The sequence below is a fragment of the Burkholderia sp. BCC0405 genome (assembly GCF_902833075.1).
Lineage (GTDB): Bacteria > Pseudomonadota > Gammaproteobacteria > Burkholderiales > Burkholderiaceae > Burkholderia.
Window position 1 is genome coordinate 170,598 of sequence record NZ_CADFEO010000005.1, and the last position, 55,800, is coordinate 226,397.

Annotated in this window: 53 protein-coding genes and 3 pseudogenes (2 of these 56 running past the window's edge); 30 read left to right on the plus strand and 26 right to left on the minus strand. The window is 68.2% G+C overall.

Annotation, left to right across the window (positions count from 1 at the left end):
- The 4 genes from HWX36_RS10160 to HWX36_RS10175 form a co-directional block, all read left to right on the plus strand.
- On the plus strand, positions 1–961 hold the 3' portion of the coding sequence (locus HWX36_RS10160) for an electron transfer flavoprotein-ubiquinone oxidoreductase (protein WP_175951968.1). It extends 713 nt beyond the left edge of the window; the window shows 961 of its 1,674 coding nt (coding positions 714–1,674); the start codon falls outside the window, past its left edge; it ends in the stop codon at positions 959–961.
- A gap of 48 nt (positions 962–1,009) precedes the next feature.
- Complete coding sequence (gene bktB, locus HWX36_RS10165; RefSeq protein ID WP_175951969.1) at positions 1,010–2,203, plus strand: beta-ketothiolase BktB; 1,194 nt, start codon at positions 1,010–1,012, stop codon at positions 2,201–2,203.
- Between the two features lie 38 nt (positions 2,204–2,241).
- On the plus strand, positions 2,242–3,096 hold the full coding sequence (locus HWX36_RS10170) for a 3-hydroxybutyryl-CoA dehydrogenase (RefSeq protein WP_175951970.1): 855 nt from the start codon (positions 2,242–2,244) through the stop codon (positions 3,094–3,096).
- A 345-nt stretch (positions 3,097–3,441) separates the two neighbouring features.
- Positions 3,442–5,385: a collagenase gene (locus tag HWX36_RS10175; protein ID WP_175951971.1), complete on the plus strand. Its 1,944-nt coding sequence runs from the start codon at positions 3,442–3,444 to the stop codon at positions 5,383–5,385.
- Positions 5,386–5,582: 197 nt separating this feature from the next.
- Here the strand turns inward: HWX36_RS10175 and HWX36_RS10180 are convergent, their stop codons facing one another.
- The 9 genes and pseudogenes from HWX36_RS10180 to HWX36_RS10220 all read right to left on the minus strand — a co-directional run bounded on the left by HWX36_RS10180 (position 5,583) and on the right by HWX36_RS10220 (position 19,015).
- A complete protein-coding gene (locus HWX36_RS10180) occupies positions 5,583–7,715 on the minus strand; it encodes a hypothetical protein (RefSeq protein ID WP_175951972.1) in 2,133 nt (710 codons plus the stop codon).
- A gap of 11 nt (positions 7,716–7,726) precedes the next feature.
- On the minus strand, positions 7,727–11,554 hold the full coding sequence (locus HWX36_RS10185; RefSeq protein ID WP_175951973.1) for an AMP-binding protein: 3,828 nt from the start codon (positions 11,552–11,554) through the stop codon (positions 7,727–7,729).
- A gap of 88 nt (positions 11,555–11,642) precedes the next feature.
- The gene (locus HWX36_RS10190; RefSeq protein ID WP_175951974.1) at positions 11,643–12,539 is read right to left on the minus strand and encodes an MBL fold metallo-hydrolase; all 897 of its coding nucleotides are present in this window, start codon (positions 12,537–12,539) and stop codon (positions 11,643–11,645) included.
- A 5-nt stretch (positions 12,540–12,544) separates the two neighbouring features.
- Positions 12,545–13,543, minus strand: coding sequence for a ketoacyl-ACP synthase III (locus tag HWX36_RS10195; RefSeq protein WP_175951975.1), 999 nt, complete (start codon positions 13,541–13,543; stop codon positions 12,545–12,547).
- On the minus strand, positions 13,540–14,670 hold the full coding sequence (locus tag HWX36_RS10200; protein ID WP_175952178.1) for a 3-oxoacyl-ACP synthase III family protein: 1,131 nt from the start codon (positions 14,668–14,670) through the stop codon (positions 13,540–13,542). Before HWX36_RS10200 ends, HWX36_RS10195 begins: the two co-directional genes overlap by 4 nt.
- Entirely contained in the window at positions 14,649–15,536 is an 888-nt protein-coding gene (locus HWX36_RS10205; RefSeq protein WP_175951976.1) for a hypothetical protein, read from the minus strand. The genes HWX36_RS10200 and HWX36_RS10205 overlap by 22 nt, the downstream gene beginning before the upstream one ends.
- Positions 15,533–17,188: an AMP-binding protein gene (locus HWX36_RS10210; protein WP_175951977.1), complete on the minus strand. Its 1,656-nt coding sequence runs from the start codon at positions 17,186–17,188 to the stop codon at positions 15,533–15,535. The genes HWX36_RS10205 and HWX36_RS10210 overlap by 4 nt, the downstream gene beginning before the upstream one ends.
- A 670-nt stretch (positions 17,189–17,858) precedes the next feature.
- Positions 17,859–18,119: pseudogene (locus tag HWX36_RS10215) on the minus strand (hypothetical protein); the annotation flags it as partial.
- A 95-nt stretch (positions 18,120–18,214) separates the two neighbouring features.
- Positions 18,215–19,015 carry a helix-turn-helix transcriptional regulator gene (locus HWX36_RS10220; RefSeq protein WP_175951978.1) on the minus strand — a complete coding sequence of 267 codons (801 nt, stop codon included), beginning with the start codon at positions 19,013–19,015 and terminating at the stop codon, positions 18,215–18,217.
- Between the two features lie 90 nt (positions 19,016–19,105).
- Between HWX36_RS10220 and HWX36_RS10225 the strand changes: the two genes are divergently transcribed.
- Together HWX36_RS10225 and HWX36_RS10230 are read left to right on the plus strand one after the other, a co-directional pair.
- Positions 19,106–20,014, plus strand: coding sequence for a DMT family transporter (locus HWX36_RS10225; RefSeq protein WP_175951979.1), 909 nt, complete (start codon positions 19,106–19,108; stop codon positions 20,012–20,014).
- A complete protein-coding gene (locus HWX36_RS10230; protein ID WP_175951980.1) occupies positions 20,011–20,988 on the plus strand; it encodes an ATP-binding protein in 978 nt (325 codons plus the stop codon). The genes HWX36_RS10225 and HWX36_RS10230 overlap by 4 nt, the downstream gene beginning before the upstream one ends.
- 8 nt (positions 20,989–20,996) lie before the next feature.
- On the opposite strand, the gene HWX36_RS10235 is transcribed toward HWX36_RS10230, so the two are convergent.
- Positions 20,997–21,863: a DUF2071 domain-containing protein gene (locus HWX36_RS10235; RefSeq protein WP_175951981.1), complete on the minus strand. Its 867-nt coding sequence runs from the start codon at positions 21,861–21,863 to the stop codon at positions 20,997–20,999.
- Positions 21,864–22,054: 191 nt separating this feature from the next.
- Between HWX36_RS10235 and HWX36_RS10240 the strand changes: the two genes are divergently transcribed.
- Positions 22,055–22,507: a hypothetical protein gene (locus tag HWX36_RS10240; protein WP_175951982.1), complete on the plus strand. Its 453-nt coding sequence runs from the start codon at positions 22,055–22,057 to the stop codon at positions 22,505–22,507.
- Between the two features lie 142 nt (positions 22,508–22,649).
- Here HWX36_RS10240 and deoC read toward each other — a convergent pair whose 3' ends face one another.
- A complete protein-coding gene (deoC, locus tag HWX36_RS10245) occupies positions 22,650–23,330 on the minus strand; it encodes a deoxyribose-phosphate aldolase (protein ID WP_175951983.1) in 681 nt (226 codons plus the stop codon).
- 146 nt (positions 23,331–23,476) lie between these two features.
- On the opposite strand from deoC, the gene deoR reads away from it, so the two are divergent.
- On the plus strand, positions 23,477–24,247 hold the full coding sequence (deoR, locus tag HWX36_RS10250) for a DNA-binding transcriptional repressor DeoR (protein WP_175951984.1): 771 nt from the start codon (positions 23,477–23,479) through the stop codon (positions 24,245–24,247).
- A 22-nt stretch (positions 24,248–24,269) separates the two neighbouring features.
- On the opposite strand, the gene HWX36_RS10255 is transcribed toward deoR, so the two are convergent.
- The 3 genes from HWX36_RS10255 to rbsK are packed head-to-tail and all read right to left on the minus strand — an operon-like array spanning position 24,270 to position 27,666.
- Positions 24,270–25,322: an aldose 1-epimerase family protein gene (locus tag HWX36_RS10255; protein WP_175951985.1), complete on the minus strand. Its 1,053-nt coding sequence runs from the start codon at positions 25,320–25,322 to the stop codon at positions 24,270–24,272.
- 2 nt (positions 25,323–25,324) lie between these two features.
- Complete coding sequence (gene fucP, locus HWX36_RS10260) at positions 25,325–26,698, minus strand: L-fucose:H+ symporter permease (protein WP_175951986.1); 1,374 nt, start codon at positions 26,696–26,698, stop codon at positions 25,325–25,327.
- Positions 26,699–26,739: 41 nt separating this feature from the next.
- Positions 26,740–27,666, minus strand: a complete 927-nt coding sequence (gene rbsK, locus HWX36_RS10265; RefSeq protein WP_175951987.1) for a ribokinase — start codon at positions 27,664–27,666, stop codon at positions 26,740–26,742.
- Between the two features lie 347 nt (positions 27,667–28,013).
- Here rbsK and HWX36_RS10270 point away from each other — a divergent pair, with 347 nt between their 5' ends.
- The 3 genes from HWX36_RS10270 to HWX36_RS10280 are packed head-to-tail and all read left to right on the plus strand — an operon-like array spanning position 28,014 to position 28,952.
- A complete protein-coding gene (locus HWX36_RS10270; RefSeq protein ID WP_175951988.1) occupies positions 28,014–28,286 on the plus strand; it encodes a hypothetical protein in 273 nt (90 codons plus the stop codon).
- 25 nt (positions 28,287–28,311) lie between these two features.
- On the plus strand, positions 28,312–28,557 hold the full coding sequence (locus HWX36_RS10275) for an AbrB/MazE/SpoVT family DNA-binding domain-containing protein (protein ID WP_175951989.1): 246 nt from the start codon (positions 28,312–28,314) through the stop codon (positions 28,555–28,557).
- Positions 28,554–28,952 (plus strand): type II toxin-antitoxin system VapC family toxin, encoded by a 399-nt coding sequence (locus HWX36_RS10280; protein WP_175951990.1) that lies wholly within the window; start codon positions 28,554–28,556, stop codon positions 28,950–28,952. The genes HWX36_RS10275 and HWX36_RS10280 overlap by 4 nt, the downstream gene beginning before the upstream one ends.
- 196 nt (positions 28,953–29,148) lie before the next feature.
- On the opposite strand, the gene HWX36_RS10285 is transcribed toward HWX36_RS10280, so the two are convergent.
- Positions 29,149–29,745, minus strand: a complete 597-nt coding sequence (locus HWX36_RS10285; protein ID WP_175951991.1) for a hypothetical protein — start codon at positions 29,743–29,745, stop codon at positions 29,149–29,151.
- Between HWX36_RS10285 and HWX36_RS10290 the strand changes: the two genes are divergently transcribed.
- Positions 29,744–30,019, plus strand: coding sequence for a hypothetical protein (locus tag HWX36_RS10290; protein ID WP_175951992.1), 276 nt, complete (start codon positions 29,744–29,746; stop codon positions 30,017–30,019). The genes HWX36_RS10285 and HWX36_RS10290 overlap by 2 nt on opposite strands.
- A 74-nt stretch (positions 30,020–30,093) precedes the next feature.
- Here the strand turns inward: HWX36_RS10290 and sctT are convergent.
- The 8 genes and pseudogenes from sctT to HWX36_RS10330 form a co-directional block, all read right to left on the minus strand.
- Positions 30,094–30,897: pseudogene (gene sctT, locus HWX36_RS10295) on the minus strand (type III secretion system export apparatus subunit SctT); the annotation flags it as partial.
- Between the two features lie 75 nt (positions 30,898–30,972).
- On the minus strand, positions 30,973–31,479 hold the full coding sequence (locus HWX36_RS10300; protein WP_175951994.1) for a type III secretion protein HrpB7: 507 nt from the start codon (positions 31,477–31,479) through the stop codon (positions 30,973–30,975).
- Positions 31,476–32,804 carry a type III secretion system ATPase SctN gene (gene sctN / locus HWX36_RS10305; protein WP_175951995.1) on the minus strand — a complete coding sequence of 443 codons (1,329 nt, stop codon included), beginning with the start codon at positions 32,802–32,804 and terminating at the stop codon, positions 31,476–31,478. The genes HWX36_RS10300 and sctN overlap by 4 nt, the downstream gene beginning before the upstream one ends.
- The gene (sctL, locus tag HWX36_RS10310; protein ID WP_175951996.1) at positions 32,801–33,517 is read right to left on the minus strand and encodes a type III secretion system stator protein SctL; all 717 of its coding nucleotides are present in this window, start codon (positions 33,515–33,517) and stop codon (positions 32,801–32,803) included. The genes sctN and sctL overlap by 4 nt, the downstream gene beginning before the upstream one ends.
- Positions 33,502–34,176: a type III secretion protein HrpB4 gene (locus tag HWX36_RS10315; protein ID WP_175951997.1), complete on the minus strand. Its 675-nt coding sequence runs from the start codon at positions 34,174–34,176 to the stop codon at positions 33,502–33,504. Before HWX36_RS10315 ends, sctL begins: the two co-directional genes overlap by 16 nt.
- Positions 34,173–35,015: a type III secretion inner membrane ring lipoprotein SctJ gene (gene sctJ, locus HWX36_RS10320; RefSeq protein WP_175951998.1), complete on the minus strand. Its 843-nt coding sequence runs from the start codon at positions 35,013–35,015 to the stop codon at positions 34,173–34,175. The genes HWX36_RS10315 and sctJ overlap by 4 nt, the downstream gene beginning before the upstream one ends.
- Before the next feature lie 2 nt (positions 35,016–35,017).
- On the minus strand, positions 35,018–35,434 hold the full coding sequence (locus HWX36_RS10325) for a type III secretion protein HrpB2 (protein WP_175951999.1): 417 nt from the start codon (positions 35,432–35,434) through the stop codon (positions 35,018–35,020).
- 13 nt (positions 35,435–35,447) lie between these two features.
- Positions 35,448–36,017, minus strand: a complete 570-nt coding sequence (locus HWX36_RS10330) for an HrpB1 family type III secretion system apparatus protein (protein WP_175952000.1) — start codon at positions 36,015–36,017, stop codon at positions 35,448–35,450.
- A gap of 235 nt (positions 36,018–36,252) precedes the next feature.
- Here HWX36_RS10330 and sctU point away from each other — a divergent pair, with 235 nt between their 5' ends.
- From sctU to HWX36_RS10390, 12 genes are all read left to right on the plus strand, one after another.
- Entirely contained in the window at positions 36,253–37,335 is a 1,083-nt protein-coding gene (gene sctU, locus HWX36_RS10335) for a type III secretion system export apparatus subunit SctU (protein WP_175952001.1), read from the plus strand.
- Entirely contained in the window at positions 37,332–39,404 is a 2,073-nt protein-coding gene (gene sctV / locus HWX36_RS10340) for a type III secretion system export apparatus subunit SctV (RefSeq protein WP_175952002.1), read from the plus strand. The genes sctU and sctV overlap by 4 nt, the downstream gene beginning before the upstream one ends.
- Positions 39,401–40,009 carry a type III secretion system protein SctP gene (sctP, locus tag HWX36_RS10345; protein WP_175952003.1) on the plus strand — a complete coding sequence of 203 codons (609 nt, stop codon included), beginning with the start codon at positions 39,401–39,403 and terminating at the stop codon, positions 40,007–40,009. The genes sctV and sctP overlap by 4 nt, the downstream gene beginning before the upstream one ends.
- A 34-nt stretch (positions 40,010–40,043) precedes the next feature.
- Positions 40,044–41,186 (plus strand): type III secretion system cytoplasmic ring protein SctQ, encoded by a 1,143-nt coding sequence (gene sctQ / locus HWX36_RS10350; RefSeq protein WP_175952004.1) that lies wholly within the window; start codon positions 40,044–40,046, stop codon positions 41,184–41,186.
- Positions 41,173–41,823 carry a type III secretion system export apparatus subunit SctR gene (sctR, locus tag HWX36_RS10355; protein ID WP_010109702.1) on the plus strand — a complete coding sequence of 217 codons (651 nt, stop codon included), beginning with the start codon at positions 41,173–41,175 and terminating at the stop codon, positions 41,821–41,823. Before sctQ ends, sctR begins: the two co-directional genes overlap by 14 nt.
- A gap of 45 nt (positions 41,824–41,868) precedes the next feature.
- A complete protein-coding gene (gene sctS, locus HWX36_RS10360; protein ID WP_038743708.1) occupies positions 41,869–42,132 on the plus strand; it encodes a type III secretion system export apparatus subunit SctS in 264 nt (87 codons plus the stop codon).
- Entirely contained in the window at positions 42,129–43,001 is an 873-nt protein-coding gene (locus HWX36_RS10365; protein WP_175952005.1) for a type III secretion system protein, read from the plus strand. Before sctS ends, HWX36_RS10365 begins: the two co-directional genes overlap by 4 nt.
- Positions 43,002–43,187: 186 nt before the next feature.
- On the plus strand, positions 43,188–44,186 hold the full coding sequence (gene hrpD5 / locus HWX36_RS10370) for an HrpD5 family protein (protein ID WP_175952006.1): 999 nt from the start codon (positions 43,188–43,190) through the stop codon (positions 44,184–44,186).
- Positions 44,187–44,199: 13 nt separating this feature from the next.
- Entirely contained in the window at positions 44,200–44,451 is a 252-nt protein-coding gene (locus HWX36_RS10375; RefSeq protein ID WP_175952007.1) for a type III secretion protein, read from the plus strand.
- 167 nt (positions 44,452–44,618) lie between these two features.
- Positions 44,619–44,795: a hypothetical protein gene (locus tag HWX36_RS10380; RefSeq protein WP_175952008.1), complete on the plus strand. Its 177-nt coding sequence runs from the start codon at positions 44,619–44,621 to the stop codon at positions 44,793–44,795.
- A 90-nt stretch (positions 44,796–44,885) separates the two neighbouring features.
- Positions 44,886–45,341, plus strand: a complete 456-nt coding sequence (locus tag HWX36_RS10385) for a CesT family type III secretion system chaperone (RefSeq protein ID WP_175952009.1) — start codon at positions 44,886–44,888, stop codon at positions 45,339–45,341.
- 191 nt (positions 45,342–45,532) lie between these two features.
- On the plus strand, positions 45,533–46,969 hold the full coding sequence (locus HWX36_RS10390; protein ID WP_175952010.1) for a helix-turn-helix transcriptional regulator: 1,437 nt from the start codon (positions 45,533–45,535) through the stop codon (positions 46,967–46,969).
- A gap of 138 nt (positions 46,970–47,107) precedes the next feature.
- Here the strand turns inward: HWX36_RS10390 and HWX36_RS37745 are convergent.
- A pseudogene (locus HWX36_RS37745) lies at positions 47,108–47,605 on the minus strand (hypothetical protein); the annotation flags it as partial.
- Positions 47,606–48,198: 593 nt separating this feature from the next.
- Between HWX36_RS37745 and HWX36_RS10400 the strand changes: the two are divergent.
- On the plus strand, positions 48,199–48,810 hold the full coding sequence (locus tag HWX36_RS10400) for a GNAT family N-acetyltransferase (RefSeq protein ID WP_175952011.1): 612 nt from the start codon (positions 48,199–48,201) through the stop codon (positions 48,808–48,810).
- A gap of 310 nt (positions 48,811–49,120) precedes the next feature.
- Here HWX36_RS10400 and HWX36_RS10405 read toward each other — a convergent pair whose 3' ends face one another.
- Complete coding sequence (locus HWX36_RS10405; RefSeq protein ID WP_175952012.1) at positions 49,121–49,606, minus strand: HrpB1 family type III secretion system apparatus protein; 486 nt, start codon at positions 49,604–49,606, stop codon at positions 49,121–49,123.
- 227 nt (positions 49,607–49,833) lie between these two features.
- Between HWX36_RS10405 and HWX36_RS10410 the strand changes: the two genes are divergently transcribed.
- The 4 genes from HWX36_RS10410 (at position 49,834) to HWX36_RS10425 (ending at position 54,003) form a co-directional block, all read left to right on the plus strand.
- On the plus strand, positions 49,834–50,439 hold the full coding sequence (locus HWX36_RS10410; protein ID WP_175952013.1) for a hypothetical protein: 606 nt from the start codon (positions 49,834–49,836) through the stop codon (positions 50,437–50,439).
- A gap of 133 nt (positions 50,440–50,572) precedes the next feature.
- The gene (locus HWX36_RS10415; RefSeq protein ID WP_175952180.1) at positions 50,573–51,649 is read left to right on the plus strand and encodes a HAMP domain-containing sensor histidine kinase; all 1,077 of its coding nucleotides are present in this window, start codon (positions 50,573–50,575) and stop codon (positions 51,647–51,649) included.
- A 45-nt stretch (positions 51,650–51,694) separates the two neighbouring features.
- Positions 51,695–52,444 carry a response regulator transcription factor gene (locus HWX36_RS10420; protein WP_175952014.1) on the plus strand — a complete coding sequence of 250 codons (750 nt, stop codon included), beginning with the start codon at positions 51,695–51,697 and terminating at the stop codon, positions 52,442–52,444.
- Positions 52,441–54,003, plus strand: a complete 1,563-nt coding sequence (locus HWX36_RS10425) for a secretion protein (protein ID WP_175952015.1) — start codon at positions 52,441–52,443, stop codon at positions 54,001–54,003. Before HWX36_RS10420 ends, HWX36_RS10425 begins: the two co-directional genes overlap by 4 nt.
- 167 nt (positions 54,004–54,170) lie before the next feature.
- Here HWX36_RS10425 and HWX36_RS10430 read toward each other — a convergent pair whose 3' ends face one another.
- Positions 54,171–55,274 carry an ATPase, T2SS/T4P/T4SS family gene (locus HWX36_RS10430; RefSeq protein WP_175952016.1) on the minus strand — a complete coding sequence of 368 codons (1,104 nt, stop codon included), beginning with the start codon at positions 55,272–55,274 and terminating at the stop codon, positions 54,171–54,173.
- A gap of 312 nt (positions 55,275–55,586) precedes the next feature.
- Here HWX36_RS10430 and HWX36_RS10435 point away from each other — a divergent pair, with 312 nt between their 5' ends.
- On the plus strand, positions 55,587–55,800 hold the start of the coding sequence (locus HWX36_RS10435; RefSeq protein WP_175952017.1) for a toxin co-regulated pilus biosynthesis Q family protein. Its footprint extends 290 nt past the window's final position; the window shows 214 of its 504 coding nt (coding positions 1–214); it begins with the start codon at positions 55,587–55,589; its stop codon lies off the right edge, out of view.

Consider the following 55,800-nt stretch of genomic DNA (forward strand, 5'->3'; position numbering starts at 1 on the left):
GGGCCTCGTGATCCACACGGCCGGCTGGCCGCTGAAGTCGGATACCTACGGCGGCTCGTTCCTGTATCACATGGACAACAACCAGGTCGTGGTCGGCTTCGTGGTGGGCCTCGGCTACACGAACCCGTACCTGTCGCCGTTCGAGGAATTCCAGCGCTACAAGACGCACCCGTCGATCCGCGCGTTCCTGGAAGGCGGCAAGCGCGTGTCGTACGGCGCGCGCGCGATCACGGCCGGCGGGCTGCTGTCGCTGCCGAAGACGGTGTTCCCGGGCGGCGCGCTGATCGGCGACGACGCAGGCTTCCTGAACGCCTCGCGAATCAAGGGCAGCCACGCCGCGATCAAGACCGGCATGCTGGCGGCCGATGCCGCGTTCGACGCGGTGCAGGCCGGCCGCCAGTCGGACGAGCTCAACGCATATCCGGACGCGTTCAAGCAGTCGTGGCTGTACACGGAGCTGTATCGCGCGCGCAACTTCAAGCAGTGGATGGCGAAGGGCCTGTACCTCGGCACGCTGATGGTCGGGCTCGAGCAGAAGGTGATGGGCGGCAACGTGCCGTGGACGCTGCACCACAAGCACGCGGACCACGAGATGCTGAAACCGGCGTCGCAATGCCAGCCGATCGAGTATCCGAAGCCGGACGGCAAGCTGACGTTCGACCGGCTGTCGTCGGTGTTCATCTCGAACACGAACCACGAGGAGAACCAGCCGGCGCACCTGACGCTGAAGGATGCGAACGTGCCGGTGAACGTGAACCTGCGCACGTACGCGGGGCCGGAGGGGCGCTTCTGCCCGGCGGCCGTGTACGAGTTCGTGAAGAACGACGACGGCAGCGACCGGCTGGTGATCAACGCGCAGAACTGCGTGCACTGCAAGACCTGCGACATCAAGGACCCGACGCAGAACATCGTGTGGGTCACGCCGGAAGGCGGCGGCGGGCCGAATTACCCGAACATGTAACGCAACGCATCCCCGCGCCTGCGGGCGCGAACGAACCGGAGTGAGACGATGAGCAATGCAGCGAAAGAAGTCGTGGTGGTAAGCGGTGTCCGTACCGCGATCGGTGATTTCGGCGGCAGCCTGAAGGATTTCTCGCCGACCGACCTCGGTGCGAAGGTGGTCGCCGACGTGCTGTCGCGTGCGAACGTGCCGGGCGACGCGGTCGGGCATGTCGTGTTCGGCCACGTCGTGAACACCGAGCCGAAGGACATGTATCTCGCGCGCGTCGCAGCGATCAACGGCGGCGTCGCGCAGCACACGCCCGCGCTGACGGTGAACCGCCTGTGCGGTTCGGGCCTGCAGGCGATCGTGTCGGCCGCGCAGACGATCATGCTCGGCGACGCCGACGTCGCGATCGGCGGCGGCTCGGAAAGCATGAGCCGCGCACCGTACACCGTGCCGGCCGCGCGCTTCGGCCAGCGCATGGGCGACGGCAAGCTCGTCGACATGATGCTCGGCGCGCTGCACGACCCGTTCCAGACGATCCACATGGGTGTGACGGCCGAGAACGTCGCGGCGAAGTACGGCATCTCGCGCGACGCGCAGGATGCGCTGGCGCTCGAATCGCATCGTCGCGCGGCGCGCGCGATCGCGGAAGGGCGCTTCAAGGACCAGATCCTGCCGATTTCCATCCGCACGAAGAAGGGCGAGGTGGCGTTCGACACCGACGAGCACGTGCGTCACGACGCGAGCGCGGACGATTTCACGAAGCTGCGCCCGGTGTTCGCGAAGGAGAACGGCACCGTGACGGCGGGCAACGCATCGGGCATCAACGATGCGGCCGCGGCCGTGCTGATGATGAGCGCCGACGCCGCGCGCGCGCAGGGCGTGAAGCCGCTCGCCCGCCTCGTCGCGTACGCACACGCGGGTGTCGATCCGGCCTACATGGGCATCGGCCCGGTGCCGGCCACGCAGAAGGCGCTCGAACGCGCGGGCCTGACGATCGGCGATCTCGACGTGATCGAGGCGAACGAGGCGTTCGCGGCCCAGGCCTGCGCGGTCACGCAGGAGCTCGGCCTCGATCCGGCGAAGGTCAATCCGAACGGCTCGGGCATCTCGCTCGGTCACCCGATCGGCGCGACCGGTGCGCTGATCACGGTCAAGGCGCTGTACGAACTGAAGCGCATCGGCGGGCGTTACGCGCTCGTGACGATGTGTATCGGCGGCGGCCAGGGGATTGCGGCGATCTTCGAGAACATCTGATAATCGAACGCTCAGCACCCGAACACACAGGAAATTTCATGGCCATCGAAATTGTCGGCGTCGTGGGCGCCGGAACCATGGGCAACGGCATTGCGCAGACCGCCGCCGTGGCAGGACTCAATGTCGTGATGATCGACGTCAGCGACGCCGCGCTCGAGAAGGGCGTCGCGACGCTGAAGGGCAGCCTCGAGCGGCTCGTGTCGAAGGACAAGCTCGACGCGGCCACGCGCGATGCGGCGCTGGCGCGCATCGCGACGTCGACCGACTACGCGAAGCTTGCAGCGGCCGATATCGTGATCGAAGCCGCGACCGAGAACGTCGAGCTGAAGGGCCGCATCCTGAAGCAGATCGAGGCCGTCGCGCGGCCCGAAGCGATCATCGCGACCAACACGTCGTCGATCTCGATCACCGCGCTCGCGGCGCCGCTCGCCGATCCGTCACGCTTCGTCGGCATGCACTTCTTCAACCCGGTGCCGCTGATGCCGCTCGTCGAGATCATCCGCGGGCTGCAGACGAGCGACGCGACCGCGTTGGCGGTGCGCGAGCTGACCGAGCGTTTCGACAAGTCGCCGATCGGCGTGCGCAATTCGCCGGGCTTCGTCGTGAACCGGATTCTCGTGCCGATGATCAACGAGGCGTTCTTCGTGCTGGCCGAAGGCATCGCGTCGGCCGAGGAGATCGACGCGGGGATGAAGCTCGGCGCGAACCACCCGATCGGGCCGCTCGCGCTGGCCGACCTCGTCGGCCTCGACGTGTGCCTCGCGGTGATGGACGTGTTCGTGAAGGACTTCGGCGATCCGAAGTATCGTGCATGCCCGCTGCTGCGCGAGATGGTGACGGCCGGAAGGCTCGGGCGCAAGACGGGGCGCGGGGTGTACGACTACAGCAAGTAAGCGGCGGGCTGGAAAGTCTTCAACGCGGGTGGCGAGTCGTGCCGGATGGTGGATTCATCCGGTGCGGTTCGCCACCCGCGTTTTTCATTCGACGGTGACGCCGGTCTTCAGTGCAGGTTTGTCGCGAGGCTCGCCGAATACTGTCCGCCGGGCAGCGACGCATGCGCGTTGTCGCTCGACCGGATGTGGGCGGGCCGTGCCGGCAGGTTGAATTGTTTCGTAAATCGATTTTAATCGACAAATAGTGAAGCTAATTAAAGATCCATTCTTTCATGTCGATTAAATTGACGTTTCAAACTGTAATGTTATATCTTGGTTGCCCAAAAACAACCGAGAGAAAATAAAGTGGCAATAAACGAGGTGCTTCAAAAAAACCGCCGCTGGCCGGCCATCGTCGCGTGGGCGGTATTCGCCGGACTGGCCGGCGCTGCATCGGCCAATACCGAGCCGGGGCAGCCGACGCAACCCAAGCAGGCGCGCATGCCTCGCGTGCCGCAGAATCTGCCCGTGTCGCCCGAGCAGGCGCAGTACAACCTGCCGCTCAGCGAGCAGGATCGCGCGGCGCTGACCAGGCCTTCGCCGCTCAAGCAGCCGGCCACGCGCAGCAAGCGCAGCACGTCGGGCGCCGATTGCCGCGACCTGTCGGCGATGGCCCGGTATCGCGGCGCGGCACTCGCCGATTACATCGCGAATCTTCCCGATTACGAATGCCATTACGGCCTGTTCTCGGTCGATAAAACGCAGGCCACACAGATCTTCAATGCCGAAAACGTGCACGCTGTCGCGGATCGTTTCGTGCAGGAAATCTATAAATACGATGCGAGCAATTTGATCCTGGTCAATTTGCTGATTTATCTGCGCGCCGCTTATTACCAATATGATGTATCGGGCATTGCGAACCCGATTCCGAATCTCGCGGTGTCGCTGCGCCCGTATATCAAGCAGAGCCTGGAGGGCGATGCGCTCTATCGCGACAATTCGCGTGCGCCGAGCACCGCGAACGAGCTGATGAAGCTCATCACGAACATGCGGGACGAAGCGTACTACCTGCCGACGCTGAAGAACCGCATCGCGTCCTACACCGTGAGCGCGGCGAATCCGCAGGCGGCGGCGCCGCTGCTGCAGCGCAGTGCGGCGGGCGGCTTCACCGGCTTGCTCACGGTGTTCTTCTACGCGCACCAGCGCAGCGGCGCGCAGCCGATGCTCGACAGCGACGCGACGCTTCCGGAGACGCTCAACCGCTTCGTCACCGCGAACCGCGCGAGCCTGTCGAACACGAGCGCCGCCTATCAGCTGGCCGACGCGGCGCGCGAAACGTTTCGCTTCCTCCGCTATCCGGCACAGAAGCCGCGCGTGAAGAAAATGATCCAGGACATGCTCGCGTCGACGAGCATGACGGGCGCGGACAGCGATCTCTGGCTCGCGGCGGCGGAAGCGGTCGACTACGGCGATCCGGGCAACTGCGCGGACTACGGCACTTGCGACTACAAGAAGCGGCTGGCCGACACGGTGCTCTCGAATCGCTACGCGTGCAACGCGGGCGTGCGCATTCTGGCGCAGGACATGACGATGCCGCAGTTGCAGTCGGTCTGCGCGGCGGTCGCACGGCAGGACGACTACTTCCACCGGATGATGAAAACCGGGCGCAAGCCGGTCGCGGGCGATCGCAACGACACGATCGAGCTCGTCGTTTTCGACGACTACGCGAACTATCGAAAATACGCGTCGGTGATCTACGGCATCAGCACCGACAACGGCGGCATGTATCTCGAGGGCGATCCTTCGGCACCCGGCAACCAGGCGCGCTTCATCGCGCACGAGGCATCGTGGCTGCGGCCCGAGTTCAAGGTGTGGAATCTCGAGCACGAGTTCACGCACTATCTCGACGGCCGCTACGACATGGCGGGCGACTTCTCGGTGAGCACCGCGAAGCCGACCGTGTGGTGGATCGAAGGCGTCGCCGAGTATCTGTCGAGAAGGAACGACAACCAGGAGTCGATCGATGCAGTGCGCACGAGCGCGTACCGGTTCTCGGACGTGCTCGGCACGCGTTACTCGTCGAGTGACTACGTCACGCGCGCGTACCGGTGGGGCTACATGGCGACGCGCTTCATGTTCGAGCGCCATCGCGCGGATGTCGACACGATCGTGGCGCGCTTCCGGGTGGGCGATTACGACGGCTACGCAAACTATGTCGCGTACATCGGCAATCGCTACGACACCGAGTTCGCCGACTGGGCGCGCAACGCGACGACGGCGGGCGAGCCGCCGATGCCGGCGAAGCGCTGACCGGCACGGGCCGGCGCCGCGTGATCGGGCGCCGGCCTCCGTGGCGCCCGACGCATCAGAGCAGGAAGCAGGAAGCAGGAAGCAGGAAGCAGGAAGCAGGAAGCAGGAAGCAGGAAGCAGGAAGCAGGAAGCAGGAAGCGGCCCTCGAACGGACGTTCGAAGGCCACGGCGCGTCGACATGACGCGCCGCCACCGCGCTAGCGATCCGTTCCGGTATCGGCAACATAGTTTGCGATACTGAAGAATCGATAATCGCTCAGCAGATCCGGCCCCGGGAACCCCTCCGGATGAATCCGCCCATGAATCGGGCTGTCGGGGCGCAGGCCGGCCAGGGTCAACGCGAGCGTGAATTCGTTGAACGGCGCCATGAACTGACGCGACACGAAATGCATGCCCCAGTTGAACACCGACGGAAGCTGCTCGGTGCGCAACCATGTGTCCGGCCCGCCCGGCGCACGCGCGCAAAGATTTTCCGCCCACGGGCTGTGCCCTTCCACGATGAGAAAGCCATGCTTCGCGTGGCGCTTCCAGCGGGTCAGGAAATCGATGAGATCCGCGGCCGCCACGTAACCGGGAACGAGGCCTTCCGCATCGCTATACGCCACCTTGAACGCACGCTTGATCTGGTCGAGCGAGATCGGCAGCTCGGCCTGGTCCGATACCGTCAGCGTGCCCGCGTAGTGCTGATCGACAACCGCGCGCAGGCGCGCTCGATCGACGGTGCGCAGATGACGCTCGAGGATCGGCTCGGCGGCGTCCTTGCGACGGATGCTCAACCGTCGGTTGTGGACCAGGAACATGAAGGTATGCAGCAAGTCGCTCAGTTGCGCCGGGCGCACGCTGCCGTCCGGCTGCGTGACGGTCAGGCCGCTTGCGGCCACGGCTTCGTCGTAGCGGTCGGGCCGGGAAATGTCGGCGGCGATCACGCGTACCTGCACGCCGGGGATGTCCCTCAGCGCAGACAGCGTGGCGGCCGCGCGGCCGCGCGCGGATTCGTTGTAGTCGGCGCCGACCACGAGCAGCGGATAGGCGTCGAGGTGGCGGCCGCGCCGCGTCGACGTAATGACGTACTGCGCCAGGCGCTTCAGCGCGCTGCCGTCGCCGCAGCCCATGTCGGCGATGCCGGATGGCTGGCGATCCAGCGGCGTCTCGTCGAACAGCTTGCGCAGGATTTTCGTCGTGATTTCCTGTGACGCCGGCCCGGACCCGGCGCCGCTCGACGCATACACGTTCATCACGCGATCGATGTGGCCGTCGCTATCGATATCGAGCGGATCGGGGTTGCCGAACAGCAGTTCGTCGAGCAGCGCATACGAACGCAGATAGGACGCGGGCAACCCCGCGTAAGGGGCGGCAATCGGACGGTGAATCCGGCCCGACTCGGTGAGGCGCACCTTTTCCCGATCGATTTCCGCCATGCCGAACTTGCACATCAGCGCCCAGGCCGCTTGCAGCACGACAGGATCAGCCTGCGTCCACGCGCCGACCGGGACGCCGTCGGGCTCGCTGTCGAGCTTGCCGAGGATGCCGGGCGCCGATTGCGAGTACTGGCCGTCCGGCTGCCTGTCGAACACCGGCATATCGAGCGCGACCCAGGTCGGGCCGAGCAACAGGCCGTCCATCGCCGTGCGCAGTTGCCCGTTCGCCTGACGCTCCAGGTCGGTGGCCGGGCGCGGAAGCGCCGGCCAACCCGCTACGCAGATCCGCGCGAGCTGGGCATACAGCATGCTGTCGCCGGCCGCCGCGCGGGTTCGATGACACAGGGCGTGCAGATGCTGGAGCACCGACGTGGCATTCGCCAGTTGCTCGAACAGCGGCCGGGTGCGCTCGACGCATGCCACGACATATTCGCCGGCCGGGGTGAGCGCATATTCGGCGTCTTCGTCGCCGCGATCGAGGGTCAGCCAGCCGGCCAGGCTCAACAGGTTGAAGGCGCCCCACAGAATCCCCAGGTTGCGGGTCGGGTCGGGCTGGCGGGACGTCGCGAACGCGCGCATCGCGCGGGGCGCTCCGGCCTTCAGGCCGCGGAACGCGCCGGCAAACACCAGGCGCGCCAGCGTCGGCACCAGCACGATGCCGTTCGCCCAGTTGCAGCTGCGCGTATAGGCCATCACGCGCTGCGCGTCGTGCCGGCCGATGCGCAGCGTGGCCGCACGCGTGTGTTGCTCGAGCTTGACCGGCAGCTCCATGTCGAGCACCTCGACGCCGATCGTGGTGCCGGCCGACAGGCCGAGCAACGTGCGGGTTTCGTCGGGATAGGCGCCGAGATAGTGTTCGAGCTGCCGGGCCAGTGCGGTGGAGGAATCACCAAGGTCGAATCGGGCGTGCATGTTGGACGGTCTCACAGGGTCGAAGGTTGGGCTGCAATGCGTGACGATGCGTCCGGATCGGCGTGCGCGACGGCAACCGCCGGCGCGGCGCCGTGAGTCCGTGGCGCGAGATGAGCGGCCAGCGCGCGAATGGACGGGTAGTCCCAGACCGCGGACGGATCGACGGTGACGCGGAACGCCTCGCTGAGTACCAGCGTCATCTCGACGGCGAGGATCGAGTCGAAGCCGATCTCGGCGAACGTCGACTCGCGCGTCAATCGAAGCGTGCGGTGCTTGAGGCGCTCGCCCAGCCATGCGATGAGCCATTGTTCGACCGCATGCACCTGCTGGCGATCGAGCAGGCTTGCCGGCTCGTTCACGATCGGGGCGGCGGCCGGACCGGCGTCTTCGCCGGCGGGCGCATCGGGCGCATCGGGCGCGCGGGAGACCGAATGCGCGCCGGTATCGGCGTCCAGCAACGGATCGACGCGTTGGCTTGCGCGCGGGATCGTTTGCTCGATCAAGCCGATCTCGAACCCGGTGCGCGCGGCCCAGTCGTTCAGTTCCGCCGTCGTGGGCAACGCGGATCGCAGGCCGACCTGCCGTTGCGCCGCCTCGATCGCGAGTTCGTACTGGCGCTGCGCCCAGCGCAGCGTGCCGTCGCCGATGCGCTGCTGTGCCGCCGCGCGTTCGATCACCGCCAGCAGCAATCCCCATTGCGCGATCGTGCCGAGCCAATAATTGACCCAGACGGCGGCGTGCGCGGCGCCGTCGAGTTTCGCCGCATTGGCGAGCCCGTCCTGCGCCAGCTGCGCGCCCAGCTCGCGCAGCTCCCTGGCCAGCGTACCGGCGCTCAGCGCACTCTCCAGATAGCGCAGCAGATCGTCGCTGCCGTTGAGCAGGCGACTGCCCAGGTGAACCAGCAGCGTTTCGGTCGGCCCCTCGAAGATGCGGGTCAGGCGCGCGTCCCGGAAGATCTGCGGCGCCAGGTTGGTCTCGATATAACCCCGGCCGCCCAGGAACTGCATCATCTCGTCAGCGGATTGCGACAGCAGTTCGGAGCCGAGAATCTTCGCAATCAGGAGGCAATCTTCAGGCAGCGCGATGCCGAGATCCAGTTCGGTGGACAGGTGCTCGACCAGCGCGTCGAGCCCGTCGATGCGGTCCCGCAGCTCGCCCAGGCGCAGGCGGCTCAGCGGGTTGTCCAGCAGGAGGCCGGTGCCGACCTGGCGCCGCGCGCCGTAGCGATGCATCAGCTGCGCACAGCGTTTCATTCCGCCCACGCTGACGGCGGCGATGCCAAGGCGCGCAACGTTCATCGCGTGCTGCGCCACGTGCATCCCCTGGCCGATATCGCCGAGCCGGTATGCGTCGCTGATTCGCGCGCGATCCAGATGCAGCGAATTCTGGATCATGCCGCGCACGCCCATCGTCAGTTCCTCGGCGCCGATCCGCACGCCCGGCGTGCCGGGGCGCACCGCCAGGCCGACCATGCCGGCGCCGTCGGCCTGCTTCGCGAACACGTTGATGATCCCCGCCCATGCGGATGAGCCGCTCCAGCACTTGTTCCCCGTGACCAGCCAGTCGCCGGACGCGATGCGCTGCGCGCGGGAGGCAATGGCGCGCACATGCGAGCCCGCGGCCGGCTCCGTGATCGCGAACGCGGCGAGCATCCGGCCGCTCGCGAGGCTCGGCAGCAGTTCCTCGCGCAAGGGCGGCTGCGCATGGTGCATGATCGGCAGGATCCCGAGCGTGTTGTTCAGGGCGACAAAGAAAGCCAGGGTCGAATCGATCGTGGCCAACTGCGCCATCACGCGCGACATGTCGCGCAGGCCGAGGCCGAGGCCGCCGTGCGAACGGTCGATCGGCATGCCGAGCAGGCCCCGATTCCCGAAATCGAGCACGATGTGCGGCGGAATCGTGCGACGCTCGTCGATGGTTCGCGAATCGATCCGCGTGCGGGCATAGTGCCTGAGCCAGTCGTTCAGTTCGTCGACGGTGGCGCTGTCGTCGCGCCGGCGATCGTTGGCCGCCGGCCGGTCGACAACCGCTGCCGGGCGCGCGGGCTGCCGGCGATCGGTCGCGGGCGGTTGTACGCCGCCCTCGACGTCCCACTGCGCGAGGATCGTCAGCGCCCCGTCGTGCAACTGGGTGCGGCACGTGCTGCGGCGCACCTTGCCGCTCGACGTTTTCGGCACGCTGCCGGGCGACACCAGCACGATCGCGCTCGGGCCGATGTCGAGGCGATTCCAGATCGCCTGGCGAATCGCGTCGATGAGGCTGTCGAGATTGCCCTTGCGCTGCGTGCGCTCGACTTCCGCGACGACGATCAGACGTTCCGCGTCGACCTGGTCGTCCATGAAGGCCGCGCAGCCGTTCGGCACGAGTTCCGGCACGCCGACGATCAGCGCGTACTCGATGTCTTCCGAGTAGTAGTTGCGGCCGGCCAGGATCACCATGTCCTTGAGCCGGCCGGTGACGTAAAGTTCGTCGTCCAGAATGAAGCCGAGATCGCCGGTGCGCATGAAAACCTGGTCCCGCTGGCCCGCCAGACGGTGCTGGAAGGTCGAATGCGTCTGCTCGTCCAGATGCCAGTAGCCGGCGGCGACGCTCGGGCCGGCCACGCAGATTTCGCCGATGGTCCGATCGGCGCAACGCTCGTTCGTCTCGAGGTCGCGCACGATCACGTGTTGTTCGCCGTCGGTGCGGCCCACGCTGACCAGGACCCGTTCGCCCGGACGATCCAGCGGCTGCCGCGACACGCCCAGGAATGTGTCGCGCAGCACCACGGATTGCCGCTGGAGGGCCGCCTGGTCGACGCATAGCGTCCGGATCGGATACTGCTTCATGCGACCGGCGACGTACAGCGTGCCCTCCGCCAGCCCGTAGCACGGTCGAAAACTTCCGGCGTCGAAGCCCGCGGCGGCAAAGCGCTGCGCAAAATCCGACAGGGTGCTCGCGCGCACGGATTCCGCACCGTTATACGCGGTACGAACACACGACAGGTCGAGCGTCGCCAATTGTTCGTCGGAGATCCGCCGGCAGGCCATCCGGTAAGCAAAATCCGGCGCGCCCGTCAGGTCCGCACGGTACTGGCTGATCGCACGCAACCACAGGTACGGATGCTGGATGAAGCGTTCCGGGGCCATCAGCACGCTCCGGAAGCCGCCGTAGAGCGACGTCAGGATCACGCCGATCAGGCCCATGTCGTGGTAGGGCGGCAGCCAGCTGACGATCGTGCTCTGCTCGTCATAGGCGAACCATTCGCGCATCAGCCCCAGGTTATGCATCAGGTTGCCGTGCGACACCATCACGCCCTTGGGGCTGCCGGTGGTGCCCGACGTGTATTGCAGGAAGGCGATCTGGGATGGCTGCACGCGGGCGGGCGAATGCACGGGATCCAGCGCCTGCGCGGCCCCGACGTCGAGCAGCGTGCTGCCGGATACGTCGGTATCGGCGAGCCAGGTCGCGCAGCGCGCATGGTCCTCGGCCGAACACAGGATCGTGTTCGCGCCTGCGTTCTCGACGATGCCGGCAATCCGCACCATGTGCTGCCTGTTGCGCGGCGGGTAGGCGGGAACGGCGATGGCGCCCGCATACAGGCACCCCATGAAGGCGCTGACATAGTCGAGCCCCGGCCGGCACAGCAGCAGGACCCGGTCGCCGATGTCGATCGCGTTCTGCCGCAGCAGCGCGGCCACCCGGCGCGCACGTGCGTCGAGTTCCGCGAAGGTCATCGATTCGGTCTGCTCCTGTTCGGGCGGGCCGCTCAGGAACACGTAGGCGGTCTTGTCGCCGAGTGTGGCGGCCCGGTTCTGAAGCAATTCGCTAAGCGTGGTCGGCAAAATCGCAGTGGTCATGGTGTCGTCGGAAGAGGAATGAAAACAGCGCGCAGCGGCCTGACGCCGGGCGGCGCTCACGCGTTGCCGCGGCGGGAATCCGAGGAGGCTATTCGGCGCGATGGAACAGATCGATCATGTGCATCATGCTTTTGAGATGCAGGAAATGCGGCACCACCCGTTCGCTCCTGGCTGCATAACGTGCGGTCCAGCGGTGGGCCAGCGCGTGCGTGGCGGAGGCGTTGCCGCGAACCGCGCGCGCGTCGGCCTCACGCGCATCGAGGCATGCGCGTGCGTGCCGAACGGCCGATCGGGCGAGCTCGCCGGTGAGGATGCCGTGGTGTCCCAACGCGAGCCGCGGCGGCTGCAGTTGCTCGATGACCTGCAGCGAGTGCCGGTAGGCAAACAGGTCCTGAAAGACCAGCGGCAGCCAGCTGGTGGCGCCGTGATACTCGCCGAGCGCATCCGACACGAAACCGATGTCCAGCTGCGGACAGCAGTAGCCGAACTGGCAACGGCTGTGGCCCGGCAGCGCGATCGTGCGAATCTGCATCCCGGCGCCGATGTCGAGCTGCGTGCCCGGATTGACCGGATAGAACGGCAGGTCGGACAACTCGGTGAAATCGGCATCGGCGGCGGGCTGCCACGACATCGACGCGTGCGTGTCGAGCTGACGAATGGTTCGGCAGGCCGACGGGCTCTGGAACGCATCGAACGCGTCGGGAGAACCGGATACATGGAGCCACGGCATGCGCGACTTGAGCGTCATCAGCAGGCTGCAATGGTCGTAGTGCGAGTGGGTGATCAGCCAGTAGCGCAAATGCCGGATGCCGCCGAAGTCGCGCAGCAGCGCGTGAAGCTGCTGCCACACGAGTTCGGTCATGCCGCTCAGGCCGCCCTCGATCAGCGTCGCGGCCTCGTCGTTGACGATCACGTACAGCGGCACGTCAGCCGTGCCGATAAGGGCCAGCCGCGGCTCGATCCATCCCGTGGAAGCGTTCAGCATGTCGTTCAGCTCCGATAGAGCGCACAGGCCCACGTCGCGCCCGCGCCGTAGGTCACGAAGAGGTTGAGCTGCCCGACCGGCATGCGGCCTTGCTCGCGCGCGAGGGCGAGCGCGACCGGAAACGCCGCACTGGCCATGTTGCCCAGCTGTTCGACGGAAATCATGCACCGCTCGCGGGGCAGCCCGAGTTGCCCGATGACCGCGTCGAGGATGCGCAGGTTCGGCTGGTGCGGTACGACCAGGCCGATATCCGACAGCGTCAGCCGGTGCTTGTCGAGCATCTGCCGGCACGCGTCGACGATGCGCCGCGTGGCGTCTTCGAACATCGGCGCGCCTTTCATCCGGAAATGGTGCCGGCCGGCCGCGATGTCGTCCTCGTCGATGAAGCGTGGGCGCCGCGCGCCGGGCGCTTCGGTGCTGAGCAGGTCGAACTGGGTGCCGTCGGCGCCGAGCGTCAGGTCGATCAGCCCGTGCGCCGGGTGGTTCGTCGCTTGCAGCAGCAGCGCGGCGGCGCCGTCGCTCAGCAGGATCGACAGATTGCGGCCCGCATTGCTGGTGTCGATTCGCCGCGACAGGGCCTCGGCGCAGATCAGCAGCACGTTGCGATACAGGCCGCTCGCGAGGAAATGGCGCGCGATCTCGATCCCGTAGAGCCCGCCGCTGCATTGCGCGCGGATATCGAAGCACGGAATCTCCCGCAATCCGAGCCGAGGCTGGATGTAGCACGCCTGCGACGGATCGTGATGATCCGGCGACAGCGTATTGACGATCAGCAGGTCGACGTCGTGCGCCGTGACGCCGGCGTCGGCCATCGCCCGTTCCGCGGCCGGGCACGCGAGATCCGCCAGATGCTGATCGGGGGCGAGATAGCGACGCGCCACGACGCCGGTTCGTTCGCGAATGAACGCGTCGCTGGTGTCGATCATGCCGGCGACTTCGTCGTTGCCGACGATCCGCTCCGGCAGCGCGTGGCCCATTCCGGCGATGACGAGTCTGGCGGTCATGTTTGCACCTCCTGCTCCGTCACGGCGGCGACGGCATCGCCCGCATCGGTCACGACGGTTTCGCCCCAGCGCCACAATTGCGCGCCGAAGCCCCAGCCTGCGCCGGCGCCGGCGATCACGACCAACGATCCCGGCCGGATCACGCCTTCCCGGATCGATTCGTACAGCGCATACGGCACGGCGGCCGACACGAGGCACGCGCAATCGGCCACGCGAATCACGTATTGGTCGGGCTGGAGCCCGAGCCGCTGTGCCCATGCGCGCACGAGCAGCGCCGACGGCTGATGGAACACCATCGCATCGACATCCGCGATGTCCGTACCGCTGCGGTGCAACAGCCGCTCGACGATATCGGGAATGGCCACGGGCATGAAGCGGGCGATCGCCTCCTGCGCTTCGGGCTTGAGCGTGAAATACACGCCGAACGGGTTGTCGGCGCCGGCTGCCGCGTCGTCGTCTGTCGCCGCCCGGGCGTGACGCCACTGCATCGTCACGAGGTCGTAGTGCGTTGCATCGCTGCGATACGCGGCATCCAGCCAATCGGCGCCGCCGGGATCGGCCGGCTCGGCGACGAGCACGGCCGCGGCCGCGCCATCGCCGAAGTTCGTCGACGATTTGCTGGTGTAGTCGACCACGGCCGACATGCGCTCCGTCGAACACACCAGCGCACGCTTCACCCGTCCCTGCTTGATGAGGTTGGCGGCGATCTGCAGTTGCAGCACGAAGCTCGCGCATTCCATCTCGACGTCGGCGTCGAGCGCGCGCGTGGCGCCGAGCCGGTCGCGCAGCACACGCGCAAGCCGTGGTGCGAAACGGCGCCGGCCGTCGGGCAGCGAGACGAACGGCGACGTCATGTTGAACAGCACCAGATCGAGTTCGGCGGCTTCCACGCCGGCACGGGCGAGTGCGTCGCGGGCCGTGCGCTCGGCCAGCGCAAGCTCGGATTCGCCGGCATCGGGATCGATCATGTAGCGCGATTCGATGCCCCAGAATTGCCACCATTCCGACGGAATGGGCTCGACGCCCGCGAACACGGGATCGTCGTTGGGCACCTGGCGTGCCGGCAGGCGGCAGGCGAGACTTGCGATTCGGACGTTGTGCACTGTCAGACCTCCATCATGCTGCAGGCGATGCGCGGCCGGAACGGATCCAGCGTCATCGCAACCACCGTACGTTCGTCGTCACGCAACGACACTGAATGTGCGACGCGGGACGAAAGCCACGCGGGCAACTGGAACGGGTTCGGGATGTCCGCCGAACCGGCGACGACATCGACGTGGAAATCGCGACCCGCGCCGCTGGCGATCGATGGCCATCCGCTCAGCCACGATTCGCAAAACAGCGGGGTGGCGCGCCGGCCGATGCGGCTCTGCATCGCGTCGGCCAGCGTGCGCACCGCGGTGGCCGCATTGGCCGGTTCGGCGTCGAACCGGCCGGTTGCGGGATCGAACCGGCTCTCGAAGCGGGCCAGCGACAGGGCGCCGTTCACGCGCCGGGCGGGAAGGGCGTCGAGCGTCGCGAACGGGGGCGCGTCGAGGTCCGCGTAGCGGCTGGCGTGGTCGCGGTCCTGGCCGGCAGGCGTCAGCACGATCGCTCCCGCACCGTCGGCGAAACCGCTCGTGGCCACCTGTTCGACGTCCGCGAGCGCCTCCGCGCGAACGACGAGCGCGCGTCGATAGCCGAGCTGTTTGCAATGGCTGTGCGCGAGATCGAGTGCGAGCGTCCAGTCCGCGTCGAGCAGATCGAACACGGCCGCGTGTCGCGCACGCAGGTCGCGCTGCACCGGGTGCGCCAGCCGCGGCCCGGCGATCGCCGGCGCGTCCGCCATCCGGCTGGGAGAAATCGACAGGCTGACGATCAGGTCCAGTTCCGACGGCAGGCAACCGGCTTGCCGCAGCGCCTGCCTGGCTGCCTTGATCGCGTAATCGTTGGCGCAGGATTGCGCGGTGGTTGCCGGGTCCGGAATGGCCACCGAGGCTCCGAGAATTTTCATAGGGCGTGTTCGTTCTGGACTGTTTGATTCTGGGGGCGCGTCGCGCCATGACCCGCCTGCCGGAGTACGGCGCGACGCAATTTGCCCGATTCGTTACGCGGCAAACCGCCGGCGTGATAGGTCACGCGATGCGGGCATTTGTACGGTGCGATCACGTTCTTGACGTGCTGCTGCAGTTGCGTCGTCAACGCCTCCGAGCCGCCGACGCCCGGTCGCAGCACCACATGCGCGCAGATGAGCGTGCCGCCCCATTCGTCGATCTGCCCGACGACGCCGCACTCGGCGATATCGGGATGGCGCAGCAGCACCTGCTCCACTTCGCCGGGAGACACCGTGTAGCCGGAGCTGATGATCATGTCGTCCGCGCGTGCCTGGTAGAACAGATAGCCGTCGTCGTCGAGGTAGGCGCTGTCGCCCGTCAGGTTCCAGCCGTGCTTGACGTAGTCGCGTTGCCGCGCGTCATTCAGGTAGCGGCACCCGGTCGGCCCCTGCACGGCCAGATAGCCGATTTCGTAGGGCGGCAGGCGTTGGCCGTGCTCGTCCACCACGGCCAGGCGGTAACCGGGCACCGCCTGGCCGATTGCGCCGTCCTTCGTGCCGGCGTCGCCGGTGGACGCGAAGATATGCAGCATCTCGGTCGACCCGATTCCGTCGATCAGGTGCAGGCCGGTGCGCGTGTGCCATGCGGCGCGCGTCCACGACGGGAGCGCCTCGCCCGCCGACACGCATTTGCGCAGGGACGATACGTCATGCCCGTCGAGATGGTCGAGCATGGCCCGATAGGCCGCCGGCGCCGTAAACAGGATGCTGACCCGATGCCGGCCGACGGCGGCCAGCAGCCGTTCCGGGCTCGCTTTCTGCAACAGCACGACGCTCGCGCCGACACTGATCGGAAACAGCAGCAGCGCGCCGAGGCCGAACGTAAACGCGAGCGGCGGCGACCCGCAGAAGACGTCATCGGCGCCGGGCTTGAGCACATGCTGCGGAAAGCAGTGGCAGGCCGCCATCACGTCGCGATGAAAATGGACGGTGGCCTTCGGTTCTCCGGTCGTCCCCGACGTGAACGCGATGAGGCAAGGATCGTCCGCGCGCGTGCCGGCGGCCGCGAATGTTGCCGAATAGCCGCCGAGCCAGCCCGCGTGCGGCTGCGTGTCGGTCGCTTCGTAGCGCCGGACGTCGCCGCGCCACTGCATGCGCGCCATCGCCGCGTCGAGCTCGGCGGACAGCCCGGCTTCGCAGATGACGTGCGTGACCCGGGCTCGCCCGATGATGGTCGACAGTTCTCCCGCACGCAGCTTCGGCATCGTCGCGACGGCCACGCCGCCGGCCTTGACCACGCCGAACCACGCGGCGGCCAGCATCGGGTGATTGGTGCCGTGCAACAGCACCCGGTTGCCGGCCACCAGGCCCGCATCGCGAACCAGCATGTTGGCGATCCGGTTGCCCGCATCGCGCAGTTCGCGATACGACCATGTGATGCCCGACTCGGTCCTGATCGCAACGCGATCGCCCCAGCCCCGTTCCTCGACGGCGGTATCCAGCAGCGCGGCGGCGCAATTGAGAAACGGCGGAAACTGCAGTCCCGGCAATTCAAAGACAAACGTCGGCCAATCTTCGGCAGGGGGCAGGTTCGCGCGGCAAAAGTCGTCCATTGTCAGCGCTCGCAAGAGTGTGAGTTTGAAGTCCGCGATAGCGGTGCGGCGCGGGGCGGGCCATGGGATCGGGCCTGTCCCGCGCAACCTGAATCGCGATGGCAAGGAGACGTGGTCGGGGCGACAGGCACAGGTCGCCGGGCGACGCACGGAGAACCCGGTCAATCACATGATGACTTGCCGGTTTTTGTGGATTTATTGTGTCTCATTTGATTTTAGAAATAAGCAACAATCGGACGATTTAATTCGGATTGATTGTTTCCTGAAATTAATCGACCGATCGGGTTGGTTTAAAAAGGTGCCGCAATCTTAACGGAACAAAAATTGGAAAGTAAATGGTCGGGCGGGTCGGAAATTTGAATTATTTGTTGAAATCGATTCCATTAATCATCGGCATTTCATTGAATTGGCCGTTTTTTGTTAACCATCCTGCGATTTGTTGACTTCGGTGAAATCGGGTTGTCGTGGCGCTGAATAAAGCCTCGGGGCGTTTACCAAGGCGAAACGGGCATCGCGTCGCGAAATGGATGGCCCCGCGCGAAAAGCGAAAGATCCGAGCTCTCGGGAACAGCGGGTCTTGAGTGGAGGTCTGGATGGAAAATCAGGGATTCGGGCGCCGGGGTCTCGGATTGCGCCCGTATGAATTTGTGTAATTGTATTAACGAATATTTTATTTATGGCGATAAATCCGAATGCCCGGATTCGAGAGTTCGAGCCCGCCCTGGCTGTCAAGTGTCGATAAATCTTTCGGCAATGTCCGCTTGAACATCGCAAGGATCTGCCGCACAGCCTTCGGCGGCAGCGTGATCGCATGGCGCACGGCCGCCGCGATCCGGATCGTCATCGGTTCGGCGAATGCGCTCCGTTGCGCATGCGGGGTGTCGGGCGCCACCGCGCCCAGCGCGTTCGCGAACAACCCCGCCAGAAACGCCGCTCGCGGCTGCGCTGCCGCGTCGGCACCAGCCGCGCGCGCGCCGGTGCGTCTGTTCTATCGTCCACGGTGCCCGTGCCGCGCACGCGCACGCCCTACGCATAAAACGCCGACGGCGACACGCCGAAATGCCGCTTGAACATCGCGGAGAACGCGCTCTGGCTGCTGTAGCCGTGATCCATCGCGACGGTCAGCACCTTCTCGCCGTGCGCGAGGCGCTTGAGCGCGAGCAGCAGCCGCGCCTGTTCGCGCCAGCGGCGGAAGCTGAGCCCCGTCTCGCGCCGGAACGCGCGATGGAGCGTGCGGACCGACAACCCGAGCAGGTCGGCCCATTCGGCGATCGTGCGCAGGTCGTCGGGCGCGGCGACGAGCGCGTCGCAGATCGTGCGCAGGCGCGGGTCGTGCGGCCACGGCAGGTACAGCGGCAGCAGCGGCGCGACCGTCACCTCGGCGAGCAGCAGGTGCATCAGGTGATCGTGGCGCGAGCCCGGCGCATAGTCGAGCGGGATGTCGACCGCGGCGAGGATCAGCTCGCGCAGCAGCGGATGCACTTCCACGACGCAGCTCCGCGCGGGCAGGTGCTCGACCGCGCCCGGCTCGACGAAGACGGTGCGCATCTGCACGTCGCCGCTCATCTGCACCGTGTGGTCGAGACCGGCTTCGAGCCACACGCCGCGCGTCGGCGGCACGACCCACGACGCGCCTTCGGACTGCACGTGCATCACGCCCTCGATCGCATAGAGCAGCTGCGCGCGGCGATGCCGGTGCGGCGCGATCGACGTGCCGTGCGCGTACGTCGCCGCCATTGCCGATACGGGCATCGGCGTCGATTCGAAGCGCAGGTGAGCACCGGGCGGGGTGGACTCGAGTGTCCGATTGGCGACAAGTCGTGACATTTTGGCGTGAGACAGGCAGTTGGACGAGCGGGCACGATGGCGTTCCCCTCCACGCCACACCCCTGTCAGGATATTAATCCGTCAAATGCGATGAACAAGTCCCCATTTCTGTTTCCTTTCTGCGCGATCGCGCTGTGGGCCGGCAACGTGGTCGTGTCGAAGCTGTCGGCGTCGACGATCGACCCGTCGGCGATCACCTTCTACCGGCTGCTGCTCGCCGTCGCGCTGATGAGCGTGTTCACGCTGCGCCCCGCGTGGCGCAACCGCGCGGCGCTCGCCGCGCACCTGCCGAAGCTCGCGGTGCTCGGCTTTCTCGCGATGGCGCTGTTCCAGAGCCTGTCCTACGAGGCCGCGAAAACGACCAGCGCCACCAACATGGCGATCATCACGGCGCTCGTGCCGCTGATGACGATGGCGCTCAGCTCGCTGCTGCTCGGCGATCCGCCGGGCGCCGGCATGGTCGGCGGCGGGGTGCTGTCGCTCGCGGGCGTCATCTACCTGATTGCCGAAGGGCATCCGACGACGATCGCCGCGCGCGGCGTGCAGGCGGGCGACCTGCTGATGCTGGCCGCGTCGGCCTCGTATGCGCTCTACGGCGTATTGCTCAAGCGCTGGCGCATCGGCGTGCTGCCGGCGTGGCAGTCGACCTATGTGCAGGCGCTTGCCGCGCTCGTGTTCATGGCGCCGATGCTGCTGCGGCTGCCCGCGCAGGCGGCGTGGCCCACGCGTGCGAGTGTGCCGCTGATCCTGTATGCCGGCGTGCTGGCGTCGGTGGTGCTGCCGTATCTGTGGATGCAGGGCGTGCGGCTGCTCGGCCCGAGCCGCTGCGCGATGTTCATGAACCTGCTGCCGGTGATGACGGCCGGCGGCGCAATCGTGCTGCTTGGCGAATCGCTGCGGCTTTATCACCTGGTCGGCGGCGGCGTCGCGCTGTTCGGCGTGGCGATCGCGCAGCGGTTCCCGTTTCAGGCAGGCGTGTCGCGGGGTGTCCGGCAATGAGCGGCGAGCGCGACATGCAGGACCTGGTCGCCGCGCTGCCGGACGGGCGCGCACCCATTGCCGTCGCGTCGCTCGCGCGCCAGCTCGAACGGATCGCGGCCGCGCTCGAAGCAATGGCGCCCGCCGGGCGGCCGGCGGCCGTCGATTTCGAGGCGGCCGTCGCGTTCCGCTGGCGCGGCTTCGGCGGCGGGCATCGGGCGGCGCCGCTCGAGCCGATCCCGTCGCCCGCGCTCGTCGCGTTCGACGCGCTGCGCAATGTCGGCCGGCAGGCGGCGATCGTCGAACGGAACACGCGGCAGTTCGTGCGCGGGTTCGCGGCCAATCACGTGCTGCTGACCGGTGCGCGCGGCACCGGCAAGTCGTCGATCGTGAAGGCGTGCCTGCACGCGTTCGCGGCGCACGGGTTGCGGCTGATCGAGGTCAGCAAGGAAGGGCTGAACGACCTGCCGGCGATCGTCGAGCTGGTGCGTGCGCGGCCCGAGCGCTACATCGTGTTTTGCGACGACCTGTCGTTCGAGGCGGGCGAGACCGGCTACAAGGGGCTGAAGACCGTGCTCGACGGATCGGTCGCGAGCGACCTGTCGAACGTGCTGGTGTACGCGACGTCCAATCGCCGCCACCTGATGCCCGAGCAGGCGAGCGACAACGCGAACGTGGCTCGCGCGGAGAATGGCGAGTTGCATCCCGGCGATGCGGTCGAGGAGCGGATCTCCTTGTCGGAGCGCTTCGGGATCTGGGTGACGTTCTACGGCTTCACGCAGGACGAATACCTGGCCGTCGTCGAGAGCCGTCTCGGCGCGGCAGGTTTCGATGCCGCGCGGATCCGCGCGGCGCGCGAGCCCGCGCTGCAGTGGGCGCTCGAACGCGGCGCGCGCTCGGGCCGCATCGCCGTGCAGTTCGCGCGTGATTATGCGGGGCGGCTTGCCGAGGAAGGCGGCGCGGATGCATACGAGACCGCGCGGCGCACGGGCTGAGCGCCGCGCTACAGCAGCCGCTCGGAGAGCACGCGGAACGCGACGTCGGGCACGACGAAGCACATCGGTTCGCCGGTGGCGCCGATGCGCGCGAGGAAGTCGCCGCCGCCCGCGGGCCCGACCGTCTTCAGCGGCCGGACCGCGTCGACGTCGATCGGCAGGTCGATCGACGCGTACGCAAGGCGGTCGCAGTCCGCGACATGGGCGACCGCCGCGTGCTGCAGCGACAGGGAGGCGACGGCATCGCGCCAGTCCTTGAAGAACGGCGCGAACGCGTCGGGCAGCGCTCGATCGTCCGATGCTTCGGCCACGCAGTGGAAGTCGGGCGCGCTGCCGCCGCTGCCCGCCAGCCGCGTGTCGTAGCGTCCGTCGCGCACGGCATGCGTGAAGCGCCGCGCGAGATGCGACGGCAGTGCATCGCTGAAGAGGCGGCTGCCGAGCGCATAGAGCGGGTGGTCGAACACGTTCTTCACGAACAACACCGTGCGGTCGGCCGGCATCCCGCCCGGCAGCGCATCGACGTAGAGCCGCCAGTTGCTCTGCAGCGGCGACGGAAACATGCGACGCAGCGGGCCTGCGACACGCGGGCCGAAGTGCCGGTGCGCATAGGTGAGCGTCGTCAACAGCGTGCGGCCGTCGCGGCTCGCGAGCGCGACGCCGCGCGGCACCAGGTGCGCGACGGCCGCGACATCGACAACCCACGTGCAATACACGACGTTCTCGACGTCGCTCGCGAGCTGAAGGAACGGCAGCCGCGACAGCAGCGCGCGGCGCGCGCGCAGCAGCGGGCCGCTCGCGACGATCCGGTTGGCAAGCCGGCCGATCAGGCCGGCGGACGGGTAAACGAAGGCGTTGTCGTGGCGCATGAGCGGCATTGTGCCGGGGTTGCCGCGCGGGTGGAAGTCGCGAGGCGGCGTCGCGCTGCCGAACCGGGCGCGGTGGCGGCCGCATCGATCGCGAGTAGAATTGCCGGCGCCGTGCCACGTGTCACGTGCATCGGCATCGCAGGGCCGCGCATCGCGAGACGAATTCAAGAACCCACACGTGTCCACGCCGGGAGGCAACCATGAATGATCTGGCGCAGCAATCCGAACCCGAGTTGATCGTGCGCGGCAGCCGTTTTGCGCTGCCGATGCTGGTGTTCGCGCTGGTCGTGATCGGCGGCGGCTGCATCTGGGCCGCCAGCGCGGATCCGTTTTTCAGCTTCACGACGTTCATCATGCCGTTCATCGGGGCGCTGGGCGGCCTTGGGTACATGTTCGTCATGACGCGCGCGGTGTTCTTCGCCGATACCTTCAAGGTGCAGCGGATCTCCGTGCCGTATCGCGATGTCGTCGAAGTGACGCGCGGCCCCTTCTCGCTGATCGTGCTTTATCGTGTCGCGACGCGGTCGGGCGGAAGCAAGGTACGCAAGGTCAGGCTGCCTTTTGTCGAAATGCGCGTCGACGACCGGAAAAAATGCCTCGAGATCCTGCGCAGGCACGCGCCGGACGCGTTCAAGACGGATATCGTCGCCTGAACGGCGGGCCGGGGCGGGGCGCGCCGTTCAGGCGGCCGATCCGCGGCGCCGGTTCCACCGACGGTGCGGCGTTGTCCGGGCGCTGGTTCGGGCAACCGGCCTTCGCTTGCGGCGCGCGCGGGCGAAAGCCGGTGTTCATGCGTCAGTACCCGGCGTCGCTGCCACCCTGATCGGTCACGATCGCCACCCCCGAGCTCGTGCCGAGCCGCGTCGCGCCGGCCTCGAGCATCGCCAGCGCGGCCGCGCGGTCGCGCACGCCGCCCGATGCCTTCACGCCGAGCACGGGGCCGACCGTGCGGCGCATCAGCGTGACATCCGCGAGCGTCGCGCCGCCGTGGCCGAACCCCGTCGATGTCTTCACGAACGCGACGCCGAGATCGCGGCACATCTCGCACACGCGCACCTTCTCGTCGTCGGTCAGCAGCCCCGTTTCGAGGATCACCTTGAGCGGTACCGCGCCGCACGCGCGGTGCACGGCGTCGATGTCGGCCTTCACGTCGTCGGCGCGGCCGCTCTTCAGCGCGCCGATATTGATCACCATGTCGATCTCGCCGGCGCCCGCCGCGATCGCGGCGGTTGCTTCAAATGCCTTGGCGGCCGACAGCCCCGCGCCGAGCGGAAAGCCGACCACGGCACAGACGAGCACGCCGGTGCCGGATAGCGCGCGCGCGGCGAGCGGCACGTTCGCCGAATTCACGCAGACCGAGTAAAAGCGATGCTCGGCCGCCTGGCGGCAGAGTTCGCGGATCTGCGCGTCGCTCGCGTCGGGCGCGAGCAGCGTGTGATCGATGGTTTGAGCGAGCTGGGCGTTGGAAAGCGGCATGTTTCAGGACTCCACGGAGCGTGTGCCGGACGGGCACACGTAAAGTTGATGTTTTCACATCGGTTTGTTACAAATACGACATTCCGGCCGGGCCTGCGCGCCCGGCACGACGAGCGACGGATGCGACGGGCACGCAGGATACTGGCATGGAAACGAAGAAAGGCGAACGGATCAAGACACTGATGAACGTGCTGCAAGGGCAGAATGCGATTCATCTGAGGGAAGTCGCCGAACTGTTCGGCGTCTCCGAAATGACGATCCGCCGCGATCTCGCGGACAACCCGCACGGCCTGAGCCTGATCGGCGGTTACGTGACGCGCCACTTCGCCGCGCAGCGCAGCGATATCGGCGAGTATGTGGTCAGCGCCGAGAACAACCGGCAGACCGAAGAGAAGCGCCGCATCGGCAAGCTGGCCGCGCAGTTCGTGACGACCGGCGACACGATCTTCGTCGACTGCGGCTCGACCACGCCGTTCGTCGTCGACTTCATTCCGGACGACCTCGAATTCACGGCGGTCTGCAATTCGCTGAACGTGTTCGCGAAGCTGCAGCAGAAGCCGCATTGCAGCGTGATCCTGTGCGGCGGCGCGTACCACCGCAAGAACATGGTGTTCGAGTCGGTGGCCGAAACGGGCATCCTCGACACGGTGCGCGTGTCGAAGGCGTTCATCTCCGCGGCCGGCGTGAGCGAACGCTGCGGCGTCACGTGCTTCAACTTCCACGAAGTCGACGCGAAGAAGAAGGTGATGGCGCGCGCGCAGAACCGCTTCCTGCTGGTCGACCACACGAAGTTCGACGAAGTGCGCGCGGCCTATTTCGCCGAACTGACCGACTTCAACTACGTGATCTCCGACGGGCAACTGAGCCGCCGCTACGAAACGGCGATCCGCGAACACGGGATCGCGCTCGTGACCTGACGCAACGCGGCCGCGCATCGCTTCACGCATTGCGCGCTTCCGCCGCGCTCAGGTAGCCGGTGACGACTTCGAAGCGTCGCGTCGCGCCCGGCGCGAGCATCGCCACATGGCCCTTGCGGCGTTCGGCTTCATAACCCTCCGGCTCGCAGGTCGACGGGAGCGCAAACGCGGCGACCTGTTGGTCCGCGTTGTGCAGGATCCAGCGCGTCGCATGCGGGAATTGCGCGGGGCGGTATGCCGTGTGGAATGCGCCGCCATCCGGATGCTCGAGCAGGAAATGTGCGACGCCGTTGGCATCCGTTGCCACGTCGTTCATGAAGAACACGATCTCCGGGTCGTACAGCGCGGGCGCATCGAGCGTGTGAAGCCGTTCCGGTTCGCGCGCGAGCGTGGCCGTATAGTCGCGCCACGCGGCGGTCGGCTTCACGTGCGCGGGTACGCTGTCGCGCAGCCGCACCCCGCCGCGCGGCAGCGGCTGCACAAAGCGGCCGCCCGGCACGTACGCATGGTTCAGGTGCGCCATGTACATCAGGTCCATCGGCGCGCCGCCGAGATTCGTGACGTCCATCGCGATCGTCATCCGCGCGTCGTGCTCGGCGAGCCGCACCGACGGGCGCGCCAGATAGTGGCTGCCGAAACCCTGGACGTATTCGTATTCGCCGGTCACTTCGACGAACGCACCGCGCGCATCCCCGCCGACCACAAGGCTTGCGCGATCCATCGGCGCGCACGGCATCTCGCCGTGCAGCGCATGCGTGTCGTCCGGCCCCGGGCAGCCGTTGCGCAGCAGCCCGCTGTGGAACATGAAGCAGCCGTACGTATCGATGATCGATGCCGCGCGCTTCGGCTGCCGGAACATGTGCTTCATCGTCAGGTCGCGGCCGTCGAACGCGGCGGCCCAGATCATCTGGCCGAGATACGGCAGCACGACGAGATGGCCGCGGCGGTTCTCGAGCTTCAGCGCCTCGACGCCGGACGGATACGCGAACGCGGTGACGACGAGCCCGTCGGTGCGGTACAGCGTGTGCGGCGTGTCGCGGAAGTCGTCGCGCCGCAGGTCGATTTCGCCTTGCATGCTCACGCTCCCGACGTGTTGCGGGGGGCGGCGTAGCGCGCGGGCGCGTTGCCGTCGGCGGCCGCGCCGGGCGTCGCGGCCGGCAGGTGGCGCAGGCAGTAGAAGCCGTAGTAGACGATCACGGCGAAGCACGCGAGCGGCACGACGAACGCGAGCTGCATGTTGCCGCCCGTGTGATCGGAAATCAGCCCCTGGATCAGCGGCACGACCGCGCCGCCGACGATGCTCATCACGAGGATCGAGCCGCCGTACTCGGTGTCCTTGCCGAGCCCGTCGATCGTGAGGCCGTAGATCGTCGGCCAGCACGGGCCGAGGAACACGCTCACGCCCACGGCCGCATAGACGGCCGTGATGTTGTGCACGCCGATCGTGTACGCGAGCAGCGCGATGCACAGGATACCGTAGACGATCAGCACCTTGGCCGGGCCGACGCGCTTCATCACGAGCGTGGCGACGAGCTTGCCGACGAAGAACGCGAAGAACGTGGCAAGCAGGTAGTGCGACGCACCGCGCTCCGTGAGGCCGCCGATCTGCATCGCCAGCCGGATCGTGAAGCTCCACACGCCGACCTGCGCGCCGACATACAGGAATTGCGCGACGACGCCCGCGACGAAACGCCGGTTGCCGAACAGGCGCGCAAGCGTGCCGCGCGCGTCGATCCGGTGCGTGGCCACGCTGGGGCCGTTGCCCTTGCAGGCCGGATAGGGCGTGAGCGCGAACACGATGAACACGGCGACGAGCACGACGATCAGCCATTTGTACGGCTCGAGCGTGGCCTGGATCATCGCGAGCTGGTGCACGCGGGCGTCGGCCGCCGACATCGCCGCGAGCTGCGCGTGCGACGCATCGCCTTCCTTGAAGATCAGGAAGCTGCCCATGTAGACGCCGGCCATCGCGCCGAACGGATAGAACGTCTGCGAGATGTTCAGCCGCCGCGTGCTGGTGTCGCGTGGGCCCATCAGCGTCGAATACGAGTTCGATGCGGTTTCGAGAAACGACAGGCCGGCCGCGATCACGAACAGCGCGACGAGGAACATCCCGTACTTCGCCATCGACGCGGCAGGGAAGAACAGCAGGCAGCCGGTCGTGTAGAGCAGCAGGCCGACCAGGATCGTCGTCTTGTAGCTGAACTTCTTCACGACGGTCGCGGCCGGAATCGCGAGGAAGAAGTAGCCGAGATAAAACGCGGATTGCACGAACGCCGATTCGAAATCGGATAGAAAGAACGACTTCTTGAACTGCGCGATCAGCACGTCGTTCAGGTTCGCCGCGGTGCCCCACAGCGCGAACAGGCAGCACAGCAGCGTGAACGCGAAGAGCGGCGTGCGGTTCAGGTAAAAGCCGTCGGGTGTGTGTTCGATTCTGGCTCGGCCCATGGGTGTCTCCTTCCCAATTGTCTCGTCGATGAAGGCGCCGTTCACATGCCGGCGTCGCGGAGGAAGCGTTCGAACGTCGCGGTGTCGGCGTACGACTTCTGCGTGCCGAGGCCGGTGACCGAATGCGCGGCGTACGCGGACGCGTAACGCATCGCGTCGAGCGCGTCGCGCGACGCGGCGTAGCAGCGCGCGAAGCAGCCGATATACGCGTCGCCGGCCCCCGTCGTGTCGCGCGCGTCGACCGGTACGCCCGGCACGTGCCGCACGCCGTCGCGCGATACCAGCAGCGAACCGTGGCTGCCGAGCGTGACGAGCACGTGCTTGAGCCCGCGTGCGACCAGCGCTTCGGCGGCGCGCGCCGCGGTGTCGCGCGAATCGACCGGCATGCCCGACACGATCGCGAGCTCGGTTTCGTTCGGCACGAAGAATTCGACGGTGCGGATCCGCTCGAAATCGAGATCGGCCACCGCGGGCGCGGGGTTCAGCAGCACCGGAATGCCGTGCCGCGCGCCGAATGCGATCGCGTGATAGACGGTGGCGAGCTCGATTTCGAGCTGCAGCACGATCAGTGCGCATTCGGCGAGCTGCGGTGCGGCTGCATCGATGTCGGCCGGCGTCAGGTGGCGGTTCGCGCCCTTGACGATCAGGATGCTGTTGCTCGAATCGGGTTCGACGAAGATCGGCGCGACGCCGCTCGGCACGCCGGCGACCTTGCGCACGTGCGTGGTGTCGATCCCTTCGCGCTCGAAGTTGCGGATCGTGTTGTCGGCGAAGACGTCGTCGCCGACCTTCGTGACCATCACGACGCGCGCGCCGAGGCGGGCGGCCGCGACGGCCTGGTTCGCCCCCTTGCCGCCGCAGCCGAGCGCGAAGTTCGGCGCTTCGAGCGTTTCGCTCCGGGCGGGCATGCGTGTGACATAAGTCACGAGGTCGACCATGTTGCTGCCGATGACGGCGATTGTCTCCATCTGGGTGTCTTCCTTGGTATGGGATGCGCCGCGTGCAGGGGCGGCGGCGGCGTGCGAGATGCGATAATAAAATCACATAAAATGTGAAAATGCAATCATATGGTGTTTTGGGGGTGACGCTTGTTGGGGAGGGGGAGGTGCAATATGGGGGCGGAACGGTGTTGGCCTACAACAGAGGTCGCACTGACGAGAAGGGAGCGGAAATGTGCAAAAGAGACCGCACCTCGCGTTTCACTATGTGGCAAACGGAGGAGGCTGATTGATATCAATCTCCTTTGTTTCCCTGCTACGTCAAGCGGGCTTGAGAGCCGGCAGGGGCGTGCAAAGATTGCCCGTCGAGGAAATCGATGAGTATCTCCGAGTTGATGTGCGCACTCAGTCGATGCGGCGACGGAAAACAAATGAATAGAGTCGATTGCATCGCAGCGCTGAAAGTGGCACAAGACGCCGGTTGTCAGCTCGTCGTCGGCGTACCGGTGCTCGGCGGGAGCTCGACCATGCCGTTGACGCCAAAGGAGGCGTATCGGCTCACGACGGACAAGCAAGCACTGTTTGCGGCGCTATCGCTGGCGATTGGACGCCTGCGGCTTGCCCTTGTCTTTCCATTTGCCTTACCTTAAAGTAAGGAGAAATGGAGGTGTCGCAATGACAGCAGCAACTATCACTTCAAAGGGGCAGGTCACCATTCCGGTGGACGTCCGCAATCAGCTTGGCCTGGAGTCCGGAGACCGGATCGAATTCAGCTTCAACGAGGCAACGGGCCGGTATGAAATCTACCCGGCCACGCGCTCGCTCGCATCGCTCAAGGGCATCGTGAAGAGGCCCGAGAAACCGGTGTCAATCGAGGACATGAATCGGGCCATCGCCGAACAGGGAGCGTCCGCGCGATGATCGGACTGGATACGAACGTGTTGGTCCGCTATTTCGCTCAAGACGATGCTGTGCAATCGAAGAAGGCGACCGTGCTGATGGAGTCGTTATCGGCGGAGCGTCCGGGATACGTTTCGCAGGTTGCGCTGGTCGAGGTTGTCTGGGTGCTTGGGCGTTGCTACGGCGTGGAGCGTGAACAGATAAAAGACATCGTCGACTCAATGATTGGCACGAAGGAACTGGCCGTCGAAGGCGCTGACACGGTGCGAAAAGCACTTCGCGCTTTTGCGGCATCCGCCAAGGCGGATTTCGCCGACTGCCTGATCGAGCGGTCGGCACGCGCCGCCGGGTGCGAGTACACGGCAACGTTCGACGTGGCTGCCTCAAAGGTCGCCGGCATGCGGTTGATAAAGTAATCGCGGCGCAAGCCGATGATCGATAAATACAACTGATTCAGATATTGCGAATATTTTTGTCGTCGAAACTATTCCTGAATATCCGCTTGCCAGTTCAATGATGGGAATGGTCGCCTCCCGCCACAGCGACCGTTCCAGCGCCTCGCCGCCGCAGGACGGGGGGCGAGGCGGCGCGCCGCGTGACGCATCGAATGCGTCATTCGTGCGTCGGGCGCGTCGGAGAAGGCAGCGTCGCGAAGTCCTGATGCAGGCTCGCCGCCGCGGCCACGGAAATTTTCGGATCCGGATGGTGCCGGGCCGTCTCGAAATCGCGCGCGGGCCCGACGGTCATCGAAGCCACGGCGTTGATCACCGACCCGGCCGCGGTGACCGCGGCGTCGCGATACTCTCCGCGCTGTACATGCTTGACCGCGTCCGTGCCGAACGACTTGCTTTCGGCCATGTGCGCGCCCGTATGCGTCTGCGTGCCTTGCGAGATGCCGTCGAGATTGCCCGCCACGCTGTTGTGCGAACCTTCCGTGATGCCGAACTGGCGGTCCTGCAGCACCGAGCTGACCTTAAACACGGCCGCCGAATAGTACGTCGCGTCCGGTTTCTCCATATGGCTGGCCGCCTGGTCCGTTACGTCCTTGCGGCGTGTATGTGGCGTCGACAGATCGTTCAGTCCGCTCAGCGTCGCGCCGCCCGTCGGTCGATCGTTCGAACGCCGGATCGACTGCGAATCGTCGCTCGACGAAGGGGTCTTGGCGTGATTGTCCAGATGCGCGGTGCTGCCGCCGGTGATTTTTGTCATGGTCGGTACCTTCGATCAAGAGGCGGAAAGTGCGTCGGGCGCCGCGGCGCTCGACGGCGAAATCGACGGGCCGCTCCGCCATCGGAACCGCATGACGGTCACTGCCGGTCGATGGAGGGATGATGCGCGTCTCGGCGGGCGTGACGGCCGGATACGCGAAGCGAGCGGCGCGAAAGCGAAACGTCGAGTGCGTGGATCGGAATCCGGTGGGCGCGGGTCGATCGCGTCGCGCAGCGCGCGCTTCTTCTACGACGTCGACGCATCCTTCGCATGAATGCCCGCGCGGAACCGCCTCGAACGTCGGCCGTCTCGATGGCGCTTGCCGTGCGAAAGCCATTGCCCTGCCTATCGGCCGGCCAGTTGCTTCACCTGCTGCGCGAGCCCCGCCAGCGAAATCTGCCCGCGCATCTCGCTCACGAAACTCCCCGCCAGCACCGCGACAATCAGCACCGCGACCGCGCCCTTGAGCGGCTGGCTGACCGACATCAGATCGAGCTTCTGCGCCGAGCGCGAGACGAACGCGAGGCCCAGGTCGACGAGCAGCAGCATCGCCATCATCGGTGTCGCGATCCGCGCGACCGTGTTCATCAGCATGTCGAGCCGCGCCTGCGCGAACATTTCGAGCAGCGGCGCGGGAACCGGGTTGAACGACCCGAGCGGCCACCACGCATACGATTCGTACAGCGCGCCGAGCAGGAACGTCATGCCGCCCAGCATCCAGAACGACGCGATCGTCAGTTGCCCGAGCAGCGTCGCCATCAGCGAAGTCTGCGTGCCCGAACTCGGGTTCTGCATCTGTACGTTGTTGAAGCCGGCGACATCGTCGACGTAGGTGCCGATCGCCTCGGCGGCCCAGAACACGGTGGAGGCCGCGATGCCGAGCACGAGCCCGATCACGGCTTCCTTCGCGCAAGCGATCACGAGGAACGCGCCGCGGAGCTGCGGGATCAGCGCCTGCTGTCCACATGCGACGAACAGGCACCAGATCGCGGCCGCGCCGCTGCGCAGCGGGCCTTTCAGCACGTTGTCGGCGGTCGCGGGCAGGATCGTCATGATCACGAGAAGCCGCTCGCTCGACAGCGCGAGCAGCACGATGAAGCCGATGAATTCGTCGCCCAGGTGCTGCAGCGGAAAGATGTCGTAGGTCGTCATGCGCATATCCAGGGCACGTTCCCGCGATGTCGAGCATGCATTCGCGGGGCCGGCCGTCATGGGCGGGAACAGGAATCAGGTCGAGGCCCGCACGGCCGCGAGCCGGCGTGCGAGCACGCCTTCCTCGATCTCCTCGTCCTGTACGTCTTCGGCAACTGCCTCGGCCGCGCACGCGAGCCGCCGGATCCGCTCGCGCACGACGTCGATCTGCGCGTCGTTGCGCGCGATCCGGCGTGCGGTCGCAGCGAGCTGCTCGGTCCTGGCCTGCAGCGCCGCATGCAGGCGAGCGCACTGCGCGCGCGCGAGCGTGTGTTCGTCGAGCAGCACGTCGCGATAGCGGCGACACGCCGCGTAATCGCCGATCGCAAACGCCGCATGGCCGGCCGCCATCGCGTCGACGCGCGCCGCATAGCGATTCGCCGCATCGAGCTTCGCGTGCGCGTGCGCTTCGCCCTGCGCGAGCTCGGCCGCCGCCGCGTCGCGTCCGGCGCGCTGCGCGGCCTGCTCGGTACGCAGCTTCGCGCCGCGCTGTTCGCGCCGCGCCAGCAGCGTCTCGAAGGCGCGCTGTGTCCGGTTCCTCATTGGACGAGCGCGTGCAGCGCGGCGAGTGTCGTGTCGGGCGGCGCGTACTCGTCGGTGCGCTGGTTGAGGAACGTGCGGATCCGGTCGATCTTCGCGACCGCTTCGTCGGCTGCCGGGTCGCTGCCCGCCTGGTATTCGCCGAGCTGCAGCAGCGTTTCGATCTCGCGGTGCTTCGCGAGCAACTGGCGCAGCCGGCCGGCCGCGCCGACGTGCTCGCGCGTGGCGATCTGCGGCATGATCCGCGACAGGCTGCCGAGCACGTCGATCGCCGGATACTGGTTGCGCGCGGCGATCTCGCGCGACAGGATGATGTGGCCGTCGAGAATCCCGCGCACTTCCTCGGCGATCGGGTCGCTGCCGGAATCGTCTTCGGCGAGCACCGTGTAGAGCGCGGTGATCGAGCCTTGCTCGCCCATCCCGGTGCGCTCGAGCAGGCGCGGCAGTTCGGCGAACACGGAAGGCGGGAAGCCGCGCCGCGCGGGTGGCTCGCCGGCCGCGAGGCCGATCTCGCGCCCGGCGCGCGCGAAGCGCGTCAGCGAATCCATCATCAGCAGCACGCGCTTGCCCTGGTCGCGGAAATATTCGGCGATCGCGGTCGCCGCGTACGCGGCCTTCGCACGCTCGATCGACGAGCGGTCGGACGTCGCGCACACGACCACCGAGCGCGCCATGCCGTCCTTGCCCATGATCAGCTCGACGAACTCGCGCACTTCGCGGCCGCGCTCGCCGATCAGCGCGATCACGTTGATGTCGCACGACGCGCCGCGCGCGAACATCCCGAGCAGCGTGCTCTTGCCGACGCCGGCCGGCGCGAAGATCCCCATCCGCTGGCCTTCGCCGAGCGTGATCAGGCCGTCGACGATCCGCACGCCGGTCGCGAGCGACGCGTCCACCATCCGCCGCGACATCGGGTTCGGCGGCGGCGCGAGCACGGGGCGCAGCGCGTCGTAGTCGAGCGGGCCGCGCCCGTCGATCGGCTCGCCGAAGCTGTCGATCACGCGGCCGAGGATGCCGTTGCCGACCTTCACCGACAGCGGCCGCCGCAAGCCGATCACGCGCGTGCCGCGATTGATCTCGCCGAGCGTGCCGAACGGCGACAGCAGCGCGACGTTGCGCGTGAAGCCGACGACTTCCGCATGCTGGAGCAGTGCGCCCGACGCGCTGCGCAGCTCGCACAGCTCGCCGAGCGTCGCTTCGAGGCCGACGACGCGCACGAGCGTGCCGATCACCTCGAGCACCTTGCCCGTCATGCCGACGGCAGGCTCGATCGCAAGCCGCGCGGCCATCGCGTCGGCGACGCGGGACAAATCGGTCAGTGCGTTCATGGGCGGCTCGCGTCGTCGAGCGCGCGGCCGAGTGCCGCGCGGATCGCGTTCAGTTGCGTGTCGAGGCTCGCGTCGACGGTGCCGAAGTCGGATTCGCACACGCAGGTGCCGCACGCGACGCGCGGCTCGACGACGACCTCGACCGGCACGTTGCGCCCTTGCCGGCGCCACGCGTCGGCGAGCAGCCCGAACTGCTCGCGCGCGGCGTCGTAGTCGGCGTCGCACACGCGCACCGTCAGATAGCTTGCGCCGGCGACGACGCGCTCGACCGTCTCCGCCGCGCGCGCGAACAGACCGCGCGCGTCCTCCGCGCGCACCATCTGCTGGACGGCCGCGGCGACGAGCTCCGCGAGCCGTTCGCGCATTTTGTCGCGCACGCGCCGCTCCTGCTCGAACGAGTCGGCCGCCTGCGCGTGCCAGTCGGCGATCGCCTGCGCGCGGCCCGCGTCGTAGCCGCGCGCATATGCGCTGTCGTGCTCGCGCCGCGCGGCTTCGACGAGCGCGCCGGCCTGCGCGCGCGCGTCGGCGCCGATCCGTTCGGCTTCGTCGCGGGCCGCGCGCAGCACCGCGTCGCGTTCGGCCGCGAGCGCGTCGAGCGCAGCGTCGAGTGCCTGAACGGTCTCGAACGCGTCGCGCCGCAGCACGCCGTGCGGCGCGTCGATGCAGAGATCGTCGGTGAGCGGAACCTGCCGGTTTTTCAGCCAAAAAGCCATGACCACTCCGGAAACAGCGACGGCAGGCGCGCGAGCAGCGTCGCGCCGTCCGTGTCCGCCGCCGCGTGTTCGATCCACGGCGGGCGGGCGGTGTCGCGCGGCAACGCGTGGCGCACGATGCGCATCGGCCCCGCCGGCGCCCAGGCCCGTTCGCGTTCGAACAGGCACCAGCCTTCCCACGCGATGTCGTCGCCGGACAGTTGCGCGAGCGGCGCGGCCGGCTCGCGGCGATCGAGATCGGTCGCGCGCGGCGCGTCGGGTAACGCCGCGAGCGCGTTGCAGCCGTCGGCGCCGACCCAGCCGGCGAGCCGCTCGCGGCTCGCACGGTCGATCCAGTGGCGCAGCTCGGTGCGCCGGCGCAGCAGCGCACGCACGCGCAGCAGCCGCAGCGTGTCGGCGACCGGCAGCGCGGCGAGCCGGTCAGCACGCGCATCGAAACCGTCGAGCGACGGCGACGTCGCGCCAAGCGTGCGCAACAGCAGCAGCGAGCACGCGGCGCGCAGCGCGGGCGCATGCGCGCGCGTCGTCGCGACGAGCGGCGCGAGCGCGCCGTGCCAGCTCGGGTGAACCCAGTCGGCCGCGCGTCGCGCGTTCGCGTCGTAGCCGGCGAGCCACGCGGCCCGCGCCGCGACGCTCGCGATCGGCGCACCGCCGCTCATCGCGCACCAGCCTGTTGCGGCGCGGCCGCGGCCTGCGCGTCGTTGCCGCCGCGCAGCCGCGCGGCCAGCCCGCCCACGCCCGCGCCGCCGCGCTTGCGCGCGCGCCACGCCAGCACACCGCCCGCGGCCGCGAGCACGATGCACGCGAGGAGGGCGATCAGCAGGCCGGCGAGCGTCGCGCCGCCGGACTTCTGCGCGCTCGGCTGCGCGGCCGACACGAGGTCGACCGGATCGGCGGCGACCGACGTGACGCTCACTTCGTCGTACGTCAGACCCTCGACGCTATGGACGACGAGGTTCTTGATCTGCGGCGTCAGCGTCGCGAGATTCGCGTTCGGCCGGTACTTGATGAACACCGACGCCGACGACGGCTTCGCGACCTGTGCGAGCGGATCGTTGTTCGGCAGCACGATGTGCACGCGCGCGACGACGACCCCGTCGATTTTCGACAGCGTGTCCGACAGCTCCTGCGACACGCCGTAGATGAACCGCACGCGCTCCTCGGTCGGCGTCGACACGAGGCCGTCCTTCTTGAACAGCGCGCCGAGATCGTCGTAGCGCGTCGCGGGCAGCCCGCGCGCGCGCAGCACTTCCATCGCCCTGACGATCTGCTTGTCGTCGACGGCAAGCGTCCACGTCTTGCCGCCGTCGGGCGTCTTCTTCTGCGCGTCGACACCGTTCTGCAGCAGCGCGGCCATCATCTCGTTGCAGTCGCGCTCGGCGAGGCCGCCGTACAGCTCCTGCTGGCAACCGGCGACGAGCGCCGCGCACGCGAGCAATGCGGCAAGCCGGGCCGCGCGGCGGCCGCCGGCGGCGATCGGGGAAGGGAGTCGTTCCATGGTCACTGGTTCTTCATCAGGGAGCCGATCGCGTCCTTCGTCGACGTGACGACGCCCATCTTCGCCTGCAGGTCGATCTGCATCGCGGTCGCCTCGGCCGACGCCTGGATCGACGCCGCGAACATCTGGTTCATCGACAGTTCGTCCGCGTGCTGGCTCAGGTAGGCGGTGTTGTCGAGCACCTGCTTGATCGCGGCGTCCGACGTCTCGACGAGCTTCGACACGGCGCTTGCTTCGCGCGAATGCGCGACGGGCGGCGTCGGCGTCGCATTCGACATCAGCGCCTGGAAACGGCTGGCGACGTCTGCCGGGACGTCGGGCGCCGGCGCGGCGGCCGCGCCGGCCGGCGCCGCCGCCGCGTCGGAGAACGCGACGTCGAGCGCGCGGGTCAGGTCGACCGGGGAAAGCGGGGCATTCATGCGAGCCTCCTCGTCAGAGACGCAGATATTGCTGATGCGCGAACGCGGCCTGTGCATCGAAGCCGCCCGCCGGGTTCGCGGGCGGCGCATCGGGCATGTCGCCGCTGCCCGCCGCGGCCGATTCAGGAAGCGCCCAGACACCCGTGCGATCCGCGTGCTCCTTCGCGAGCATCACGTCGTGCTGCCGCTCGAGCGCGCGCACGAGCGCGACCGCCTGCGCGGGGCTGCCGGCCGCGAGCACCTCGTCGGCGGCGATCCGCCATTCCGGATCGCGCTTCAGTTGCAGCGCGAATGCGAGCAGCGCCTTGCCGTAGATCGCGTTCGTCGTGCCGTTCGCGATCTCCGCGAACACGCGCACCGCGTCGTCGAAGTTGCCGAGCGCGACGTGCAGCATGCCGTCGAACATGTCGGCGGCGGGCAGTTGCGGCGCGAGCACGCGCAGCGCGTCGATCAGCAGGCCGATGTCGTACGGATCGGCGGCCGGGCCGTCGAGCGCGCCGCCGAGCGCGAGGTTCGCGGCGTCGATCAGTTCGTTCAGCGCCGCTTGGTTGCATCGCAGATAGGTCGGCCGGGATTCGTCCATGGTGTGCGCTCCGTGTCGCCGCGCGAGCGGCGCATGTCGTTGAGGAAATGGCGTATGGAGCGCAAGGTAGCAGCGCGCCGCGCCCGCCCGGCCGCCGATACGAAGTGCGCGCGCGCGAGGCGAAGCGCCGCGCGCGCTTCGCGCCGGACGGCGCCGCTTCGGGTCGGCGCGCGCGGCCGCCGCCGCGTGTCGCTAACGTACGCGCCATGTCCGACTCTCGACAGGAACGGCGGCGATGGCCGAAGAGAAAACCGAAGAACCCTCCGAACGGAAGCTGAAGAAGGTCCGCGAGAAGGGCCAGGTCGCAAAGAGCAAGGACGTCGCCGACGCGGTGACGCTGGCCGCCGCGATCGGCGTGCTGACGGCGGGCGAATCGATGCTGACCGGCGGCCTGTCGCGCACGATCCGCACCGCGCTCGATTTCGTGAATGGCGAACGCACGCCGCAGGCGACGCTGTCCGCGCTGCACGACCTCGCCGCGAGCGCCGCGCTGACGATGCTGCCGTTCGTCGTCGCCGCGATCGTCGCGGGCATCGTGTCGCAGGCGCCGCAGGCGGGTTTCATGATCACGCTCGAGCCCGTGATGCCGAAGTTCGACGCGCTCAATCCGATGGCGGGCATCAAGAAGATCTTCTCGATGAAGTCGCTGCTCGAGCTCGTGAAGATGATCGTCAAGGCGGTCGTGCTCGCGTGCGTGATCTGGAAGATGATGATGTCGCTGTTTCCGCTGGTTGTCGCGAGCGTGTACGAGGCGACGCCGCAGTTGTCGCGCGTGCTGTGGACCGTGCTGATGAAACTGCTCGGCGTCGTCGCGCTCGTCGTCACGGTGTTCGCGGCGGCCGACTACAAGATCGCGCGCATGATGTTCATGCGCGACAACCGGATGACGAAGGAAGAGGCGAAGCGCGAGAACAAGGAGAGCGAAGGCGATCCGCATACGAAGGGCGAGCGCCGCCGGCTCGCGCGCGAGATCGCGACCGGCGCGCCGGCGCGGCAGAAGGTCGGCCAGGCGAACGTGCTCGTCGTCAACCCGACGCATTACGCGGTCGCGATCCGCTATGCGCCCGACGAGCATCCGCTGCCGCGGGTGATCGAGAAAGCCGTCGACGACGGCGCGCTCGCGCTGCGCCGCCACGCGCACGCGCTCGGCGTGCCGATCGTCGGCAATCCGCCCGTCGCGCGCGCACTGTACCGCGTCGAGCGCGACGCGGCGATTCCCGAAGAACTGTTTGAAACGGTGGCCGCGATCCTGCGCTGGGTCGAGTCGGTCGCGGGCGCGCGCACCGGCGCCGCCGTTCCCTCCACGAGGTCGTCATGACGCTGAAAACCCTCAAGCTCCCCGCCGGCGGCGAGGTCGGCATCACGGTGCTGGTCGTCGCGATCGTCTCGCTGATGATCCTGCCGCTGCCGCCCGAGGTGATCGACGTGCTGCTTGGCATCAACATCGCGATCAGCGTCACGCTGCTGATGGTGACGATGTACGTCGGCAGCATCGTGTCGCTGTCGGTGTTTCCGTCGGTCCTGCTGTTCACGACGCTGTACCGGCTGTCGCTGAACATCGCGTCGACGAAATCGATCCTGCTGCACGCGAACGCGGGCGACATCATCGAGAGCTTCGGCGAGCTCGTCGTCGGCGGCAATCTCGTCGTCGGCCTCGTCGTGTTCCTGATCATCACGACCGTGCAGTTCATCGTGATCGCGAAGGGCTCGGAGCGCGTTGCCGAAGTCGGCGCACGCTTCACGCTCGACGCGATGCCCGGCAAGCAGATGAGCATCGACGCGGACCTGCGCGCGAACATCCTGACGCCCGACGAGGCGCGCCGCAAGCGCGCGACGCTCGCGAAGGAGAGCCAGTTGCACGGCGGGATGGACGGCGCGATGAAGTTCGTCAAGGGCGACGCGATCGCGGGGCTCATCATCACGCTCGTCAACATCGTCGCGGGTATCGCGATCGGCGTGATGTATCACGGGATGACGGCCGGCGAAGCGGCGAACCGCTTCTCGATCCTGTCGGTCGGCGATGCGATGGTGTCGCAGATTCCGTCGCTGCTGATCTCGGTCGCGGCCGGCGTGATGATCACGCGCGTCGCGGACGATCACGACGAAGGCGAAGGCACGTCGCTCGGCTCCGAGATCGCGAAGCAGCTCGGCGGCAGCTATCGCGCGCTGTACTTCGCGGCGGTGCTGCTGGTCGGCTTCGCGGCGGTGCCGGGCTTTCCGGCGGCGCTGTTCGTGCTGCTGTCGGCGATTCTCGCGTTTTCCGGCTACCGGCTGCAGAAGGGCGCGCGCCGCACGACCGCGCGCGGCGAGCCGGTGATCGCGTTGCAGCGCGCGGGCGCGAAAAGCAGCACGCCGTCGATCCTGCCGCGCGCGCCGCTCTTTACGTGCGCGATCGGCGTGCGGGTGTCGCCGGATCTCGTCGCGCGGCTCGCGCCCGCCGCGCTCGATCGCGCGTTCGACGAGGAGCGCGCGAAGCTGCAGGAAGAGCAGGGGCTGCCGTTTCCCGGCATCACGCTGTGGACGAGCGACGCGCTACCCGAAGCGACGTGCGAGATCCTGATGCGCGACGTGCCGCAGACGCGGCTCGAATTGCCGGCCGACCAGACGATGCTGCCCGATGCGGCGTCGGACCCGGCGCTCGCCGGCCGCTGCACGAAGCGCGGCCCGGCAGGCGGGCTCGCCGAGAGCTACTGGATCGACGACAAGGCGGTGCCGGCCGGCGCGCGCGCGTGGCGTGCGGAGCAGGTGATCGCGCACGAGACGATCGCGCTGTTGCGACGCAACGCGCATCTGTTCCTCGGCATCCAGGAAACCCAATGGATACTCGACCAGCTCGGAGCCGACTATCCGGGGCTCGTCGCCGAAGTGCAGAAGGCGCTGCCGACGCAGCGGATCGCCGACGTGCTGCGTCGCCTGCTCGAAGAGCACCTCCCGATCCGCAATGCGCGCGACATCATGGAGAGCCTCGTCGCGTGGGGGCCGAAGGAGAAGGACATGCTGATGCTCGCCGAATACGTGCGCGGCGACTTGTCGCGCTATCTCGCGTATCGCGCGGCGCGCGGCGCGCGGCAACTGCCGGCCGTGCTGCTCGATCTGCCGGTCGAGCAGCATATCCGGCAGTCGATCAAGCAGACGCCCGCGGGCAACTTCCTCGCGCTGCCGCCCGAGCAGGTCCGCTATCTCGTCGACAGCGTCGTGTCGTTCGTCGGCGAGACGCCGCGCGACGACGTCGCACTCGTCACGTCGATGGACGTGCGCCGCTACACGCGACGGATGATCGAGGCGCGGCTCGGCTGGCTGCCCGTCTACTCGTATCAGGAACTCGGCGACCAGGTCGAATTGAAGCCGGTCGGCCGCGTGACGATGCCGGCGGCGGCCCACGCATGAGCGCCGCCGATCTGAGGCCCGTGCGAATCATCGCGGGCGAGCCTGCCGCCGGGCCGGACGGCGCGTGCGCGTCGCGCACGGCGCGGCGCGGCTTCGACTATGCGCAACTGATGCGGCGCTCGCGCGTCGCGCCGGCGGGTGACCGCGCCTTTGCCGACGACGAGCGGCGACACGACGCGTCGATGCCCTGGCATGACGGCGCGATGCCGTCGTTCGAACGCGATCCGGCGGCGCTGCCGGACGCGGCCGGGCGCGCAGCGATGGCGCGCGCGTGCGCGGGCTCCGATGCGTTCGTCAATCAGGTGTTCGCGCAGCGCGAGCGGATGGTGCGCGTCGCCGAGGCGATCGTGGCCGAGATTGCGGCGCTGTGCGGCGACGACGTGTCGGGCCACTGGGAGATCAGCGTGCCGCTCGACGCCGCGCTGCTGCCGGACACGGTGCTGCACCTCGTTCTTTCGCGTTTCGACTTGCGACTTCGGTTCGAGACGCCGGACGCGGCGACGCGGCACTTACTCTGCACGCATGGCGCAACGCTGCACGCGCGACTCGACACGCTGCTCGCCCATCGCGGCGCGGCGCGCACGATCGAGATCGACGTCGACTGAGCGCCCGTACAACCGAACCCGACCGACCGCGACGATGGAACCCGAGGCAATCGAACTGGAACTCGCCGCCGCCGCGCCGCGCGGCATCGACGCCGCGCTGCCGCTGCTCGCGTTCGACGCGTTCGACGCGGCGCTCGCGCGCATCGTCGCCGATGCGCGGCTCGCCGCGTGGCTCGCGCGCTTCCCGGCGTTGTCCGACTGGCGCGCGGCGTCGGGCGAGCGGCCGCGTTTCGAGCGCCCCGGCGTGCTCGACCTGCGGCTGAACGGCGCGGCCGCGCGCGTCGCGATCGACCTCGGAGCGTTTCCGGCGCTCGACGTCGTCGCCGCGCCGATGCACGACGCGCCCGGCGACGCGAGCGTGTCGCTGCGTACCGCGCTCGCGTCGACGCTGCTGGCGTCGCTCGTCGCCGCATTCGCGGCGGCGGGGCTCGACGACGTGACGGTCGGCGGGCTGCGCGCCGCGCATCCGGCGGTGCTCGACGCGACGCGCTGCGTGCTGTCGTTCGCGCTCGACGGCGCGCCGATGCGCTGCGCGCTGCTCGACGCGCAGACGCCATGGCTCGACGCGCTCGCGGCCCGCCTGCGACGCGAGCGAACGGGCGATACGGCGAGCCCGCTCGCATGCATTCGCCTGCCCGGCCGCGTGCGGCTCGGCTCGCGCGCGCTGCCGCTGTCGGTGCTGCGCAGCCTGCGGCCGGGCGACGTGCTGCTGGACATGGCGCCGGCCGCGCTCGGCGCCGCGCGGGCGGGCCCGCTGCACGCGTGGTGGGGCGCGCGTCGCGCGACCCAATGGCATGCAACCGTTCTGATCGAGGGAACCACGATGACGATGACCGAAACACCAGACACCGCCGACGATCTCGACGAGCCGATCGTCGCGGGCGACCTGCCGGCCGTCGCGCCGGACGACGACGCGCCGCTCACGGCGCCCGAGCCGGCCGCACTCGGCGACGTCGACCTGCCCGTGCACGTCGAGATCGACACGCTGTCGCTGTCGATCGCCGAGCTGGCCGCGCTGCGGCCGGGCTACGTGCTCGAGCTGCCGCTCGCCGCGCGCGACGTGCCGGTGCGGCTCGTCGCATACGGCCAGGCGATCGGCGGCGGCAGGCTCGTCGCGGTGGGCGCGCATCTCGGCGTGCGGATCGACCGGATGGCGGGCGACGATGGTTCAGTTTAACGACATCACCGGCCTGCTGATCGCCGTGCTCGTGATGAGCATGGTGCCGTTCATCGCGATGGTCGTCACGTCGTACGCGAAGATCGTCGTCGTGCTCGGCCTGCTGCGCAACGCGCTCGGCGTGCAGCAGGTGCCGCCGAACATGGTGCTGAACGGCATCGCGATCCTCGTGTCGCTGTACATCATGGCGCCGATCGGTTTCGCCGCGCAGCAGCAGCTGCAGGGGCAGGCGCTGTCGCCGCAACCGACGCAGGCGATGCTGCAGGCGTTCGGTGCGGCGAAGGAGCCGTTCCGCCAGTTCCTCGCCGCGCACTCGCGCGAGCGCGAGAAGCGCTTCTTCCTGCGCTCCGCGTCGGTGATCTGGCCGAAGGCCGCGGCCGCGCAACTGCGCGAGGACGACCTGATCGTGCTCGCGCCCGCGTTCACGCTCGCGCAGATGACCGACGCGTTCCGCATCGGCTTCATCCTCTATATCGCGTTCATCATCGTCGATCTCGTGATCGCGAACGTGCTGATGTCGATGGGGATGAACCAGGTGCAGCCGACCAACGTCGCGATCCCGTTCAAGCTGATGCTGTTCGTCGTGATGGACGGCTGGTCGACGCTCGTGCACGGCCTCGTGCTGACCTATTCCTGATGTCCCGATCCCGATTCCAATCCCGATTCCGAGGAGGCGTGTCCGATGGAAATCGATGACCTGATCCGGCTCACCTCGCAAGGCATGATGCTGTGTCTTTACATCTCGCTGCCGGTCGTGCTCGTCGCGGCCGCATCCGGGCTCGCGATCTCGTTCCTGCAGGCGATCACGTCGCTGCAGGAGCAGAGCATCTCGTACGGCGTGAAACTGGTTGCGGTGACGGTGACCGTCGCGATCGCCGGGCCGTGGGCGGCCGCCGAGATCCTGCATTTCGCGCAGCAGTTGCTGTCGGCGGCGGTGCCGTCATGAGCCGCATCACGCGCGCAATTGCGCAGACCATCCACGCGGCGAAGCCCGATCCGCGACGACGCCGGCCGGTGCGCGCGCGCACCGCGACGACCTACGGCAAATACGGCACGCGCTTCGCGTATTCGAACGGCAATCAGGCGGCCGCGCTCGCGGCGCGCAACCAGATGCTCGCGAAGCTGAAGCCGCGTCCGAAGGCGGGCGGCGCGGGATCGCGGCGGCGCCGGCGCGCCGACAGCCAGGGCGAAGCGTCCGATGCGGGAGAGGAATCGACGGTGCCGCACGCGCACGTCGCGCCGCACGACGAGCACGACCGGCATTCGGGCGGCCAGGGCGGCGGCCGGGAGCAGCGCGAGCAGGACGAACGCGACGGCGATTCGGCGAACGTCGCCGCGCTGCCGCGCGTGCGCGCGTCGCGAGCGCGTCCGGCGCCCGTGCCCGCCCAGCGCGCGCTGCGCGATGTCGCGCGTACGCTCGCGGACCCGATGGAGCGCGAGCATGCGTTGCGGCATCTGTGGGCCGACATACTGCTCCAGCTCGGCCGGCGCGTCGATACCGAACCCGGCGCGCGCATCACGGCTGCGCTGCTGAATCACAACGCGGACCTGCTCGCCGCCCGCTTGCGCACCGGGCCGTGGACGCCGATTGGATGGAGCGGCGTGAAGCAGTTGCTGCTCGACACGATGCAAAGCGCGGGCGGTGCGCCGCGCGACGCGCCGGCCGCGCGTAGCGAGCGTGCGAGCACGCATTATTTTCTGCTGCCGCTCATCGTGTTCAACGCGGAGCGTCCGTCGACGAACGCGCAGCTCGCACGCGCGTATGCAAGCGTCGAGACGTTGCACAAGGGCGTGTTGGCCGCTCGGCGATCGTGAACGCCGCGGCGCACGCGACGCTTCGCAAATGCGGCGGCGAATTCGCGCGACGGACGAACACCGATGTCGCGTCGAACTATTCTGGCTGCATGGACGAACGATGCGGCGCGATCGAACGGATGCACCGATCGCGACCGATTCGATCGACGCAAATGCAACACACGACGCACGGACAAGGAGCAACCGATGAAGCTGCTGCGGATCCTGACCGGCCTGCATGCCGGTGCGGAAATCGCGCTCGATGCCGGCGAGCACCGGATCGGCGCGGGCGACGACGCGGAGATTCGCATCACCGACTGGCGCGACGGCGATCTGCTGCTGTCGATCGATGCGCAGGGCGCAACCCGTGCACGACGTGCGGCGCCCGTGCCGGCCGAGGCGGCCGCCGATGCGTTCGACGCGGAGGGTTCGCCGCTCCTGATGCTCGACTTCGTGCCGGTGCCGTTCGGCGAGACGGCGCTGTGCATCGGGCCCGCGAACGGCGAGTGGCCGAGCGATCTCGAGCTGCTCGCGACCTTGTGGGCGCCGCCGCCTGGCGCCGATGCGGCGCGGCGGGGCGCGCAACGCAAGCTCGCCGCATGCGCGGCGGCAGGCGGCGCGCTGGTCGCCGGCCTGCTTGCGATGGGGGCCATGCTGGCGAGCGCCCATCCGGGCGTGCCGCCCCCCGTCGAGCGTGCCGACGCGCTCGCGACGCGCCTCGGCGCGGAGCTGCGGCGCGCGGGCTATGCGGAGCTGCACACGGCGCCGCGCGGCGCGATGGTCGCGGTCACCGGGATGGTCGCGACGCCGGCCGACGACCTCGCCGCGCGCAAGCTGCTGGACCGGCTCGCCGCGCACCGCGTCGAGCGCCAGTACGACGTCGCGCAGGACGATGCGCAGAGCATCGGCGAATCGCTCGGCGTGTCGGGGGCGACGGTCGCGTATGCGGGGCAGGGGCGTTTTCGGGTGTCGGGCGCCGTGCCGGACATCGCGCAGCTACGCGCGGCGGTCGAGCGCGTGCGCGCCGACGTCGGGCCGAACGTGCGCGCGATCGACGTGGATGCACGCCAGTCCGGCGACGCACCGGTGCCCGTCGCGTACTCGGGAATGCTCGAGATCGGCGACGTGCGCTACATCGAGACGCCGGACGGCGTGAAGCACGTGTTTGCGGGCGCGTCGGCGAACGGCGCGCCGGACCTCAATTGACGGGAGAAACGGCATGTACGAAGCATTGGAACGGGCAGCGGACGAATGCGGACCGCTCGAGCGGGCGCTCGGGGCGCCTGACGCGACGGTACGGATCGGCGTGCTCCGCCAGGCGCTCGGCGAGACGGCCGAGCGTGTGAGCGCGGCCACCGCTCAGGCAGCGAGCGACTACGACCGCGACGCGCTGCAGAAGGTCTATCGCGGCTTGCTGGCGGCGCAGCGGATTGTTGCGACGTTGCACGAGGCGAACGCGACGGCCGCATAGCGGCCACGGTTTCGCCGCGCAGCGTGCGGCGGCGGACGGAGCGGCGCGAGCCGTTCCCGACGATGCCGCACGCTGCGCGGCAAAAAAGCGGCGGGCCGCGACATGAAGCGGCGGCGCCGGAACTTTGTCAACGCGTGATCCAATCACGCACTTTCTGGAGAGTAATCATGTCGGCATTGGTCGGTGGTGCACTGGGCGAAATGACGAAGGACACGATGGAAGGCATCGCGTTTTCGAAGGCGGCAACGAAACTGCAGCAGATGCAGGAGATGACGAAGGCGGAGAACGACGTGAAGAAGCAGGCCACGAAGATGGTCGGCGACGCGTCGAAGCCGGCGCAGTAAGCCGGCTGCCGTTCGGCATCGTGTTGGGCGGCCGGCGCGCGAGCGCCGGCTGTATCGTTTGGGGGCGCCGGATACCGGGGTGAAACTGTCATGAGTTGGGAACGTTATGCACAGGTCGTCGCGGAGGTCTGCGCGGTTGTCGGCCTGGCGGACGTCGATTACGTGCTCGAGACGCGCACGATCGACGTCGAGGGCTTCGACGTGCGCATCGAGTACTTCGACGAGGATCCGGCGTCGATGTACGTGAATTTCCATTACGGCATCGTCAGCGCGGGCCGCACGCTCGCGGTGTACCGGCTGCTGCTCGAGGCGAACCTGCTGATCTACGCGCAGGACCAGGCGCAGCTCGGGATCGACGCGGACACCGGCAGCATCGTGCTGCTGATGCGATTGCCGCTCACGCCGGACGTGACGGGCGAGACGCTCGCCGATCTGTTCGCGCACTATGCGGAGCACGGCCGCTACTGGCGGCAGAACATCATCGAATCGGGCGACGAGATGTTCAGCGGTATCGCGTCCGGCGAATATTTCTGGCTGCGGGTGTAGCGGAGCCCGGCGGCGGCACGCGCAACCGGCGGGCCAATCGTAACGGAACGTCACAAATTGCTGCGCGGATCCGGCGCGAACGAGACGATAGCGGCACGCATTCACGCGCTGCGCCCCGCGACGAGCGGCGGCGCGGCGCGCGGATCGAGCCCGAACTTCGTATTCGAACCCGCTTGCCGAGAGGATCCACCATGTTTTCGACACTCTATTTCGCCGCCGCCGCCGCGCTTGCCAATCCGGCGTCGAACGACGCCTACGCAGCGCGCGTGTTCGCCGGCCGCTTCGCCGAAGCGGCCGCGCTCGTCGCCGCGCGCTGCGACGCCGACCCGGGCGACCCGGCCAACGACGTGCGCGACGTCAGCGCGTACGCGGACATCCAGTTCGTGCTCGGCCGCTTCGAGGAGGCCGAGGACACGTTCCGCCGCGCGCTGAAGCTGCTGCGCGATTCGCGCGACCAGACGCGGGTGACGACCTGCCGCAACGCGAGCTGGCAGGCGTTCTTCCAGAACCGTTTCGGCGTCGCGCAGGCGGGTTTCCGGCGGATCGCCGACGATCGCGCGGCGAGCGTCGGGCAGAAGCTCGAGAGCCTCGTCGGCGCGTGCGTCGTCATGCATCATCTCGGCCGCGCCGAGGACGCGATGGTGGCGCTCGACGGGCTCGACGCAGCCGCTCGCGATGCCGATCCGCGCTGGCGGCAGCTCGCCGGCGCGCTGCGCGCGGACTTGCTGCTGCAATACCGGATCGGCCGCGCCGACGCGCTCGGCGATCACGTCTACTGGCGCTCCGCGCTGGCCGATCTGCCGTTGTCGGCGTTCGCGGAAACGGGCGCGCCGGCGGCCGACGCCGATGCGCTGCCGCTGCTGCGGATGCGCGTCGACTACATGCGCCAGGCATGCGCGCTCGCGGACGGCGACCACGCGGCGCTCGCGCGGATCGATGCGCATGTGAGCTGGTGCGCGAAGACGGGCCTCGTCGACTACCAGCGCAGCGTGTGCCTTGAAGTCGCGCTCGCGGCGCTCGCGGGGCACGCGCCGAATGTCGCCAACGCGATGATCGCGCCGTATCGCGAAGCGGCCGGGCGCTGCGGCTCGCACGTGCGCTGGACCCTCGATTACCTGTACTGCGCGGCGAAGGTGTGCGAGCAGCAGGGGCGGATTCGCGAATCGTCGTCGCTGTATGCGCGCTATGCGCTCGCCGCGGTGCGGCACGTGCGCTCGGACGGCGCGGCGCTCGCGCCCTCGCTCGCGATCGCGCGCTGCGGCACGTACGCGGCGGCGCCGAGCGACGACGTCAGCGCGCGGCTGCCCGGCAAGTACCGGCGCGCGTATCGCTATTTGATGGAGCGGCTCGACCAGCGCGACCTGTCGGTGCGGGAGATCGCCGCGCACATCGACGTGACCGAGCGCGCATTGCAGGCGGCGTTCAGGACGTTTCTCGGGTTGTCGCCGAGCCAACTGATCCGACGGCAGCGGATGGAGCGGATTCGCGGCGAGCTGCTGTCGGACGGGCCGCGTGCAGCGAGCGTGCTCGAGATCGCGAACCGCTGGGGGATCCAGCATCGCTCGACACTGGTCAACGGCTATCGGCGGATGTTCGACGAGGCGCCTTCGCAGACCTTCGACCGTTGAGGGCGCGGGGGGCGACGCACGGCGCGTCGCCGCCGGTCGGCTGTTGCACGCCGGGCGATCGTTCTGTCCGGGCGACGCCGGCGCGCTGGCTCGCCGCGCCAATGCCTCACCGCGTTGCTTCGATGTCGCGGCGATGCATTACGATCGCGACACCGCCTTCTTGATCATGTCGATCAGTTTCATCTGGAAGCTGTTGATCATCTCCGCCACCGCGAGGAGCTGGTTCGCGAACCCGATTGCACGCTGCATCCTGATCGTCTGCTCGGTCTCGTGATGGATCTGATGGATGCTCGGCATCCCGGCCGCGGCAAGCGTCTGTGCATCGTGGGCGCCGTGCGCTTCATGCGCGGCGGCGGATGCGGGTTTCGAAGGCGGGGTGCCCGCAGCCTGCGATTGAGCGTGCGCGGCGCCGAGCGGCGACGGTTGCCCGTGCGCGGCTTGCGGTGCCGGTGGCGGATCGCTCAAATCGACAAGATTGCCTTCCGGAACATGTGCGGAATGAGGCACGGCCGGTTGCAGGACCGGATGATGCGCGACGGTCTGCAATTCGTCGGGCGTTGTCTCGAGCAGCGACGGCGGCGTACCGGTGGGCTTCGTCGGGGAGGGCGGGTCGCTCAGGTCGATGAGGTTGCCTTCGCGCGGGCGCGCGGAATGAAGCACGACCGGTTGCAGAACCGGATGATGCGCCACCGTCTGCAATTCGGCGGGCGTGGCTTCGAGTAGCGACGCGTTGTTTCCAGCCGCGTCCGGCTTGACGGCGGTGCGCTTCAGCACCGACGCGTTCAGCGGACGGGCCTCGGGTCGAGACGTCGAATCGCCTTGCGGTCGCAAGCCTCCCAGCACGCCTGACGGCTTCGGTTGAGGGGCCGCGGCGCCGGACAGGGGCGCGCCGACCGACGGCGGGTTCTGCGAGGGCGGAGTCGAGCCCCCGGTCTGAAAGGGGGATTTGATCGATACTGGCTGCACCATCCGGCTCCTGAAGAAGGTAGACCTTGGCGCCCGACTGCCGCGCAATGGGCGCACCGGGCGACGTGGCGCCACTGTACGTCGACAGGCGCGCCGCGGCTGACCGCGGTGCGAAGCGATACACCCGCGCGCGAACGTCGCCGAAGCGACGCGGCCCGCGTGATCGCGATTCGCATCCGCCGCCGCGGCTTCGCGCGCATGGGGCACGCGCGCGCTTCGGCGCCCGACAATCGGCGTGTCCATTCCCTGAACCGGAGCAGCCGATGAACGCCATCCGCCCACCCGAACTGATCGAAACCGAGCGGCTTCGTCTGCGCCCGCTCATCGCCGACGACGCACGCGAAGCCTTCGACGCGCTGTTCGGCGATCCGGCGACGACGCTCGACCTGCCGTGGCCGATGCATCGCAGCGTCGACGAAACGCGCGCGTGCATCGGTCGTCTCGCCGAGGGCTGGCGCAGCGGCGCATTTTTCAGCTGGGGGCTGTTCGAGAAGCGCGACGGCCGTCTGATCGGCACCCTCGAGATGCACGGTCGCCTGCCGCGCGTCGAAATCGGGCTCGTGACGAGCTTCGCGCCGGGGCGCGTGCGAACCCGCGCATGGTCGGAGATGCTGCGCAGGTTTCTCGACTGGCTGATCGTGCAGCCGGGCGTATACCGGATCGAGGCGTTCTGCTCGGTGACGGGCCGCGCCGCGCCGTTCATGCCGAAGCTCGGTTTCGCCAGCGAGGGCGTCGTGCGCAACTACGAGGCGCGTCCGAACCGCGGGATGAGCGCGGGCGACAGCTATCTGTTCGCGATCACCAGGGCGCCGGGGCCGTTGGACGAGGCCGTCGCGACCCACGACGTGCAGGCGTCGGCGCGCCGGGCGGCGTGAACCGGCGACGCGCTTGCATGGGAGCGTCGGGGCGGCAGGGAGGGCGCGACGATCCGCGCCTGCGCCCGCGCCGGGCATCGATTGCCTGCGTCCGACTCGTCGCGACGCGCATCGCGGAATTCGTGCGGTCTCGCTGACTTTCGCCGGCGCGTCCGGCCAATGACGGAAGTCGCGGCGGAGATGCGGGTTCGCTGAGTCGCGCGTATCCGGGCGCTCGGCATCCGGCATTCGGCATCCGGGTTCGCGTGGCACGGTGACGACCGATGCGCGGCGCGTCACGATCGCCGCAAACCACGGACCCGCCCGACCTTCAACCCATCCCGCTCGCATGCATATGCCGCGCCCATTGATACCGGTCGAGCCGCAACAGTTGCGAGATGCGTGCGGCGACGTCGCCGTCGTGCGCGCCGGTGCCGTCCGCGAGCTCGTCTACTTTGAGGAACCGGCCGACGAGCACCGTCGACGCCCGATCCCCCGACAGCACCACGGTCTGCGCATAGCGCCGCCAGTCGTCGTCTTGCAGCGCATACAGGCACCAGCTCTGCAGCGCCGTGCACAGCGGCGTGCCGCGCTCCTGGTCTTCGAGCGTGCGCAGAATGTGCAGCGCGCCGATCCAGTCGCGCCGGCTGATCCGCAGCCGCACGTCGCACAGGTCGACCGTGGCGTTGCGCGGCTGCAGGACGCGCAGCGCGATCAGCAGTTCGTCGAGGTCCGCGTGTGCGCTCGCGCGCAGCCCGACCGAAAAGGCCGAGAGCAGCGCGCGCAATGCGGCTTTGTTGCACGATTTGATCGCCATGTCGGTGCGATGCGTCGAGAAGAGAGGATCCGTCGGCGATGATCGCCGCCGTACGCGCGCGAGCGGCCGGCGCGTGCGAAGCGACATCGTGCGCGGCGAAGCGATGCGCGCGTTGCGGCGGCGGCGCACGATGCGCGACCGATCGTTTCGGTCGCCGCGACGTCGCTTCGCGCGGTTCGCGGCGCGCGCGTACGCGCTGCCTAAGCTTGTCGTCGAACCGCTGGCGCATGAGCGCCGCGCGCGTTCTGTTCCCTTTCCTTCAGTCGATTCACATTCATAGCGAGACGATCATGAGCGTTAACGGCATTACATCGACGACTATCCAGCCGTCGCAGTTCAACTTCTCGTCGACGTCGTCGAGCAGCCGCGATCAGAAGATCGACAAGCTGCTCCACGAAATCGAAGCGCTGCTGATGCAGGACGATTCGGGCGACGGCGACGATACGGACATCGGTGGCGATTCGAACCGCAACACGCCGACGGGCAACGACACCTCGACGAACCACGTGACGACGCCGACGGGCGACAAGCCCGGCGAAGACATGCGCGACGTCAAGCTGAACACGAAGGCGGGCGGCGAGGCGCTGCACCTGAAGATGGACTCGCAGGGCAACCTGTACAACGGCAGCGGCAATTCGGTCGGCGTCGTCGACAAGGACGGCAACGTGAAACTGAACTCCGGTGCGACGAAGGAGCTGGAGCGCCTCGAGACGGGCGGCAATCCGTTCATGAACGCCAACGTCGGCAAGCGCGGCGCCGGCGGCAACATGGAGTTCACGCCGGACGAAGTGACGGTGAGCACGGGCGACGTCGACCAGAAGAACGATTTCTGAACGCGCGGACGGCGCGGCGCGGCGGCACTGGACACGCGCTTTCGAATCGGTGCACACTGCGCGCTCGCGCCGCCGCGTCGCGGCCCGTCCCATCATTCTCGGACCGCGACGTCCGCCGGAGTCGAACTTGATCGTGTCGCAACGGGCCGACGCCCGAATCCTCGAAGTGATGCAGGCCCGGCAGGCGTGGGGCACGCTCGCGCTCGACCGCGACGGCGCGATCGTCGCGGCCACCGAGCGCGCGCACGCGCTGTTAGGCCGCACGCTCGCCGCCGGGCAGCCGCTGCACGCGCTGCTCGGCGACGCGGCGGCCGCGGATCCCGCCGCGCTGTTCGACATGCTCGAACAAGGATTCGAATTCGAAACCGACGACGCGATCCTTTGGCTGACGCTGCAGCCGGTCGAGCACGATCCGGCGATCGCGGCGACGGTCACGGTCGCCGATGTCACGCCGCTGCGCCGCGCACTCGACGAGCGCGTCGCGTCGCTGCGCTTTCTGGCGCACGACCTGCGTTCGCCGCAGAATTCGATACTTGCGCTGACCCAGTTGCACGACGCCGATCCCGACGCGTTCGCCGCGTGCGGCGGCCTCGAACGGATCGCGCAACTCGCGCGGCACGCGTTGCTGCTCGGCCAGGACTACCTTGTCGCGTCGGCGACGGACGATCTCCGGCAGCGCCATTTCATGCGCTTCGACCTGCGCTCGATGCTGCGCGAGCTCGTGCCGAAGCTCGAAGTGGGCGCCGTCTATCGCGGCGTCGCGTTGCAGCTCTGGCTCGACGACGCCGTGCCGCTGTGGTTGCACGGCGCGCGCGTATTCGTCGCCCGCGCGCTGCAGAACCTGATCGACAACGCGGTGCAGGCGTCGCGGCAGGGCGCGCGCGTCGAGATCCGGCTGCACGTGCGCGACGCGCACGCGGAAGTGACGATCCGCGATTGGGCCGGCGGCCTGCCGGGCCTCGCCACGGACGGGCGCATGACCGATTTCGCGCCGCTCGCGAAGCGTGGCTCGATGGGCTTCGGCCTCGGGCTGCAGCTCGCCGCGCAGGTCGCCGCCGCGCATGCGGGCACGCTGTACGCCGAATCGAATCGCGGCGTCGGCACGGCGTTCGTGATGCGCTTGCCGATGCCCGCGCCGGCAGGCGCGGCAGCTTCGGCCGTACCGGACGGCATCGCGCGCTGGCGCGCGAGCGTCACGCCCGACGGCTGAGCGCCGGCATCCTTTCCTTTTCGCTTGACGAACCCTATTTTCGCGATGTCCGAACCGAACATGCAGCGCACCGTGCAGCAGCCCAAGCAGATCGTCGTCGTCGAGGACGATCCGGTGCAGCGCACGCTGCTCGTCACCTGGCTCAAGGCCGAGGGCTACCGTGTCGAGGCGTTCGACGACGGGCTCGACGCGCGCCGCTTCCTCGGCGACAGCTGGGCCGATCTGCTGGTGCTCGACTGGGACTTGCCCGGGATGACGGGCGAGCGGCTGCTCGGGTGGGTGCGTGGCCGCGCGCGCTCGATCGTCCCGGTGATCTTCCAGACCGTGCATTCGGACGAAGAAGACATCGTGAAGATTCTCGACGCCGGCGCGGACGATTTCCTGATCAAGCCGCTGGAGAAGCAGACGCTGCTCGCGCGCGTGCGCGCGTTGTTGCGGCGCTTCGCGGCGCTGTCGGTGGACAGCGGGCGCATGCAGCTCGGCGGCTGCGTGTTGTCGCGCGCGACGCTGACCGTGTCCGACGGCAGCGCGTCGCACGCATTCAGCGCGAAGGAGTTCGACATTCTCTGGCATCTGGCTGAGCATCCCGGCACCGTCGTGCAGCGGCAGGATCTGTTGCGGCTCGTGTGGGGCACGGAAGCGTCCGCGCAGACCCGCACGGTCGACATGTACGTGAGCCGGTTGCGCAGCCGGCTGAAAGCGGCGGGCCTCGGCTGGACCGTGCATGCGGCGTACGCGACCGGCTACCGCCTGAACCTGGGCGCGGACGCCGAGCCGGCGGATCGCGCATCGTGACGCGGCGCGCGGCCGCGTCGGCTGCCGCCATCGCGCTCGCGCTCGCGAGCCATGCGCCGGCGCTGCACGCGGTGCCGCTCGCATGGCCGCTCGCGCGCTTTGACTATCGCGTCGGGCCGGTGAGCGCCGCCGCCGCGTTGAGCGAACTGAGCCGCCGCTCGGGCGTCGCGATCGACGCGGACGCAGGCGCGTCGTGCCGGCTCGACGTGCGCGAGGCGCTGCCGCCGCGGCATTTCGTCGACTGGGTCGCGCGCACGTGTGGACTTGCGGCGTACTACGATGGCGCGGTGCTGCAGCTCGTCGCGCCCGATGCGTTCGAGCGTGCGGCGGTGCGGCTCAATTACGCGACGCCGGCCGAGCTGCGCGCGACGCTCGCACGGCAGCGGATCGTCGACGAGCGCTGGCGGCCCGGCTACGACGACGCGGCGCGGATCGTGCGGGTCGCCGGCCCGCCGCGCTACGTCGCGCTCGTGCTTGCCGCCGCGCGCGCGCTCGACGAAGCCGCGCAGGCCCGCGTGCGGACCGAGACGCGCGCGTTCAGGCTGCATGCGCGCGCCGCGGCTGACCGCGCCGTGCGCGGCGACGCGAGCGATGCGTCGCTGCCGGGGCTCGCGACGCGGCTGCGCCGCCGGCTCGAGCAGGACGGCATCGCGCCGCGCGCGGTGCCCGGCGTGCGCGAATTCACGGCGTCGCTGCCGATCGTCGACGCGGATGCACGCTCGAACATCGTGCTGATCCGCGACGTGCCCGCGCGACTGGCGCGCGATGCACGGCTCGTCGCGCAGCTCGATACGCTGCCCGCGTCGATTCGGATCGATGCGTTCGGCGCGACGCTCGCGCGCGCGCAGCTCGACGCGCTCGGGTTGCGGTGGCGCGACGACACGCAGGCATCCGTATCCTCCGGCGCAACCGCCGCGCGCGTGGCGATCGCGCCCGCGCCGGACGGCTGCGTGCCGCTGCACGCGCGCATCGCCGAGCTTGCCGCGCACGGCGACGCATCGATCGACGCCGACGGCTCGATGCTGACGTTCCCCGACGACAGCGCGGATTTCGGCCGTCTGCGGCAGGTGTTCGTCACGTCGGGCGACGGCGATGCGCGATCGCTCGACGCGCAGCGGAACGGATTCGCGATGCGGGTTACGCCGCGCGAGACCGCGCAGGCCGGCCGTTATGCGCTCGACATGCGGATCGTCGAGCGTTGGGCGGACCGCGACAGCCGCTCGGCCGGCGCATCGTCGTCGCGCGAAACCGTGTCCGGCGCGACGCTCTCGGCAGGGGAATGCGTGGCGCTCGCGCTGCCGCTTGCCGCCGGACGTGACGCGCAGCGGCTCGTGCTGGTGACGCCGCGCGTGACGTCCGCCGATCCCGTGCGCCGGCCGCCGCCGGCATCGCCGACCGCGCAGGCGCGACGTGCGCCGGCCGCGGCAGGCGCAATCGCCAGCTTCCCCGAAACCGCGAAGCCCGCGACGCAAACGCGCGCGGCGTTACGCGCGCATTCGCCGGCGACGCCGCCGGACGGCCTCGGCCTCAGCACGCAGACGCGCCTGCTCGGCAATTGATGCAAACCCCACGCATTATTGAACGACGGTCCGGCATGATTTAGACGCGCGACGACAAGCGGCTTTTGAAATTAATTCCACCAGTCGATTGGCGCCGGATTCGGGATGTTTATACGATTTTTTTTCGATTTTAGATCGGCATGGGAAATGCCGGATCGGATGCGCGCTTAACGATTAACAATCGACTGCATCATTTCATTCAGCTCGATCCGATTGTAGGTCGCCCGTAACGCGTCCTTCGTCGAGATCCGGTTGCGGGCCGCGAGCGCGGCGAGGTCGTTGTTCAGGGAGCGCGACATGTTGTCCTCGCGGCGCCGCAGGAACTCGTTGACGAGGTGCAGCTTCGCCGGATCCGCGATCAGCTTCGCGACCTGGTTGTTGTTGTTGAACAGCAGTTCGCTCGCGAGCACGAGGCTTTCGCCGTCCGCGCTCGGCACGAGGCTCTGGCAGACGATGCCGATCAGCGATTCGGCGAGCGCGACCGCGTGCCGGTCGCGCTGCTCGACCGGAAAGAACGACAGCAGCTTGTTGAGCGCGCTGACCGCGCTGCCCGTGTGCATCGTCGCGAGCACGAGGTGCCCCGATTCGCCCGCTTGCAGCAGGGTGTCGGCCGTCTGCGCGTCGCGCACCTCGCCGACCATCACGACGTCAGGCTTCTGCCGCAGCGCTTCGCGCAGCCCGTGCGGGAAATTCGGCGTATCGGTCGGTACTTCGCGCTGCGAGATGATTGACTGGCGGCGCTCCAGATAGTATTCGATCGGCTCCTCGATCGTGACGATATGTGTGTTGCGCGTCGCGTTGATGTGCTCGAGCAGCGACGCGATCGTCGTCGTCTTGCCCGAGCCCGTCGGGCCCGTGACGAGGATGATGCCCTTCGTGTTGTCGAGCATCGAGCGCACGTAGACGGGCAGGCCGAGCTCCTCGAGCGGCAGCGGCTTGAGCGGCAGCCGGCGCATCGAGATCACGATCTTGCGGCCGCCGCCCGCGCGGTACACGTGGCAGCGCAGCCGGCAGCGCGTGAGGACGAACGGGCGATCGAGCGTGCCTTGACGCAGCGCGGCTTCCCAATGCTCGTCGATCGCGTCGAGCAGCGGCCGCATGTCGTCGAGGAGCACCGGTTCGTCGCTCGTCTCGACCCAGCCGCGCGGCGTCTTGATCGTGACGGGGCGGTCCTGCTCGATGTGGATGTCGGTGAACATCTGCTTCAGGTCGATCAGGCCGAGCACTTCGCCCGCGAGATCGCGCAGCGGGGCGGCGGCATGCTGGTTCATCTTGGCAGTTCGAATGAATGGATCGGGCGGCGCATATCGCGCGGTGAAAGAGGAAATTGAATGGTCTATTTAATTTTGCATGCAAACTAGCTTTTGTCAAACTGTTCGGGGTATATTTGCCGCGCAATAATCACTTCAATAATGCGACTGCGTGCGTAGACCTATTATGTAACGCTGCGGTAATCCCATGTTCGGAAAGCCATTTCCGGCCGCGCAGGCGGGCCGAGGCGCCGGACGCGGCATCCGGGATCATCGAGCAGCAAAGCGCGGGGGCCAGCGGCGCACGGCAGCAGTCGGGTAACGAGGACAATCATGATGCACGGCGCTACGGTCGCCGCGGCCGCGTTCATCGCGACCGCGCTTTTTGCAACCGATTGCGCGGCGAGCGGCCCGCCCGCCGGCACCGATCCGGCGAGCGGCGGCCCATTTGTCGAGCGCTTCGATCACGCACCGCTGACGGCAACGCGCGCCGACGTCTTGCGCGCGGCATCGCCATCGGCATCAGCCGGGGCCGCGCCGGCCGCGG

Coding starts and splice junctions, on each gene's coding strand:
- bktB (WP_175951969.1), top strand. CDS start 1,010: ATGAGCAATGCAGCGAAAGAAGTCGTGGTGGTAAGCGGTGTCCGTACC.
- HWX36_RS10170 (WP_175951970.1), top strand. CDS start 2,242: ATGGCCATCGAAATTGTCGGCGTCGTGGGCGCCGGAACCATGGGCAAC.
- HWX36_RS10180 (WP_175951972.1), bottom strand. CDS start 7,715: ATGCACGCCCGATTCGACCTTGGTGATTCCTCCACCGCACTGGCCCGG.
- HWX36_RS10185 (WP_175951973.1), bottom strand. CDS start 11,554: ATGACCACTGCGATTTTGCCGACCACGCTTAGCGAATTGCTTCAGAAC.
- HWX36_RS10190 (WP_175951974.1), bottom strand. CDS start 12,539: ATGCTGAACGCTTCCACGGGATGGATCGAGCCGCGGCTGGCCCTTATC.
- HWX36_RS10195 (WP_175951975.1), bottom strand. CDS start 13,543: ATGACCGCCAGACTCGTCATCGCCGGAATGGGCCACGCGCTGCCGGAG.
- HWX36_RS10205 (WP_175951976.1), bottom strand. CDS start 15,536: ATGAAAATTCTCGGAGCCTCGGTGGCCATTCCGGACCCGGCAACCACC.
- HWX36_RS10210 (WP_175951977.1), bottom strand. CDS start 17,188: ATGGACGACTTTTGCCGCGCGAACCTGCCCCCTGCCGAAGATTGGCCG.
- HWX36_RS10220 (WP_175951978.1), bottom strand. CDS start 19,015: ATGTCACGACTTGTCGCCAATCGGACACTCGAGTCCACCCCGCCCGGT.
- HWX36_RS10225 (WP_175951979.1), top strand. CDS start 19,106: ATGAACAAGTCCCCATTTCTGTTTCCTTTCTGCGCGATCGCGCTGTGG.
- HWX36_RS10230 (WP_175951980.1), top strand. CDS start 20,011: ATGAGCGGCGAGCGCGACATGCAGGACCTGGTCGCCGCGCTGCCGGAC.
- HWX36_RS10235 (WP_175951981.1), bottom strand. CDS start 21,863: ATGCCGCTCATGCGCCACGACAACGCCTTCGTTTACCCGTCCGCCGGC.
- HWX36_RS10240 (WP_175951982.1), top strand. CDS start 22,055: ATGAATGATCTGGCGCAGCAATCCGAACCCGAGTTGATCGTGCGCGGC.
- deoC (WP_175951983.1), bottom strand. CDS start 23,330: ATGCCGCTTTCCAACGCCCAGCTCGCTCAAACCATCGATCACACGCTG.
- deoR (WP_175951984.1), top strand. CDS start 23,477: ATGGAAACGAAGAAAGGCGAACGGATCAAGACACTGATGAACGTGCTG.
- HWX36_RS10255 (WP_175951985.1), bottom strand. CDS start 25,322: ATGCAAGGCGAAATCGACCTGCGGCGCGACGACTTCCGCGACACGCCG.
- fucP (WP_175951986.1), bottom strand. CDS start 26,698: ATGGGCCGAGCCAGAATCGAACACACACCCGACGGCTTTTACCTGAAC.
- rbsK (WP_175951987.1), bottom strand. CDS start 27,666: ATGGAGACAATCGCCGTCATCGGCAGCAACATGGTCGACCTCGTGACT.
- HWX36_RS10270 (WP_175951988.1), top strand. CDS start 28,014: ATGAGTATCTCCGAGTTGATGTGCGCACTCAGTCGATGCGGCGACGGA.
- HWX36_RS10275 (WP_175951989.1), top strand. CDS start 28,312: ATGACAGCAGCAACTATCACTTCAAAGGGGCAGGTCACCATTCCGGTG.
- HWX36_RS10280 (WP_175951990.1), top strand. CDS start 28,554: ATGATCGGACTGGATACGAACGTGTTGGTCCGCTATTTCGCTCAAGAC.
- HWX36_RS10290 (WP_175951992.1), top strand. CDS start 29,744: ATGGTCGGTACCTTCGATCAAGAGGCGGAAAGTGCGTCGGGCGCCGCG.
- HWX36_RS10285 (WP_175951991.1), bottom strand. CDS start 29,745: ATGACAAAAATCACCGGCGGCAGCACCGCGCATCTGGACAATCACGCC.
- HWX36_RS10300 (WP_175951994.1), bottom strand. CDS start 31,479: ATGAGGAACCGGACACAGCGCGCCTTCGAGACGCTGCTGGCGCGGCGC.
- sctN (WP_175951995.1), bottom strand. CDS start 32,804: ATGAACGCACTGACCGATTTGTCCCGCGTCGCCGACGCGATGGCCGCG.
- sctL (WP_175951996.1), bottom strand. CDS start 33,517: ATGGCTTTTTGGCTGAAAAACCGGCAGGTTCCGCTCACCGACGATCTC.
- HWX36_RS10315 (WP_175951997.1), bottom strand. CDS start 34,176: ATGAGCGGCGGTGCGCCGATCGCGAGCGTCGCGGCGCGGGCCGCGTGG.
- sctJ (WP_175951998.1), bottom strand. CDS start 35,015: ATGGAACGACTCCCTTCCCCGATCGCCGCCGGCGGCCGCCGCGCGGCC.
- HWX36_RS10325 (WP_175951999.1), bottom strand. CDS start 35,434: ATGAATGCCCCGCTTTCCCCGGTCGACCTGACCCGCGCGCTCGACGTC.
- HWX36_RS10330 (WP_175952000.1), bottom strand. CDS start 36,017: ATGGACGAATCCCGGCCGACCTATCTGCGATGCAACCAAGCGGCGCTG.
- sctU (WP_175952001.1), top strand. CDS start 36,253: ATGGCCGAAGAGAAAACCGAAGAACCCTCCGAACGGAAGCTGAAGAAG.
- sctV (WP_175952002.1), top strand. CDS start 37,332: ATGACGCTGAAAACCCTCAAGCTCCCCGCCGGCGGCGAGGTCGGCATC.
- sctP (WP_175952003.1), top strand. CDS start 39,401: ATGAGCGCCGCCGATCTGAGGCCCGTGCGAATCATCGCGGGCGAGCCT.
- sctQ (WP_175952004.1), top strand. CDS start 40,044: ATGGAACCCGAGGCAATCGAACTGGAACTCGCCGCCGCCGCGCCGCGC.
- sctR (WP_010109702.1), top strand. CDS start 41,173: ATGGTTCAGTTTAACGACATCACCGGCCTGCTGATCGCCGTGCTCGTG.
- sctS (WP_038743708.1), top strand. CDS start 41,869: ATGGAAATCGATGACCTGATCCGGCTCACCTCGCAAGGCATGATGCTG.
- HWX36_RS10365 (WP_175952005.1), top strand. CDS start 42,129: ATGAGCCGCATCACGCGCGCAATTGCGCAGACCATCCACGCGGCGAAG.
- hrpD5 (WP_175952006.1), top strand. CDS start 43,188: ATGAAGCTGCTGCGGATCCTGACCGGCCTGCATGCCGGTGCGGAAATC.
- HWX36_RS10375 (WP_175952007.1), top strand. CDS start 44,200: ATGTACGAAGCATTGGAACGGGCAGCGGACGAATGCGGACCGCTCGAG.
- HWX36_RS10380 (WP_175952008.1), top strand. CDS start 44,619: ATGTCGGCATTGGTCGGTGGTGCACTGGGCGAAATGACGAAGGACACG.
- HWX36_RS10385 (WP_175952009.1), top strand. CDS start 44,886: ATGAGTTGGGAACGTTATGCACAGGTCGTCGCGGAGGTCTGCGCGGTT.
- HWX36_RS10390 (WP_175952010.1), top strand. CDS start 45,533: ATGTTTTCGACACTCTATTTCGCCGCCGCCGCCGCGCTTGCCAATCCG.
- HWX36_RS10400 (WP_175952011.1), top strand. CDS start 48,199: ATGAACGCCATCCGCCCACCCGAACTGATCGAAACCGAGCGGCTTCGT.
- HWX36_RS10405 (WP_175952012.1), bottom strand. CDS start 49,606: ATGGCGATCAAATCGTGCAACAAAGCCGCATTGCGCGCGCTGCTCTCG.
- HWX36_RS10410 (WP_175952013.1), top strand. CDS start 49,834: ATGAGCGCCGCGCGCGTTCTGTTCCCTTTCCTTCAGTCGATTCACATT.
- HWX36_RS10420 (WP_175952014.1), top strand. CDS start 51,695: ATGTCCGAACCGAACATGCAGCGCACCGTGCAGCAGCCCAAGCAGATC.
- HWX36_RS10430 (WP_175952016.1), bottom strand. CDS start 55,274: ATGAACCAGCATGCCGCCGCCCCGCTGCGCGATCTCGCGGGCGAAGTG.